56 protein-coding genes (1 of these 56 running past the window's edge) are annotated in these 57,671 nt (G+C 44.2%); 44 read left to right on the top strand and 12 right to left on the bottom strand.

The window, feature by feature from the left end; all coding sequences use genetic code 11:
• The 17 genes from Q0785_RS06815 to Q0785_RS06735 form a co-directional block, all read left to right on the top strand.
• Window positions 1-434 carry the end of a ribulokinase gene (locus Q0785_RS06815; RefSeq protein ID WP_298827493.1) on the top strand. 1,255 nt of this gene lie to the left of the window's left edge, so 434 of the gene's 1,689 nt are visible here — the last part of the coding sequence; its start codon lies off the left edge, out of view; its stop codon occupies window positions 432-434.
• Between the two features lie 18 nt (window positions 435-452).
• Entirely contained in the window at window positions 453-1,937 is a 1,485-nt protein-coding gene (gene araA, locus Q0785_RS06810) for an L-arabinose isomerase (protein WP_298827489.1), read from the top strand.
• Window positions 1,938-2,088: 151 nt separating this feature from the next.
• On the top strand, window positions 2,089-3,210 hold the full coding sequence (locus Q0785_RS06805) for a GntR family transcriptional regulator (protein ID WP_298827486.1): 1,122 nt from the start codon (window positions 2,089-2,091) through the stop codon (window positions 3,208-3,210).
• Between the two features lie 294 nt (window positions 3,211-3,504).
• On the top strand, window positions 3,505-5,028 hold the full coding sequence (locus tag Q0785_RS06800) for an alpha-N-arabinofuranosidase (RefSeq protein WP_223643066.1): 1,524 nt from the start codon (window positions 3,505-3,507) through the stop codon (window positions 5,026-5,028).
• A 101-nt stretch (window positions 5,029-5,129) separates the two neighbouring features.
• Window positions 5,130-6,470 carry an ABC transporter substrate-binding protein gene (locus Q0785_RS06795; RefSeq protein WP_298827482.1) on the top strand — a complete coding sequence of 447 codons (1,341 nt, stop codon included), beginning with the start codon at window positions 5,130-5,132 and terminating at the stop codon, window positions 6,468-6,470.
• Window positions 6,471-6,586: 116 nt separating this feature from the next.
• Window positions 6,587-7,540 carry a sugar ABC transporter permease gene (locus tag Q0785_RS06790; protein ID WP_223643062.1) on the top strand — a complete coding sequence of 318 codons (954 nt, stop codon included), beginning with the start codon at window positions 6,587-6,589 and terminating at the stop codon, window positions 7,538-7,540.
• Entirely contained in the window at window positions 7,541-8,380 is an 840-nt protein-coding gene (locus Q0785_RS06785; protein ID WP_298827477.1) for a carbohydrate ABC transporter permease, read from the top strand. It abuts the gene before it with no gap.
• A 30-nt stretch (window positions 8,381-8,410) separates the two neighbouring features.
• Window positions 8,411-9,028, top strand: coding sequence for a YesL family protein (locus tag Q0785_RS06780; protein ID WP_298827475.1), 618 nt, complete (start codon window positions 8,411-8,413; stop codon window positions 9,026-9,028).
• Between the two features lie 55 nt (window positions 9,029-9,083).
• The gene (locus Q0785_RS06775) at window positions 9,084-10,241 is read left to right on the top strand and encodes a family 43 glycosylhydrolase (RefSeq protein WP_223643056.1); all 1,158 of its coding nucleotides are present in this window, start codon (window positions 9,084-9,086) and stop codon (window positions 10,239-10,241) included.
• Between the two features lie 42 nt (window positions 10,242-10,283).
• Window positions 10,284-11,390 carry a galactitol-1-phosphate 5-dehydrogenase gene (locus Q0785_RS06770; protein ID WP_223643054.1) on the top strand — a complete coding sequence of 369 codons (1,107 nt, stop codon included), beginning with the start codon at window positions 10,284-10,286 and terminating at the stop codon, window positions 11,388-11,390.
• 514 nt (window positions 11,391-11,904) lie between these two features.
• Complete coding sequence (locus Q0785_RS06765; protein ID WP_223643052.1) at window positions 11,905-12,762, top strand: SRPBCC domain-containing protein; 858 nt, start codon at window positions 11,905-11,907, stop codon at window positions 12,760-12,762.
• A gap of 186 nt (window positions 12,763-12,948) precedes the next feature.
• Window positions 12,949-13,935 (top strand): aldo/keto reductase, encoded by a 987-nt coding sequence (locus Q0785_RS06760; protein ID WP_298827469.1) that lies wholly within the window; start codon window positions 12,949-12,951, stop codon window positions 13,933-13,935.
• A 163-nt stretch (window positions 13,936-14,098) separates the two neighbouring features.
• A complete protein-coding gene (locus Q0785_RS06755) occupies window positions 14,099-14,620 on the top strand; it encodes a GNAT family N-acetyltransferase (protein ID WP_223643048.1) in 522 nt (173 codons plus the stop codon).
• A 700-nt stretch (window positions 14,621-15,320) separates the two neighbouring features.
• Window positions 15,321-16,397, top strand: coding sequence for an NAD(P)-dependent alcohol dehydrogenase (locus Q0785_RS06750; protein WP_223643045.1), 1,077 nt, complete (start codon window positions 15,321-15,323; stop codon window positions 16,395-16,397).
• 453 nt (window positions 16,398-16,850) lie between these two features.
• Complete coding sequence (locus tag Q0785_RS06745; protein ID WP_223643043.1) at window positions 16,851-17,993, top strand: endo-1,4-beta-xylanase; 1,143 nt, start codon at window positions 16,851-16,853, stop codon at window positions 17,991-17,993.
• 483 nt (window positions 17,994-18,476) lie between these two features.
• On the top strand, window positions 18,477-19,115 hold the full coding sequence (locus tag Q0785_RS06740; protein WP_298827449.1) for a zinc dependent phospholipase C family protein: 639 nt from the start codon (window positions 18,477-18,479) through the stop codon (window positions 19,113-19,115).
• Window positions 19,116-19,324: 209 nt separating this feature from the next.
• Window positions 19,325-20,188: an aminoglycoside phosphotransferase family protein gene (locus Q0785_RS06735; RefSeq protein WP_298827446.1), complete on the top strand. Its 864-nt coding sequence runs from the start codon at window positions 19,325-19,327 to the stop codon at window positions 20,186-20,188.
• Window positions 20,189-20,378: 190 nt separating this feature from the next.
• On the opposite strand, the gene Q0785_RS06730 is transcribed toward Q0785_RS06735, so the two are convergent.
• Both Q0785_RS06730 and Q0785_RS06725 read right to left on the bottom strand, forming a co-directional pair.
• Window positions 20,379-20,795 carry an ester cyclase gene (locus tag Q0785_RS06730; RefSeq protein ID WP_298827443.1) on the bottom strand — a complete coding sequence of 139 codons (417 nt, stop codon included), beginning with the start codon at window positions 20,793-20,795 and terminating at the stop codon, window positions 20,379-20,381.
• Window positions 20,796-20,902: 107 nt separating this feature from the next.
• Window positions 20,903-21,595, bottom strand: coding sequence for an AIM24 family protein (locus Q0785_RS06725; protein WP_223643033.1), 693 nt, complete (start codon window positions 21,593-21,595; stop codon window positions 20,903-20,905).
• 167 nt (window positions 21,596-21,762) lie between these two features.
• Between Q0785_RS06725 and Q0785_RS06720 the strand changes: the two genes are divergently transcribed.
• A complete protein-coding gene (locus Q0785_RS06720; protein WP_298827436.1) occupies window positions 21,763-22,647 on the top strand; it encodes a proline iminopeptidase-family hydrolase in 885 nt (294 codons plus the stop codon).
• A 112-nt stretch (window positions 22,648-22,759) separates the two neighbouring features.
• Here Q0785_RS06720 and Q0785_RS06715 read toward each other — a convergent pair whose 3' ends face one another.
• The 3 genes from Q0785_RS06715 to Q0785_RS06705 form a co-directional block, all read right to left on the bottom strand.
• On the bottom strand, window positions 22,760-23,788 hold the full coding sequence (locus Q0785_RS06715) for a DUF4097 family beta strand repeat-containing protein (protein WP_298827433.1): 1,029 nt from the start codon (window positions 23,786-23,788) through the stop codon (window positions 22,760-22,762).
• Window positions 23,781-24,104 (bottom strand): PadR family transcriptional regulator, encoded by a 324-nt coding sequence (locus Q0785_RS06710; protein ID WP_298827431.1) that lies wholly within the window; start codon window positions 24,102-24,104, stop codon window positions 23,781-23,783. Before Q0785_RS06710 ends, Q0785_RS06715 begins: the two co-directional genes overlap by 8 nt.
• A 214-nt stretch (window positions 24,105-24,318) precedes the next feature.
• Complete coding sequence (locus tag Q0785_RS06705; RefSeq protein WP_298827429.1) at window positions 24,319-25,914, bottom strand: ABC transporter substrate-binding protein; 1,596 nt, start codon at window positions 25,912-25,914, stop codon at window positions 24,319-24,321.
• Between the two features lie 306 nt (window positions 25,915-26,220).
• Between Q0785_RS06705 and Q0785_RS06700 the strand changes: the two genes are divergently transcribed.
• From Q0785_RS06700 to Q0785_RS06685, 4 genes are all read left to right on the top strand, one after another.
• Entirely contained in the window at window positions 26,221-27,003 is a 783-nt protein-coding gene (locus Q0785_RS06700) for a DUF4240 domain-containing protein (RefSeq protein WP_298827427.1), read from the top strand.
• A 736-nt stretch (window positions 27,004-27,739) separates the two neighbouring features.
• Window positions 27,740-28,147 (top strand): hypothetical protein, encoded by a 408-nt coding sequence (locus Q0785_RS06695; RefSeq protein WP_298827424.1) that lies wholly within the window; start codon window positions 27,740-27,742, stop codon window positions 28,145-28,147.
• Window positions 28,148-28,196: 49 nt separating this feature from the next.
• Entirely contained in the window at window positions 28,197-28,559 is a 363-nt protein-coding gene (locus Q0785_RS06690) for a hypothetical protein (RefSeq protein WP_298827422.1), read from the top strand.
• Window positions 28,560-28,662: 103 nt separating this feature from the next.
• Window positions 28,663-28,815, top strand: coding sequence for a hypothetical protein (locus Q0785_RS06685; protein WP_298827419.1), 153 nt, complete (start codon window positions 28,663-28,665; stop codon window positions 28,813-28,815).
• A gap of 96 nt (window positions 28,816-28,911) precedes the next feature.
• On the opposite strand, the gene Q0785_RS06680 is transcribed toward Q0785_RS06685, so the two are convergent.
• On the bottom strand, window positions 28,912-29,646 hold the full coding sequence (locus tag Q0785_RS06680) for a Bax inhibitor-1/YccA family protein (RefSeq protein ID WP_298827417.1): 735 nt from the start codon (window positions 29,644-29,646) through the stop codon (window positions 28,912-28,914).
• 414 nt (window positions 29,647-30,060) lie between these two features.
• Between Q0785_RS06680 and Q0785_RS06675 the strand changes: the two genes are divergently transcribed.
• From Q0785_RS06675 to Q0785_RS06625, 11 genes are all read left to right on the top strand, one after another.
• Window positions 30,061-31,044, top strand: a complete 984-nt coding sequence (locus Q0785_RS06675; protein WP_298827414.1) for a ketoacyl-ACP synthase III — start codon at window positions 30,061-30,063, stop codon at window positions 31,042-31,044.
• Window positions 31,045-31,268: 224 nt separating this feature from the next.
• Window positions 31,269-32,468 carry a sodium:proton antiporter gene (locus tag Q0785_RS06670; protein ID WP_298827411.1) on the top strand — a complete coding sequence of 400 codons (1,200 nt, stop codon included), beginning with the start codon at window positions 31,269-31,271 and terminating at the stop codon, window positions 32,466-32,468.
• 380 nt (window positions 32,469-32,848) lie between these two features.
• Window positions 32,849-33,172: an IDEAL domain-containing protein gene (locus Q0785_RS06665; protein ID WP_298827408.1), complete on the top strand. Its 324-nt coding sequence runs from the start codon at window positions 32,849-32,851 to the stop codon at window positions 33,170-33,172.
• 514 nt (window positions 33,173-33,686) lie between these two features.
• Window positions 33,687-34,715 (top strand): ABC transporter substrate-binding protein, encoded by a 1,029-nt coding sequence (locus Q0785_RS06660; RefSeq protein WP_298827405.1) that lies wholly within the window; start codon window positions 33,687-33,689, stop codon window positions 34,713-34,715.
• A gap of 34 nt (window positions 34,716-34,749) precedes the next feature.
• Window positions 34,750-36,492: an iron ABC transporter permease gene (locus Q0785_RS06655; RefSeq protein ID WP_298827402.1), complete on the top strand. Its 1,743-nt coding sequence runs from the start codon at window positions 34,750-34,752 to the stop codon at window positions 36,490-36,492.
• Entirely contained in the window at window positions 36,489-37,559 is a 1,071-nt protein-coding gene (locus Q0785_RS06650; protein WP_298827399.1) for an ABC transporter ATP-binding protein, read from the top strand. The genes Q0785_RS06655 and Q0785_RS06650 overlap by 4 nt, the downstream gene beginning before the upstream one ends.
• Before the next feature lie 309 nt (window positions 37,560-37,868).
• Window positions 37,869-38,876 carry an ATP-binding cassette domain-containing protein gene (locus Q0785_RS06645; RefSeq protein WP_223642990.1) on the top strand — a complete coding sequence of 336 codons (1,008 nt, stop codon included), beginning with the start codon at window positions 37,869-37,871 and terminating at the stop codon, window positions 38,874-38,876.
• A complete protein-coding gene (locus Q0785_RS06640; RefSeq protein WP_298827394.1) occupies window positions 38,873-39,727 on the top strand; it encodes an ABC transporter permease in 855 nt (284 codons plus the stop codon). Before Q0785_RS06645 ends, Q0785_RS06640 begins: the two co-directional genes overlap by 4 nt.
• 101 nt (window positions 39,728-39,828) lie before the next feature.
• Entirely contained in the window at window positions 39,829-40,371 is a 543-nt protein-coding gene (locus Q0785_RS06635) for an NADPH-dependent FMN reductase (RefSeq protein WP_298827391.1), read from the top strand.
• Window positions 40,372-40,393: 22 nt separating this feature from the next.
• Complete coding sequence (locus Q0785_RS06630; RefSeq protein ID WP_298827388.1) at window positions 40,394-41,197, top strand: metallophosphoesterase; 804 nt, start codon at window positions 40,394-40,396, stop codon at window positions 41,195-41,197.
• 80 nt (window positions 41,198-41,277) lie between these two features.
• Window positions 41,278-41,829 carry a DUF488 domain-containing protein gene (locus tag Q0785_RS06625; protein ID WP_298827385.1) on the top strand — a complete coding sequence of 184 codons (552 nt, stop codon included), beginning with the start codon at window positions 41,278-41,280 and terminating at the stop codon, window positions 41,827-41,829.
• 132 nt (window positions 41,830-41,961) lie between these two features.
• Here the strand turns inward: Q0785_RS06625 and Q0785_RS06620 are convergent, their stop codons facing one another.
• On the bottom strand, window positions 41,962-42,936 hold the full coding sequence (locus Q0785_RS06620) for a proline dehydrogenase family protein (RefSeq protein WP_298827380.1): 975 nt from the start codon (window positions 42,934-42,936) through the stop codon (window positions 41,962-41,964).
• Window positions 42,937-43,249: 313 nt separating this feature from the next.
• On the opposite strand from Q0785_RS06620, the gene Q0785_RS06615 reads away from it, so the two are divergent.
• Window positions 43,250-43,825, top strand: a complete 576-nt coding sequence (locus tag Q0785_RS06615) for a GNAT family N-acetyltransferase (protein WP_298827377.1) — start codon at window positions 43,250-43,252, stop codon at window positions 43,823-43,825.
• Complete coding sequence (locus tag Q0785_RS06610; RefSeq protein WP_298827374.1) at window positions 43,822-44,529, top strand: class I SAM-dependent methyltransferase; 708 nt, start codon at window positions 43,822-43,824, stop codon at window positions 44,527-44,529. Before Q0785_RS06615 ends, Q0785_RS06610 begins: the two co-directional genes overlap by 4 nt.
• A 47-nt stretch (window positions 44,530-44,576) precedes the next feature.
• Here the strand turns inward: Q0785_RS06610 and Q0785_RS06605 are convergent, their stop codons facing one another.
• From Q0785_RS06605 to fdhF, 4 genes are all read right to left on the bottom strand, one after another.
• Entirely contained in the window at window positions 44,577-44,705 is a 129-nt protein-coding gene (locus Q0785_RS06605; protein ID WP_223642974.1) for a YhfH family protein, read from the bottom strand.
• Between the two features lie 78 nt (window positions 44,706-44,783).
• The gene (gene aceA / locus Q0785_RS06600; RefSeq protein ID WP_298827371.1) at window positions 44,784-46,076 is read right to left on the bottom strand and encodes an isocitrate lyase; all 1,293 of its coding nucleotides are present in this window, start codon (window positions 46,074-46,076) and stop codon (window positions 44,784-44,786) included.
• Between the two features lie 486 nt (window positions 46,077-46,562).
• Window positions 46,563-47,042, bottom strand: coding sequence for a DUF1641 domain-containing protein (locus Q0785_RS06595; protein WP_298827368.1), 480 nt, complete (start codon window positions 47,040-47,042; stop codon window positions 46,563-46,565).
• Window positions 47,043-47,056: 14 nt separating this feature from the next.
• Window positions 47,057-49,984 (bottom strand): formate dehydrogenase subunit alpha, encoded by a 2,928-nt coding sequence (fdhF, locus tag Q0785_RS06590; protein ID WP_298827366.1) that lies wholly within the window; start codon window positions 49,982-49,984, stop codon window positions 47,057-47,059.
• A 258-nt stretch (window positions 49,985-50,242) separates the two neighbouring features.
• On the opposite strand from fdhF, the gene Q0785_RS06585 reads away from it, so the two are divergent.
• The 9 genes from Q0785_RS06585 to moaA all read left to right on the top strand — a co-directional run bounded on the left by Q0785_RS06585 (window position 50,243) and on the right by moaA (window position 57,243).
• Window positions 50,243-50,626, top strand: a complete 384-nt coding sequence (locus tag Q0785_RS06585; protein ID WP_223642966.1) for a DUF2294 domain-containing protein — start codon at window positions 50,243-50,245, stop codon at window positions 50,624-50,626.
• Window positions 50,613-51,437: a formate dehydrogenase accessory sulfurtransferase FdhD gene (gene fdhD / locus Q0785_RS06580; protein WP_298827363.1), complete on the top strand. Its 825-nt coding sequence runs from the start codon at window positions 50,613-50,615 to the stop codon at window positions 51,435-51,437. The genes Q0785_RS06585 and fdhD overlap by 14 nt, the downstream gene beginning before the upstream one ends.
• Before the next feature lie 246 nt (window positions 51,438-51,683).
• Entirely contained in the window at window positions 51,684-52,967 is a 1,284-nt protein-coding gene (locus Q0785_RS06575) for an OFA family MFS transporter (protein WP_298827360.1), read from the top strand.
• 272 nt (window positions 52,968-53,239) lie between these two features.
• On the top strand, window positions 53,240-54,484 hold the full coding sequence (gene glp / locus Q0785_RS06570) for a gephyrin-like molybdotransferase Glp (protein ID WP_298827357.1): 1,245 nt from the start codon (window positions 53,240-53,242) through the stop codon (window positions 54,482-54,484).
• The gene (gene mobB / locus Q0785_RS06565) at window positions 54,472-54,993 is read left to right on the top strand and encodes a molybdopterin-guanine dinucleotide biosynthesis protein B (RefSeq protein WP_223642958.1); all 522 of its coding nucleotides are present in this window, start codon (window positions 54,472-54,474) and stop codon (window positions 54,991-54,993) included. The genes glp and mobB overlap by 13 nt, the downstream gene beginning before the upstream one ends.
• Window positions 54,980-55,420, top strand: a complete 441-nt coding sequence (locus tag Q0785_RS06560) for a molybdenum cofactor biosynthesis protein MoaE (protein WP_223642956.1) — start codon at window positions 54,980-54,982, stop codon at window positions 55,418-55,420. The genes mobB and Q0785_RS06560 overlap by 14 nt, the downstream gene beginning before the upstream one ends.
• Window positions 55,417-55,650 (top strand): molybdopterin converting factor subunit 1, encoded by a 234-nt coding sequence (gene moaD / locus Q0785_RS06555; protein WP_223642954.1) that lies wholly within the window; start codon window positions 55,417-55,419, stop codon window positions 55,648-55,650. Before Q0785_RS06560 ends, moaD begins: the two co-directional genes overlap by 4 nt.
• Window positions 55,647-56,210 carry a molybdenum cofactor guanylyltransferase gene (locus tag Q0785_RS06550; RefSeq protein ID WP_223642952.1) on the top strand — a complete coding sequence of 188 codons (564 nt, stop codon included), beginning with the start codon at window positions 55,647-55,649 and terminating at the stop codon, window positions 56,208-56,210. The genes moaD and Q0785_RS06550 overlap by 4 nt, the downstream gene beginning before the upstream one ends.
• Window positions 56,211-56,226: 16 nt before the next feature.
• Window positions 56,227-57,243: a GTP 3',8-cyclase MoaA gene (gene moaA / locus Q0785_RS06545; RefSeq protein WP_223642950.1), complete on the top strand. Its 1,017-nt coding sequence runs from the start codon at window positions 56,227-56,229 to the stop codon at window positions 57,241-57,243.
• A 116-nt stretch (window positions 57,244-57,359) separates the two neighbouring features.
• On the opposite strand, the gene Q0785_RS06540 is transcribed toward moaA, so the two are convergent.
• Window positions 57,360-57,671 (bottom strand): citrate/2-methylcitrate synthase (locus Q0785_RS06540; protein WP_298827337.1); only part of this gene is annotated, 312 nt, incomplete at its 5' end.

The following is a 57,671-nucleotide window of genomic DNA, read 5'->3' as shown; positions in this document are numbered from 1 at the left end:
AATCGACGGCATTTGGGACGCGCAAAATTGTCGATGCCTTTACAGCCAATGGCCTGGCAGTGAACGAAATCTATGTTTGCGGAGGTTTGCCGCATAAAAATCAATTGTTGATGCAAATCTATGCGGATGTGACGAATCGCGTGATTAAAATTGCCGATTCCTACCAGACACCGGCTCTGGGTGCAGCCATGTTCGGAGCGCTTGCTGCGGGTTCAGCAAATGGCGGATTCGATTCGATTCTTGAAGCAACGAGTAAAATGGCAAGGATCAAAGACAAAGTCATCACACCGATTCCGGAGAATGTGGTGGTTTACGAGAGTTTGTACAAGGAATATTCCATTCTCCATGATTATTTTGGGCGTGGGGAAAACGATATGATGAAAAGAATGCGTGCGATTCGGTTTATGGCAAAACAAGAAAATGCATTCGTATAATAAGGGGGAAGCAATACTATGCTGGAAGTCAGGGATTATGAATTTTGGTTTTTAACAGGAAGTCAGCACCTTTATGGCAAAGAGGCACTCGAAGAAGTAGAGAATAACTCAAAGACGATTGCCGAAGGGTTGGACAGCAATAAAAATATTCCATATAAAATCGTTTTCAAATCAGTCCTCACCAATTCAAATGATATCCGTAAAATTATCAGGGAAGCGAATAGTGATGAAAACTGTGCAGGCATCATTACGTGGATGCATACCTTTTCTCCGGCTAAAATGTGGATTTCCGGTCTTGCTGCACTTCAAAAACCTTTGCTTCATTTCGGGACTCAGTTTAACCGGGATATTCCATGGCAGGAAATTGACATGGACTTCATGAACTTGAACCAATCGGCACATGGCGATCGTGAGTATGGTTTTATGGCCACCAGAATGGACATCGCCCGAAAAGTGGTCGTTGGGCATTGGGAAAAGGACCAAGTCATCCATGAAATCAGCGATTGGATGAAAACGTCAGTGGCAGTTACCGAAGGATTTAACATCAGAGTTGCCCGCTTTGGTGACAATATGCGGAATGTCGCGGTCACAGACGGCAATAAAGTGGAAGCGCAGATTAAATTCGGGTGGACCGTAGATTATTATGGGATCGGCGATTTAGTTGAAGAAATGGTCAAGGTCACAGATGAAGAACTCGAAAATTTATATGCAGAGTACGAGCAATTATATGAGTTGCCTGCCGAAGCTAAGGAACAAGGAGCGGTCAGGGAATCAATCATGGAGCAAGCCCGAATCGAATTGGGATTGGAGAAATTCCTGTCTGAGCGGAATTATAACGCCTTTACAACGAATTTTGAAGATCTCCATGGCATGAAACAGCTTCCAGGGCTGGCAGCACAGCGTCTGATGGCACAAGGCTATGGCTTTGCTGGGGAAGGTGATTGGAAGACCGCGGCATTGTTGCGCATGATGAAAATCGTCTCAGGAAACAAAGGAACATCCTTTATGGAAGATTATACGTACCATCTAGAACCAGGAAACGAAATGATCTTAGGTTCCCATATGCTCGAAATCTGTCCGACGATTGCTGCGAATAAACCGAAAATCGTTGTGCATCCGCTTGGAATCGGCGGAAAAGAAGATCCGGCCCGACTTGTTTTTGACGGACAAGGAGGGAAGGCAGTTGTCGCTTCGTTAGTGGAACTGCGGGGCAGGTATCGTCTCGTCGTAAATGAAGTGCTAGCAGAGCGGCCTACAGAAGAGACGCCAAACTTGCCTGTAGCGAAGGTCCTGTGGAAGCCTGAGCCTTCATTAAGTGAAGCGACTGAATCGTGGATCTATGCAGGCGGAGCGCACCATAGTGTTTTCTCCCTTGAAGTTACGACAGATCAATTATACGAATTTGCCAATATGACCGGCATCGAATGCGTGATCATTGATGAAAACACGTCTGTCAGACAGTTGAGAAATGAATTGAAGCTCGGCCAGGTTGTGTGGAAATAATGCCTTACTTATAAAGACTTGCCGAATCGACATCGGCAAGTCTTTATCTTTAAAAGAAGACTTCATTTGATTTACGTTTTAATTATGCTATGTTTAACATATACGAATAAGTTCAGTCCATTAATTTGGATCCTATAAAAGAGGTGACAATATGACGACTAAATACAATATGGTGAAGCGGGCGGTTAAATCACGCATAATCGATGGAATCTATACGCCCAATCAAAAAATCAGTTCAGAAAGTGAATTGATGAAGGAATTTGGAGTGAGCCGCCATACGGTCAGATTAGCGATCGGCGATCTGGTATCAGCGGGTTGGCTGTATCGTGAACAGGGTTCAGGTACGTTTTGTGCAGATAGAAGCCTCATAAAAAGCAACGACAATACGAACTCCCAAAAAAGCATCGCAATCGTAACTACGTACCTTTCAGATTATATTTTCCCTTCCATCATCAGGGGAGCAGAGTCAAAACTAAGCGAAGAAGGCTATCAAGTCAGTATCTTCAGTACAAATAATAACCACGAGATGGAACGCGGCGTTTTGGAGAAAATACTATCTCAACAGTTTGATGGCGTCATAGTCGAACCGACAAAAAGCGGGTCTTCAAACCCCAATATCTCTTATTATTTGAAATTGGAGCAACTTGATATTCCGTATATAATGATAAATGCCTTTTACGATGAGTTAGAACCGATAAGCATAGTTATGGATGATGAAAAAGGCGGTCTTTTACAGACGGAACATTTGATCAAGCTTGGCCATAAAAATATAGTCGGTTGTTTTAAGACAGATGACAGACAAGGCATCAAGCGGATGAAAGGTTTTTTGAAAGCACACCGCCAAAATAATATTCCTGTCAGAGAGTCACATATCATCACATACAATACAGAGGAAAAACAGACGAAACCCTTGGAAGAGCTTCAGAAATTGCTGGCGTCAAGCGATGGCTCCATTACGGGCCTGGTCTGTTACAATGACGAGCTTGCCATGATGCTGCTGGAGTTATTGCGGAACAAGAATATAAAAGTTCCGGAAGATATTTCAATTGTGGGACACGACGACTCGATGTTGGCTGAAATATCAGAAGTGAAATTAACTTCAATAGTCCATCCGAAAAGTGAAATGGGAGAGCTGGCCGCAAATGCTATTATTGCGCTTATTGATTCTAAGCATGATAAAACCAGTAATTACAATGCCAGTTCGATGATTTATGATCCTGAACTTATCGTCAGAAGTTCGACTAAAAATATGGAATTGTTGGAGAAGGTATAACCATATCTTAAGAACTTAAAGCGGTATTTCTATTTGATGCATACCATCAAACAGAAATGCTGCTTTTTTGTTTTTAATTAAAAATAATCAGAAAATTCCGTTGCAAATTGTCTTGTTTCGTATTATAGTTAATTGTACGTACAAGATGAATTATTTGAACATGATATACGAACGTGTTGAAGAAGGAGTCCTCCAATTATTTTTTTGGCTCAAATGAAAGCGCTATCTATAATTGTCGGAAGACAGGCTTTGGAGCGGCAGTAAGGCGATTTTGATGTAAAGGAGAGATAGGCTATGGCAGAAGCGCTAAAAGCGACGGTTATATTGGATAAGAGCCATCAAATTGCGAAGGTGGATGAACGCATTTATGGGTCATTCATCGAACATTTAGGAAGAGCAGTATATGGTGGTATTTATGAACCCGGCCATCCGCTGGCGGATGAGCAAGGATTCCGTAAAGATGTTATTGAATTGGTAAAAGAGTTGAATGTACCGATCATCAGATATCCAGGAGGAAATATGTTGTCTTCCTATAACTGGGAAGATGGCGTGGGCCCGGTGGAAGATCGTCCACGGCGTTTAGAATTGGCTTGGCGAACGATTGAAACCAATGAGATGGGAACAAACGAATTTGCTGATTGGTCTAAAAAAACGAACTCTGAAGTGATGATGGCAGTCAATTTAGGGACACGTGGAATTGACGCAGCCAGGAACCTGATTGAATATACGAATCATCCCGGTGGTACATATTGGAGTGATTTAAGAAAGTCGCACGGTTACGAAGCACCACACAATATCAAAACCTGGTGTTTAGGAAATGAGATGGATGGGCCATGGCAAGTAGGCCAAAAAACTGCGCATGAATATGGAAGATTAGCGAAAGAAACTGCCAAAGCCATGCGACTGGTGGACCCAACCATTGAATTGGTAGCGTGCGGCAGTTCAAATTCAGATATGCCGACTTTTCCGGAATATGAAGCAACTACCTTAGACCATACTTATGAAGAAGTCGATTACATCTCACTCCATCAATACTATGGAAACTACTCAAACGATCCGGCCAACTATTTAGCCAAAAATATGGAAATGGACTATTTCATCAATACAGTCATTTCGACTTGTGATTACATCAAGGCAAAAAAACGGAGTAGAAAAACAATGTATTTAAGTTTCGACGAGTGGAACGTCTGGTACCATTCCAAAGAAAATGATCAAAAAATTGAGCCATGGACAATTGCGCCTCCTCAACTGGAAGACCATTATAACTTTGAAGATTCGTTATTGGTTGGCAGTATGCTGATTACGTTCCTGCAGCATGCAGATCGAGTGAAAATGGCTTGTCTCGCACAATTAGTGAATGTCATCGCGCCGATCATGACTGAAAACAATGGCCGGTCATGGAAACAAACAATTTTTTATCCATACATGCATGCGTCGTTATATGGTAGAGGGATTTCGCTTCAACCAATTTTAAACTCTCCTAAATACGACAGCAAAGACTTTACTGATGTCCCGTATATTGACTGTGCAGCCGTCTATAACGAGGAGACTGAAGAAGTAACCATTTTCATGGTGAATAAGCATCTTCAAGAGGCCATTCCAATAAGCTGCAATGTTAAGAGTTTTGATGGTTACCGGCTCGTGGAACATGTAGTCCTCGAAAATGAAGACTTAAAAGCAGTAAATACAGCGAGTCATCAGGCGGTTTCTCCTCACAGTAACGGAAGCGCAACACTGAATGACGGTTTGCTGGAAGTAAATTTATCGAAGACTTCTTGGAATGTGATCCGCTTAAAAGGAATTAATAAACTAAAATAGAATTTAAAGGAGGTGGCTTTTTAATCTTTTAAATTAGTTGCAAATTAGCCTTAAGCACGTAGGGGAATGTTCAAAACTCAAAATCACAAGGGGGATTTAATTTGAAGAAATTAACTGGTTTTATGCTATTGATTTTTGTATTGATACTTGCGGCTTGTGGTGGAGGCGGAGACTCTTCGAGCGATGCCGGTGAAGCAGATGCTGCAATTTCAGTCGGTGATGATATAGAAGGCGCTACTGAATTAAGCTTTTGGACATTCAATGAACTGCACATGGATCTATTTGAAGATTCTGCTACACAGTGGAATGAAGAAAACCCTGACAAGCCAATCAAGTTGAATGCACAGACTTATCCATTTGATCAAATGCACAATAATTTGTCTTTGGCCTTGCAGTCTGGAACAGGGGCACCGGATTTAGCTGATATTGAAATCAGACAATTTTCCAACTTCTTAAAAGGTGATGTTCAATTAGAACCTCTAAATGATTACGTGGAGCCTGAACTTAAGAATAATGTTGAGGAACGTTTTAACCTGTATGAAAAAGACGGCAATTATTATGGCATCGATTATCATGTAGGAGCTACTGTGATGTACTATAACCAGGAAATCATGGACGAAGCTGGCGTCGATATCGATTCAATTGTGACTTGGGACGATTATGTAGAAGCTGGTAAACAAGTTACAGAGAAAACAGGCAAATCAATGACCACAGTTGAAACAACGGAACAATTCTCTCTGTTTCCACTGATCAGCCAAAGAGGATCAAATTATTTTGACGAAAATGGCGAAGTGATCATGGACAATGATGTGAACGTTGAAACTTTGCAATTCCTTCAAGATATGATCCACAAAGATGAAATTGCAGTAGCCGCACCAGGTGGTTTCCACCATTCTGAAGAATATTACGGGTTCATGAACGACGGTGGAGCTGCATCTCTTATGATGCCGATCTGGTACATGGGCAGATTCATTGATTATATGCCAGACCTGGAAGGTAAAATGCAAATCAGACCTCTTCCAGTTTGGGAAGAAGGCGGGAACAGAACAGCAGGAATCGGTGGTACTGCCACTGTAGTCACGAACCAAAGCGAATCTGCTGATCTTGCAAAAGAGTTCCTTGCTTATACAAAATTAACTGAAGAAGCAAACGTTAAATTATGGACGGTACTAGGCTTCGATCCGCCAAGATTCGATGTGTGGGACAACGAAGAAATGAAAGCTGACAACAAATACTACGATTACTTCCATACCGGCATCTTCGACATGCTGTCAGAAATACGCGAAGAAATTGCACCGATTTATTACACACCAGAATATAGCAGTGCGCAGCAAGAAGTAGAAAGCACTGTTTTATACAATGTATTGGTTGAACAGAAGCAAACACCTCAAGAAGCTTTGACGGCTGCTGCAGAGGCAGTTAAAAGCAGGCAGTCAGATTAAATTAGAATAAATGCAATTGAAGCCTGGACTGCCATATTCGTATGGCGGTCATAGGTTTTCTATGTAACTGAGTGAGAACGTACAAAGATCTTGAGTACAGAAAAGGAGGATTGAAAATGGTAAACGATCCTATAACGAATAAGCTGGAAGAAGCACCGAGTGAAAGGGTTTATAAAAAGCCAAGCAAACTGGCGTTTTTAAATTCAAAAAAAGTGGCACCTTATGTATTTATTTCACCTTTTATTTTATCCTTCTTAATACTGACTCTTTACCCTACAATCCAGGCATTCATCATGAGTTTCCAGCGAGTATTGCCAGGAAATGTTGAATTTATCGGGTTGAGCAATTATGAACGCATTTTTAACCCCACGTTTTTCCTAGCATTAAAAAATACCACTTTGTACGTTATCTTTACGGTTGTGATCTTAGTGGTCATTCCGATTCTGTTAGCGGTATTTTTAGATTCTAAGCTAGTGAGGTTTAAAACGATTTTCAGAGCATCGTTATTCATTCCTTCTCTAACTTCCATTATTGTCGCAGGTACGATTTTCCGTATGATGTTCGGGGAATCAGACACAGCAGTAGCAAATCAGGTTGTTACATTTTTTGGACTGGAAGCCATCGACTGGCGGTACAACTCATGGTCAGCGATGTTCCTGATGGTGACCCTTGCTTCATGGCGTTGGATGGGGGTCAATGTACTATACTTCTTGGCGGCGTTGCAAAGTGTACCTAAAGAATTATACGAATCGGCAGATATTGACGGGGCCAATGTCTTTAAGAAATTCCGCTACGTGACATTGCCATTTTTGAAGCCGATTACTATATTCGTGGTCACCATTTCGATTATCAACGGCTTCCGGATGTTTGAAGAAAGCTTTGTCTTCTGGGAAACCAGTTCACCAGGAAACATCGGTCTTTCAGTGATTGGCTATATCTATCAAGAAGGCATTCAACAGAATGATATGGGCTTTGGAGCAGCTATCGGAATTGTATTGATGTTGATCATCTTCGCAGTCAGCTTTATCCAACTCATACTTACTGGAGCCTTTAAAAGGAGCGATGAATAGATGAAGAAGAAAAAAAATAAAGCCCTGAAATGGATCGTCAACTTAAGTTTTGTCTTTATCTCTTTTATAGCCCTTTTCCCGGTATTCGGTTTGATCGTATCCTCTTTTCGTCCATCATCAGATTTGATGCGGAGCGGAATGAGCTTGACGTTTGATCTAGGCGATTTAAGCTTAAGCAACTATATTTTCATTTTCACTCAAGCCGATTCCTACTGGCAGTGGTACGCAAATAGCTTAATCGTATCTTCACTTGTGATTTTCTTGTCCCTCTTCTTTTCCTCAATGGTGGGATACGCATTGGCGATGTATGATTTCAAAGGAAAAAACTTCATATTCACACTCGTGCTATTCATCATCATGGTGCCATTTGAAATTTTGATGTTGCCGTTATATAAATTGATGATCACGTTGCAGCTTATCGATACCTACTTTGCGGTAATGCTTCCATTGATTGTGGCACCGATCGCCGTGTTCTTCTTTCGGCAATATGCACTTGGGCTTCCCAAAGAATTGATGGACGCTGCCCGAATGGATGGAACTACAGAGTACGGTATCTTCTTTAAAATCATGATGCCTTTGATGCTGCCATCCTTCGCAGCTATGGCGATTTTACAAGGGTTGAACAGCTGGAATAACTTCCTTTGGCCGCTTTTGGTTTTAAGGTCGGACAGTATGTTTACGTTGCCGGTTGGACTTGCGACATTGCTTACGCCATACGGCAATAATTACGATGTATTGATTGCGGGGTCTGTTATGACGATTCTTCCGATCGTCGTGTTATTTATATACTTCCAGCGCTTCTTTATTTCTGGATTGGCAGTTGGTGGCGTTAAAGGATAGAAAGAATTTCTTAACTTGGAGAGTGGCAGTATGAATGGCAAAGGGATAGTCACATCACTAGATTCAATTCTTCAGTGGGTAACCAGGTTTGTGGTTTTAAACTTATTCTGGTTTTTCTATACAGCCCGTGGGTTCTTTGTACTTGGAATATTCCCGGCAACAGCTGCCGCTTTGAGAGTAATGAAGAGATGGCTCGATGGAGAACATGATATTCCTACTAGGCAATTATTTAAGCAATATTATAAAGAAGTCTTTAAAGATGCCAACAAAATCGGATGGACATTGTCCTCAATTGGAGCGGTCTTGTTCCTTAACTATAAGATTATCGAAGGTACTGATGATGGTGTATGGATTGGAACGATTTTCGGTTTCTATTTCATTACTTTTTTTTACCTTATTATAGTCGCTTGGACATTTCCTTTGTTTATTCAATTTGAAAATCAATGGTTTAAACATCTGAAAAGTGCGTTAATCGTCGGGTTGGTTAAAATTCACTATACGATCGCCATATATTCTGTCATGTTTTCAATAGTCTACCTGACACTCACATACCCAGGGATTATTCCTTTTTTCTCGATCAGTTTATTTATTTGTATGTGGTACTGGTTATCGTCCCAAGTTTTGAATAAGTTACAAGTAAAAACGTAAAGCTTTTGCTAGAAAGTGAAAAAGAAATAGATTACAAAAACAGGAGAGATTGCAGATGCTGAAGATTGAAGAACCGGTCATAACAACCCGCATCGGGAGTGAACCAGTTTTACCTGAAAATATCCTTGTGGAATTTGAAAGCGGTGATAAGGCATCAGTTCCCGTGAAATGGGAGGAGTCTTTAACGGATTATTACAATGAAGCCGGTAAGTTCCAAGTTCATGGACAACTACAGCTTTTGGAATATCCTAATCCCCTCATCGAACAAAGAGCTGATCCTTATATCTATAAACATACGGACGGATATTATTATTTCACAGGTTCTTATCCTGAATATGACCGCATTGTTTTAAGGCGGTCCCAATCAATCGAAGGCCTGACGGAAGCAGAAGAAACGGTCATATGGACTAAACGTGAAAAAGGCATCATGTCTCTGCATATATGGGCACCGGAAATTCATTATATTGATGGGAAATGGTACATCCATTATGCCGCTGGAGATATTGATGACATATGGGCAATCAGGCCTTATGTATTAGAGTGTGAGACTGAGAACCCGCTTGAAGGCGAGTGGAGCGAAAAAGGGCAAGTCAATACGGACTTTAACAGCTTTTCATTGGATGCGACGACGTTTGCGCATAATGGAAAACGTTATCTTGTTTGGGCTCAAAAAGTTGAGGAAGACACCATTTCAAATCTTTACATTGCCGAAATGAGCAATCCATGGTCGATAAAGAACGACCAGGTGCTTTTATCAACCCCAGAGTTTGAGTGGGAGCAGGAAGGCTTTTTTGTAAACGAAGGTGCAGCTTTTATCAGCAGAAATGGTAAAGTATTCATTTCCTATTCGGGAAGTGCAACGGATGACCGGTATGTTATGGGGCTTTTAACGGCTGATGCCGATAGTGATTTGCTGGATCCGGAATCATGGACAAAATCGACTGAACCTGTGTTTACATCAAATAAGAAAACAGAAGAATATGGACCTGGCCATAATAGTTTTACGGTAGCAGAAGACGGAGAAACTGATTTGCTTGTCTATCACGCCCGTCCTTATAAAGAAATCCAAGGCAATCCACTGTATGACCATTACCGTCATGCCCGTGTACAACAATTACTTTGGAGCGAAGAAGGAACTCCTGTTTTTGGCTTTCCTGGACAAACGGAGCTTCTGATTAATCGGAAAATAATTGCTTCTATTGAAGTGAAGTAATCATATAGTTTTACAGACCCTTGGTGAAAAGGACGGGATTTAATGGATGGGAAAATGGAAGCGGCCGTATTGCATTCACTGGGTGAATTTCACACCGAACTTGTAGATATCCCTTCAATTAATGACGATGAGGTATTGATAAAAGTTAAGTATTGTGGAATTTGCGGTTCAGATGTTCCGCGTGCCATGTCACATGGCGCCCGGAAATATCCGCTTATACTGGGGCATGAGTTTGCTGGAGTAGTGGAAAAGAAAGGCGTAAATGTTGGCCATCTTGCAGTTGGAGATCGCGTTGTAGTTGCACCGCTCATTCCGTGTAATAAATGTGAATACTGTTTATCAAGCAATTACGGACTTTGTGATGATTACACTATTATTGGTACAGGAAGTGATGGTGCATTTGCAGAATACGTAAAAGCGCCTAAAAATCATGTGCTGCAACTCGATGATCGTATAGATTTTGAAACAGCTGCTGGGATAGAGCCGGCAACAATTGCCTATCATGCGGTGCAAAAAGCTGCCATACAACCCGGTGAGACAGTGGTCGTGATGGGGTGTGGACCTATTGGACAGCTGACAATCCAGTGGGCAAGGATATTTGGCGCAGCTAAGATTATTGCGGTGGATATTTTTGAAGAAAAGCTTGTTAAGGCAAAAGAGCTCGGTGCGAACTTTACATTCAATGCTAAATCTTGTAATCCGGTGGAAGAAATCATAAAAAATACAGGATTAGGAGCAGATGTCGTAATTGAAACTGCAGGCAGCTCCATCACTCAACAACAATCCATCTTGTCGGCTAAGAAAAAAGGGAGAGTGATCTTTTTAGGAATCACTCATACCGGTATAGACCTGGAAGAAAAAACGATGGATCACATTATGCGGGGGGAACTTAAGATTCAAGGATCCTGGAATTCCTACTCAGCTCCTTATCCAGGAATTGCATGGAAGGCCAGCTTGGATTTTATGGCTAAAGGAGAACTTGAATTCAAGTCTATGATTTCCCATAAAATCACCATTGATGAAGTTGGTGAATATTTCAAAGGAATGGCTGATAGAAGCCTTCGCTTCAATAAAGTATTGGTGTCTTTGGATAGGGAAGACCAAAAAATAGACGACAAAGAAAGAGAGATTGTTTTGGCTTTGTCCTAAAATTTAAGTCTATAAAGCACGCTAAAGACAATCTGCAGATATGAAAAATTTTTCGTGATAGAAAAAGGACCTTAATTGGTCCTTTTTTGCTTTTTATAAAGTGCTTAACTTTTTAACAACGGCCACCTCTTTGCCGAAGCAGTCTCCATCATCAATAAATCCTACATTCGTCTGCTTGCTGTTTTTCCTTATCTGAATGCCTTTCCCATTTCCCTCCCTTGGTATGTAACAGTGCAAGGCAGACATTCTGGGTAAGCAGTCTGTAAATTATTTTTTCTCAGTAGTATAATTGAGTTTAAGGAATCATATCGGACAATCATTTTTAAAGCATAACTTAACTTACTAAAGTCCAAGTTCTCGGAATTATATGCCGCTTACGGTGCACAGAAGTGAACGTCTCTTTGGCACAGGCCATATGATAAATTGATCTGGACTGCAATGAACCAACAATTCAGGAAGTGTTGTCATGAAAAAGCCAAATGTGCAATTACCATGAGAAAGAAGGGAGAAAATCATGATTAGAATTCACCTTGAAAGGGCTTTTGATGTCGGTCCAGAACTGCTTTGGGAACTTGTGGTTGATCCGGATCATTATCGTTTTTGGACAGAAACGTTCTCTGAAGGATCAACCTTTTATGGGGAGTGGACTAAGGGCAGCGCTATTCGTTTTGTGGCGGAAGATGAAAATGGGATGGAAAATGGCATGTTATCGGAAATTGTAGAAAGTCAGTGGCCAGAGTTTATTTCGATCAAGCACGTGGGCGTGGTGATGGATGGCGCCGATGACTATGATTCCCCTTTGGCTCGAGAATGGTCAGGAGCCTTCGAGAATTATCGATTTATTCCGCAGGCAGATGGCACATGTATTTTTGAAGTTGAGCAAGATTTGCCGGAGGGACAAGCCGAAGAGTTTAAAGAGAACTGGGGAAAATCTTTTGACCGCATGGCGACTCGGCTTGAAACCAGTGGAGATTTAGGGAAGGTCATAACCCTTCGCGAAAAGTCGCGCAATCGGCCAGAGATAATTTGGGAAAAGCTTGTCACGCCTGAAAAAGTTATGTCTTGGAATTACGCCAGCGACGATTGGCATTGTCCAAACGCTGAAAATACTTTAGCCTTCGGAGGCGAATTCCACTACGAAATGTCTGCAAAGGACGGCAGTGAGTCTTTTGATTTTTGGGGTACTTATACGGAAATTGAACCAGGCAAAAAATTATATTTTGTGTTGGGTGACGGGCGCAACGTGCGAATCGATATCTTTGAGAAACCTTATGGCTGTTTGATTGAAGAACGCTTCGAGGCAGAACAGCAAAACGATTTGCATCTTCAGCGCCAAGGGTGGCAAAGCATTCTGAAAAATTTGGCCCGCTAATGTAGAGTCGTTGCATCATGAAAAAGAACTAGGGAACTTTTGGAATAGCCCCTGTAAAGTGAAGACTCACAGGGGCTATTTTTTGATTTGACATGCAAAAGCACTGTGCCAGTTTAGCCAATTACCCAGCGGGTAGATACTTATAGATGATATGTACCAAATCTATTTCAGAAGAGGTGTCCATAAATGAAAAACGAATTGACTATAAAAAACAAACTGGGACTCGGCACAGCGCCGCTTGGCAATATGTTCAGAGCAGTTCCGGAAGACGAAGCGATGCAGACGATCCAGTCGGCATGGGAAGAAGGCATCCGCTATTTTGATACGGCGCCGTTTTATGGTGCAGGATTGGCTGAAATGAGGCTCGGTGAAGTTTTGTCTTCCTATCAGCGTGATGACTTCCTGCTGAGTTCGAAGGTCGGCCGGATTATACTGGACGAAGAGGAAGAAAAAGAGGGGCTGTTTGAGCATGGCCGCAAGAATAAGATCCAAACGGATTACACGGAAGCAGGCACACTCAAATCGATTGAAGACAGCCTGAAGCGTTTAAAAACAGACCGCTTGGACATGGTTTTTGTGCATGACCTCTCGCCGGATTTTCTTGGGGATGAATGGATCACGAAGTTCGATGAAGCGCGAAAAGGAGCATTTAAGGTGTTGGATCGCCTCAGAGACGAAGGCGTGATCAAAGCGTGGGGACTTGGTGTCAATACAACTACCCCGATTGAAGTAGCGCTTGAACTGGAAGAATCCCATCCGGACTTGAGCTTGTCCGCTACACAATACACGCTGCTTCAACATGAGCGTTCCTTGGAACGGATGATGCGGCTCGCGCAGGAAAAAGAAGGCGGACTCGTAATCGGATCAGCATTCAACTCGGGTGCATTGCTCGGCGGAGATTATTTTGATTACCAGGAAATCACGCCTGACATCAAAAAAAGAGTCGAACGATTCAATGATGTGGCAAACAATCACGGTGTAAACTTGAAAGATGCCGCGCTGCAGTTTTCGACAGCACATCCTGCAATGAAAGCAGTGGTAACGGGTTCGACACGGCCGGACCGCATCAAGGAAGACCTGCAGGCGATGAAGACATCTATTCCCGCTGCTTTTTGGGAAGAGTTGGTGGAGACTGGGTTGGTTTCTGCTAAAGCGGTTTTGCCAGGGAAATAAGGTGTCATTCCTATAGGACGAAGAAGAAAGGTTCCGGTAATTTATCCCGAGCCTTTTTTGCATAGACTTCAATTCTTAAAATGATTGTTGCTCTTGTTTCCGCAAATATATTGCGTCAAAATAGGTTAAAATAGTTACATTGTGCATTACTGGAGGTAATAGTTTGAAAATTAAAAAAGCAAATGAAGAAGATAGTAAAGGTATAGCAAGCGTTTACGTTGAAAGTTGGAAGACGACTTATCAAGGATTAGTCCCAGACAGTTACTTAGACAAATTATCCTATGAAAAAGCAGAACAAAAGTGGCTTGATTTTTTAAACAGTGAAGAAGATCCTTTTATTTTTGTTGCAGTGAATGATGCAGAAAAAATTATCGGCTTTGCATCAGGTAAAAGTCTTAATGATGAAAATTTTAATGGAGAATTATATTCACTTTATCTATTATCGGAATGCAGAGGATTAGGCATAGGAAGACAACTTGTTTCAACTATTGCGAAGCATTTTATTGAAAGAGACATTGATTCCATAATGGTGTGGGTAATGGAACAAAATGAATCCGGACTTGGTTTCTATAAACGGCTCGGAGGAAAGGAATATCTTCGTAAGACGAGCGAGTTTGGAGGGAAAATAGTTAATGATGTAGCTTATGGTTGGAAAGATGTCTCTGTATTAGTTATGAAAGAGTAAAAATAACTGTCAGCGTCTTTTCGGACTTTCCGAGATGCCCTGGATTAATTACTTGTTTTCTACTTGGAGATCTATTGACTAATCGTAAGAAAAAACAGTTTGCAGATCACGATTTCACAGAAGTAGTTCATGCCCCGGTCAATAAGAAAAGAACTGTAGAATGATCTCTACAGTTCTCAATGCATGTCCAAGGGTTAGGAGCGGCCCAATAATTAAGGAAAGGCCACCGACCCAGCGCCCTGGAAACCAAAAAGTAGAAATATCTTTATCAGAAGATGTGTTTATCTGTTTTTTATGATTCATGAACAAGTTCATCTCCACCAATTTATTTAAACTTTTTTAGCCTTCACTAATTCATGAAAACAGCTGTTGCTTGCCATCGTATCGCTTTTTATCAATAAAAATTCCAGTATTTACGATTTCAAAATGATATGTTTTTTAGTTAGTATATCATCATCTATTATTGCTGAGACTCAATCTAATAATTATGAAATTGAACAATCATAGGCCTATTAAAAGGTAAACCGATGCGGTATTTAACTTATAGAACGTTTGAATAATGAGGATGGCGGGAAGAGAAGGAGCTGGAGCTGATTGCTATTTTACTTGATTCCTGTGCTTCTTCGAATACTACAAACAAAACAGGGCTCAAGCTTATGTGTATTACCCCTAGACAAACCTTACAAAAGGAGAGGATAGTATGACGAAAATTAAAGCTGCAGTCACGCCAAAAACAGGGCAAGCGTTTGAAATCACTGATATTGAATTGCCGGAACTGGGTTCGGGAGATGTTTTAATAAAAGTAGCAGCCTCCGGAATATGCCATACGGATGTTTCAGGGAGAGACACCGGTATGGTCGATCCACCCGCAGTTCTGGGCCACGAAGGCGCCGGAATTGTTGAAGAGATCGGATCTGAAGTCACTGAACTTCAAAAAGGAGATCATGTGGTTGTTTCATTTGCAAGTTGCGGAAAATGTGATAATTGCATAGGCGGTCACCCTGCACATTGCAGGTATTATGGTGAACTTAATCTCAATAGCCACATAGATCCAGATACGAATACATTGGTTTCCAGGTTCTTTGGTCAGTCTTCATTTGCAACATACTCACTCGTCAACCAAAGGAATGTTGTGAAAATTGATAAGGGTATGGATTTAGCTTTGGCGGCTCCACTAGGTTGTGGCCTGCAAACCGGAGCTAGTAGTGTTTTGAATGTGCTGAAGCCAGAAGCAGGCAGTTCTATTGCGGTATTTGGTGTCGGAGCCGTAGGATTAAGTGCGATCATGGCTGCTAAAATTGCAGGTTGTAAAAACATTATTGGAATTGACCTTCATGAAAATCGCTTAGAACTGGCTGAAGAGCTGGGTGCAACAGCTACTATAAAAAGTGGCAAGGGTGTCGATGTTGCGGAAAAGATTAAAGAAATTACTGGGGCAGGAGTACAGCACGTTCTTGATACGACCGGAGTCGATATAGTGATTGCACAGGCAATCGACTCATTGGATACTTTTGGGAAAATAGTTACTGTCGTTACTGATTTTAACCTTTCTATACCTTTGGAAGCATTGGCATTAAAAGGCGGAAGTATTACAGGGACCAGTCAAGGTGATGCAAGTCCACAAACATTCATTCCGGAAATGATTTCTTACTATAAAAATGGACAATTTCCTTACGATCGAATGGTAAAATTCTTTGAATTTGATGAAATCAATAAGGCTTTTGAAGAATCGGAGAATGGGTCAGTCATTAAACCGGTTCTGAAAATTAACTATTAAATTCTATATAAGAAATGGGAACTTGTTGAAAACAAGTTCCCATTTTTATTGAAATCCGGATGGTTTGCAGTGATTATGTCTGAACCATTCAAAAAAATTAGTTGAATCGGCAACTGCGCTTTACTGTAAAATCATTTTAATCTACATAAATTACATGGTAAAAGGTTGAGTGGGTTTATATTCCTAAAACAGTATTTTCGAACTACATAGTCAATTTATTTTTAAAATTCCATTTTCAGTTTTCTGTTACTATATAACCCTTTTGATTAATTACTCTGAAAACTTAGTTTATGTAATGCACAAACTAACATTTCGTTGGTATAATCACGTTAAGTTTGCAAATGAAAACGCTTTCTTTTGATGAATTGCAATCTTAAAACTTTAGACAGGAGGTAGGATTGGAGATTTCTGAAGACCTTTTTTAAAAAAACGAAGTAAAAAGGAGAGATAGAAATGCTGAAAGTTCTACGTAAACCCATAATCACCGGCTTAGCTTTGACCCTCTTATTACCTGCAGGACTGAATAGTTCCGCAAATGCTGAAGATTCCCTGAAGGCTTTGGACGTTGATCCGATCCATGAACGATACGAGGATTCCTTTGCAATTGGCGCTGCGGTGGAGCCGTTTCAGCTTGAAGGTGAAAGCGGAGAAGTGCTGAAGCATCACTACAACAGCATTGTGGCTGAAAATGTGATGAAGCCAATTTCAATCCAGCCTGAAGAAGGGAAATTCAATTTTGAAGAAGCAGATAAAATCGTCAAGTTTGCGAAAGAAAATAATATGGAGGTCCGTTTTCATACGCTAATTTGGCATAGCCAAGTCCCCGAATGGTTCTTCCTAGATAATAACGGCAAGCCGATGGTTGATGAAACGGATGCCAAGAAACGTGAGAAAAACAAAAAAATTGTTCTTAAACGTGTGGAAAAGCACGTGAAAGAAATAGTCAAACGCTATAAAAATGACATCGATTCATGGGATGTGGTCAATGAAACCATCGATGACGGAGGCGGCCTTCGAGAATCTCAATGGTACCAATTGACAGGAACTGATTATATCAAAGTCGCTTTTGAGACTGCCAGAAGATATGCCGGCAAAGATGCTAAGCTTTACATCAACGATTACAATACCGAAGTAGAACCAAAACGGACAGATTTATACAATCTTGTTAAAGACTTATTGGCTGATGGAGTACCGATTGATGGGGTAGGACATCAGGGGCACATTCAATTAGGCTGGCCTTCCCTTCAGGAAACCGAGGATTCCATCAACATGTTTGCGAGCCTTGGATTAGACAATCAAATTACGGAATTGGATATCAGTCTTTACGGCTGGCCGCCAAGACCGGCTTATCCAACTTATGGCGAAATCCCTGAAGACCGTTTCCAAGCGCAGGCAGAACGCTATAATGACTTGTTTGAATTATATGAAAGACTGGATGACAAAATCAGCAGCGTCACATTCTGGGGCATTGCAGATGACCATACCTGGTTGAATGATCGTGCTGAAGAATACAATGATGGCGTCGGTGTGGACGCACCATTTGTTTTTGGCCGCGATTATAAAGTGAAACCTGCCTACTGGGCAATTATGGATTAATAAAAAAGCTATGTGAGATTTTTAAAAGAAATCCATTTTGAACTGCATTTTCGTTGTTTGGCACTGCTGACGACGGAAATGCAGTTTTTCTATGGCAAATTTATGTTCCGAAGCAAACTATGGATCGGAAAAAGTAATGTTGAAGCTTAGTTTGAAGTTAAAAAGGTTGAAGAGAAAAGAACAATCGTTGCCCATGTATAGCTTTGCTTTTATAAAGAGCACGGCCTGAGGGGATCCATTATTACAAAAAGGCCATATCGTAAACGATTTAAAATCTCAAGCTAGAACGAGAGCCTTGAATGGCAAGTAAAAAGAGGAATTTCTTAGCGGATAGCGAAAGTATAAAATTGGAAGGTAAGAAAAAATATAGGGCATGAGTTGGTGTGTTATGAAACTGAAGATAGACGTTTAAAAAAGATATGTCTTTGCCAAAATATCGAGAAGTACTATTAGAATAGCTTTAAGTTAAAGGAGGGAATCCTGTTGGGATCACGAATCATGCATTTAATCATAGCGGATCAAGTTTCCAAAAAGCTGTCGATTGAAAATAAGCAGACTTTCCTTTTAGGAGGAATTGCACCGGATGCGGCTTTAACAAGAGAAAACAAAACGGAATCCCATTTTCTAGAGGGAAGTTTAGAGAATGGAACAAGACGAGTGAACTATAATCGTTTCACCGAAAAATACCTTTCAGTAATTCAAAGTGACTATGAACTAGGATATTTAACGCATTTGATTTCCGACGATGTTTGGATGAAAGAGGTATATTTTAAAAACAATTTCAAGAACCGCGTAGATGCGGATCCTGGCCTGCTTGATAGGTGGCATAACGATTTTAGGAAGTTAAACGGTCAATTGATTGAATGGTTTGGGTGCGGGAACCTTGAGAATGAATTGAAAAATGTTCCGATTCCTAAAAACAACATAATTGAAATCGAGTCGGAGAATCTGCAGAAATTTAAAGAAGAAGCGATACTGGACTTTGCCTATACTGAAGATGACTTAAAAGAAGAGTTGGAAGTATATACATTGAAACAAGTATTGGATTATATAGACTTAGCAATAAAAGAAACTATTGGTATTTACTTATCTGCTAAAAGGAACCTTGAGGGTTCAAAGTAAATACAATGACCTAAAAGTTTTGTCCTCACTTCAACAGCCGATCCTGATTTTAATAACATCGTATTTGTGGCAGAAGAGTTTAATTAAGGTGAATTGGAGTATTTGCTTGAGGTTGCTTTTTGTACAGACTATAGGTGAAATAAAGGTCTGATACACGAAAGAATGATGATTAGAAAACGAAATAATTTGATGTGAAAGTAGAGGATTATATGTTAAATGATGTTCTCGAACAGTTCGGTATCCAAACAGCAGCAATTTATGAAGTTGAAGATTCCTTTAGTTCAACGGTGTATAAATGTGAATTGCTTAATGGTAAGAATGTCTATGTGAAAATTCCTTATACAAAACTGAAATATCAACGTGAATTAGAAGCTTATAAAATCTTAGAAGGCAAAGTTTTAGTTCCGAAGATGTTAGACTTTTGGTCGGGTAATGAAGAATGTCCAGGCGCTTTTTTGCTGTCAGAGTTGAAAGGAAAGCCATTGACGCAGAAGTCTTCACCGGCAGTTGCATTTCAAGTCGGGGTTTTACAGGCTACGCTGCACAGCATTCAGCCGGCTGCTAAAACAGAAACAGCGAGTATAAAAAATGAATTTTCCAACTGGATAAAATTTATCGAGAATCAATTCTACAGTTTTGCAGAAGACGTGAGAGAGATTTTGGATAAAGATTTGTATGATCAAAGCATAGAGAAATTTAACGACATGAAAAACCAGCTTCCTTCTCCAGACGGTCCAAGCTTTGTCCATATGGATTTTCGGCCTGCCAACATCATTGTAGATGGGGAACAGGTTTCAGGCATGATCGACTTTGAAAGTGTACGATTCGGTTCAACAGAAGTTGATTTCACTAAATTATATCGTGATTTTTTACGCTTTGATTCCACTTTATATAACGCTTTTCAAGACGGTTATAACAGCATTAGACCCCTGATTGACTTGGAAGTTGTATTGCCTTTTTATCGATTTGTAGATGCCTTTAATAGTATAGGGTGGAGCAAACGTCGAGGTGTTGAAAAAAATGCTTCATTTCTCCAAGAAAATCTGGCTATCCTTGAAAAGATTTTACGTTGAATTCTGTTTTGGTCAATTTATCAGCAACTATAGCAAGAAAGCGGAGTCAGTTATTGGCTTCTTTTTTATGAAAAAATCTCACTTTAGAAGTAGCTTAATCACAAAAATGATTCCACTAAAAAATGTTAAATTCAATAAGCTGTTCTGTTAGTTCATTTCACTTTATTTTTTGTTCAACAGAATTGATTATCTATATTAGTTCTAATTGTTTCATAAAATCAACTCCATCAGAAGAAACCCAATAGCCTTTGATTTTTTTATTCTCTATATAAAAAATATCAGTCCCATCAAATGAAATCTCTTTCCCTCTATCAACAGTTACTCCATCCATTTTTCCATTATATTTTCCTGTGAAATTCCAGCGAGCAGAAATATAGTTTCCTTCTTCAATCGGTTCAACAATTAATGACATTTGATATTCATCAAAAAAATAAGTTCCCGACAAAATTACATCTCTCAACGCTTCTGGACCACTGTATCTTTTTGAATCCTTCCCATCAGTTCTTGCCTGATGCACTATGCATTCGTGATGTGCGATTTCATCGATTAAGGAGATATCTGTATTCCAAGCTTCCATCCACTTTCGGTATAAATCTTTATTACTCATACTAATCCCATCCTTTTTTTGGTTGTATTAAAATTTAGATTCAATGATGGACAAAAAAGCCCGCCAGATGCCGGATCATGGCAACTGGCGGAGTGTTTAAATTGAAATCAGCTCTGCTGCGCATGATAAACTTCCTCAAAAGGCTGTACGACGACAAAGCCGTTGCCGGAAAACTTCATCTGCACCGATTCACCGCTGCCTCTGCCAAACAGGCTTTTCAGCTGGATATCGGTGACGAAATCCGGTTCGAGGCTGCCCGACCATGCGACTGTTGCGTTGGGGTCAGTGAATACCGGTCTGTCAGGCGTGACGAGCAAAGTAAGCGGCTCGTAATGGGAAGTGAACGCGACAAGTCCATGTCCTTCCAGGCGGACATTGAACAGGCCACCTGCCATCATCCCGGCTACGCGGCGCATGAGTTTGATGTCCCAATTCAGGCCGTCCTGGAATGCGAGCAGGTCGTTTCCGTTAATGTAGATGCTTTCGCCTTCCAGATCCAGAATGGTGATTTTCTTGCCCCGATCCGCAATATAAAGTTTCCCGTTTCCATTTGCCTTCATCAGCTGTGCGCCTTCGCCACTGAAGGCTTTTTTGACGAATTTCCCCAGCCCATGCTCAAGCATGCCTTCCCGCTCAAATTTGATGTTTCCTTCATAAGAAATCATGGACCCGGCTTTAGCCCAGACCAAGCCGTTCAAGTTCACTTCCAAAAGTCGATCCGTCTCAAGTTCAAAAAATTCACGTGCGCTTTCGTCTTGCTGTGTTTTCTGTACAAACTGGTGAATGGAGTATTTGGACATAAGAATTCCTCCTTTAATCGGATAACAGTATGTACGTTTCAGTGGAAAAATAGTTCCGGTGAAAAAAGGATTTGCGTAGCTTTCTGTTATTTCTCTAAAAGAGGAGTTTATTTGTCGGGAAAGGAAATAGTAGTTATATAGCTTTCAAATAGAGGAGGAAGGTAATTATGGACAATGCCAAAGAAGGATTTATCCCTGTTACTGGGGGAAATGTCTGGTACCGGATCAGCGGAAATGGCCCCAGCATCCCGTTAGTGGTGCTGCACGGGGGACCGGGATCGAAAAGCAGTGATAGTGATCCGCTCCGCCAATTGGGAACAGACCGGCCGGTGATCCATTACGACCAGCTTGGATGCGGCAAATCGGATCGCCCCACAGATACCGCTTTATGGACAGTGGAGCGTTTTGTGGAGGAGTTGGAACAAGTTATTCAGGCGCTTGAACTGAAAGAGTTTCATTTGCTGGGCCATTCGTGGGGGACCATGCTGGTCGCTTCTTATTTGTTCAAAAAACCTAAAGGCGTCCGCAGCGTTATTTTTTCCGGACCGGTGTTAGATGCGCAGAGATGGGAGCAGGACCAGCGGAATTACTTAAAGCAATTCCCGCAAGAAATCCAAGAGACGATTGAAAAGAGCGAGCGGAACCAAACGACGGAAACGGAAGAGTATGGACAGGCGATAATGGCTTATTATAAACGCCATATGTGCCGCGTTGATCCGTGGCCAAAAGAGATGGAGGAAGATATGGAACAGCTGAATCATCAAATTTACAACTTTATGTGGGGGGCTTCTGACTTTACCGTCACCGGAACGTTAAAGAACTTTGATGCGACTGGGCGCTTGTCTGAAATTGAAATTCCAACACTGTTTTCATGCGGCCGATTTGATGCAGCCAGTCCTGAAGCGACGGAGTATTATGCGGGACTGGTTCAAGACGGTGAATTCCATGTGTTTGAAAACAGTTCCCATATGCCGGGAATAGAAGAACCTGAAGCGTATGTGGAGATGGTCCGTGAGTGGGTGAACCGCCAGGAATTGCGGCCGGGTGCTTAAAAACCCCAATCCATGTAGTCTGTAGCAGAACCATTTGTGGGGAAACTGGAAAAATTAAAAAAGCTGTCCTGAATGCCTTGGAAAAGGCTTTCAGGACAGCTTCTTCTGTTCGTTAGACAAGTTGTACGGTAATACTGCCATTATCCGATTGCAGGTCTACCATATGATTTCCGTTTCCGAAGATGCTTTTTCTGTTCTTCAGCCCGAATACGGAAATCGATCCCCAATCCACTTTTGCCTGGATGGTCGCATTTTTCGGCTCAACCTGTGTTTCAAGGAGAATGGGTCCATTGTCGGTTTCAAGCGCAATGTTCCGCTCGATGTCGGCAGTCACTAGGTGGATGCGTCCGTTGTCGGTTTTTGCGCGCACATTGCCTTCGATTTCTTTCATGACGATGGCGCCGTTGTCGGATGTGGCATGTACTTCGTTTACTTGCATATCCTCCAGCTTGAGCTGGCCATTATCGGTTTTGGCTCTCAGTTTTTTGGCTTGGATGGACTTCAAATCGATTTCTCCATTATCTGATTTGACGACGCATTCACCCGCGCTCAAGTGTTCCAATGAAATGTGTCCATTATCGGTTTCCGCTTTGATTTGCGTACTTTGGAGACGATTCCCGTTGATGCTGCCATGGTCTGACGCAATTTCGATTGTTTCGTAGAATTTATCCGGCAGCAGTACCTTGAGTGTCGGGGATTTCATGTTCGCCGTAAAACTGAAGATGCCCCATTTTCTTGGTTCTTCTTTTAACGTAATGACCAGTGTACGGTCGAGGATATCGACGGACAGCTGTTGCCGGTAGCTTTTATCGGTGATATCCGTATGCATTTTGCCGTCTTCGGAAGGTGAGATGAACAAGGTGCCATTGTCGAGTTGGATGTCGACTTTATCGAATTCATCTTCTGTCAAATCTTTCATGCTTGCAGGGAAGTCCGTTTGGCTGAAATCAAAAGACTCGATCAGTTCGTTCGCGATGGCCTCTGGTGAACCTAGTTCCGCTGCGATATCATTGTCAGTCTTGCCATCTGCCTTGCCGTTCGCAAAATACTCTCTGATGTCCTGGAGAATATCGTTGCGCTCTTCTTGCGGTAGCTGTTTCAAAGCCGTTTCGAGTTCCAATAGAAATTGGTTTTCAGTCATTTTGCACACCCTCTTCAATTAGTTTATTGACCCCATCCGTGAAGCTTTTCCATTCGTCGAGTTGTTCCTGCAGGTATGTCCTGCCCAGTTCTGTGAGCGAATAATACTTCCTTGGTGGCCCTTCGCTCGATTCCTGTAAATAAGTGGTGAAATAGCCTTCCTTGGTCAGCCGGCGGAGAAGGGGATAGACGGCACCTTCCGATATGGATATCCGGTTCGAAATCTTCTGAACCAACTCGTAGCCGTAGCGGTCCTGTTTATCGAGAAGAACCAGCACGCATAAATTCAATGCGCCTTTTTTAAATTGGATATTCACTTCTCACAACTCCTTTCTTCGCTATTGTTTAATAAACAGTAGTAGTTAATGAATAATATATCATCAGCTAGTGTTCAATACAAGGTACTGAAGTGAAAGAATTGAATATTTCTAAATTGGTAAGGAGTTTGGCTCTCAAGCAAGAAAGATGGCCGCCAATTCATTGCTCGAATTGGCGGCCATCTTAAGTAATTCAGTTTAATGCGCATTTATTTTATTCGAATTCGATTTCCGTCGTAATCACACGTCCAGTCGGATGCGGGTCAAAGCCGGTGATGTTCTCTTTGCCTGCAAGAGACGGTGAGGTATGGACGAGCGGGATGATCGGTGGATCTTCGTGCAAAATGACCTGCGCTTCTCTGTAGAGTTCATTGCGCGCTTCCTGGTCGGTAATGGTTCTTGCTTCATCCAGAATCGCATTCAGTTCGGGATTATCGTATTGCGTCGAGTTGGTGGATCCGACATTGTCGCCGTGCAGCAATGTATAGATGAAGTTATCTGCATCACCGTTCATGCCGGTCCAGCCGAGCAGGAACGTGTCGGCTTCTCCGTTGATCGCTTTTTCGATATAGGTCGCCCATTCGAATGTGACGATTTCCGCTTCGACGCCGATAGCTGCAAAATTGGACTGCAGATATTCCGCCACTTTAGCGCCGTCCGGCATATACGGGCGGGATACAGGCATGGCATAAAGCTCCATTTCAAAACCGTCCGGGAGTCCTGCTTCTGCGAGCAGCTCCTTGGCTTTCTCAGGGTCATACGCATACGGTTCGATGTCGTCGTTATACCCTTCGACAGCTGGGGGGATTACATTTTTTGCAGGAATCGCCCCTTCACCGAAGAACGCTTCGACCATCGCTTCTTTATTCACCGCATGGCTGAGCGCCTGGCGGACGAGCGGATCGTCGAATGGCTCGTGCGTCAACGTCATGCCCAGATAGCCGAGGTTGAGGGGAGGACGGGAAAACAGCTCTAGCTCCGGATCTTCTTCAACTTGCGAATAAGACTCGGAATCCAAGCCGGTGATGAGATCCACTTCACCGCTCAACAGCGCATTGAGCCGTGAGGAATTATCCGGAATCGTACGGAAAATCACTTGTTGGAGTTTAGGTAGCCCGTCTATCCGATAATCGTCATTTTTCTCCAGGACTATCCGTTCGTTCGGCTGCCATTCCTGGAAGATGAAGGGCCCAGTGCCGACCGGATTGCTTCTATAATCATCGCCCGATTCTTCGATCGCTGCCGGACTTGAAATAGAGAGTGGAGTAAGCGCAAGGTCCTTCAACAGCGTCGGCTGAGGATTGTTCAAGTTGATTTCGACTGTGGATTCATCCACGGCAGTGACGGATGCAATATTATGGGCTTCATCGCCTTGATAGCCACCGAATACGGTTCCATACATCGGAAACTTATCTCCGCCGCCATTCATCCATCTAGTAAAATTGAAGGCAACCGCGTCCGCATTGAAATCCGTACCGTCATGGAACTTAACCCCTTCATGAAGGGTGAACGTATAGGTGAGGCCGTCTTCCGATTCGGTCCATTCGGTCGCAAGCATCGGTTCCACTACTGTTTCTCCTTCCGCAAACGTCGTCAATGTTTCCAAGATGCTTTGAGCAACGTTTTCAGATTCGTTATCCGTCACTTCTGACGGGTCCAGAGATACGGCATCACCGCCACGGGCGAAGATGAGGGTATCTTGAGCGCCGGAAGATTCTGCGTCGTTGGAATCCTCGCTAGAACAGGCCAGCAAGAAGAGTGGAAGCATAGTAGAAACGATTAATAATAATGTCAGGGATTTTGGATTCATTGAATCACTCCTTGTCATAGGTTTGGGTTACATCTGTTAAATGTAAAACAAGCTGAACAGCTAAAATTCAGGGGATTTCGATACTTATGTACAGGTAACGGGTTAAAATAATAAATCATGGAAGAAATAAATGCTTTTATCGGAAGAAAAATAAGCCTCCTTTCTTGAGCGGTAAATAGAGCATCTATAATTGCCATGTGTACAAGTATAAAGTAAATAGAATGATTTTTGTAATAATACTAAATAATTAGTTATTTAAGCATGGGAATAGCGTCAACGAAAATTCAGATAGAAGAGGGAATTCAAATGGAAAAATCACTGGTTTGCATTACCGCCTACTCCAATAAATTCTGGAAAATAAAAGCTCAGGGCACTCTCTTTATCGTATCTTACGGAAGAATCGGAACTCGCGGCTCCATAAACACAAAAGAATTCTCTTCTGAAGAGCAGTGCCTGAAAGAAGCGAATAGACTGATTGAATCGAAGTTGAAAAAAGGCTACCAGGAGGTTGAGAAGCAGGAAGAAGAAATCCGGGGAAGCGGGATGACGGAAGACCAGTTTTGGGGACTGCTGGACATGGCGCATTACAAAAGAGACGACTTGGAAGAGCAGGTGGAATGGCTGGTTGGCAAGTTGGCCAGAAAATCGGTGGAGGACATTATCCGGTTTGATACGCATTTCAACCACCAGTATCATAAATCCTATACATCGGATTTATGGGCAGCAGCTTTTATCATCATGTGCGGTTGTTCCGATGATTCTTTCGATTATTTCCGGGCATGGCTCCTGTACCTTGGAAAAGAAGCGTATGAAGAAGCCATCCGCAATCCAGAAAGCATTATTCCATATTTGGAAGAACTGGAGGAGGACGTGCCTGAATTTGAAGATTTACTCTACGCTGCCAGCCTGGCGTTTGAAGAAAAGACTGATTTAGATCAAGAGGCATACCTGGATCTGTATGGGGAGATGGCAGGGAAGGATTATGAACAGCCGGACTTGGAATTGGACTGGGAAGAAGATGATGAAGAAGCTCTGCGACAGAAATTTCCGCTGCTGTGGAAATTATATGGGGAAACACCTTTAGGGTGAAAATCCACTGGGTATCTAATATATAAAAAACAAAGTGAAATCATTAAAAAAATTTAGCATCTTCCTTATTTTAGTAAAACATTGCGGATATGGAAAACTTATTTCTTAGTAATAATAGTTGAGGAAGTACAAACCCCATCATGGATTCTTAAAAAGAGAGGATGTAGAAAGACAGGCATCCTCTCTTTTGGCATTTGAAAAAACGGACTAGCATGTAGTCAATGAACTTTATATTACTAGAAAACCCCAATAATATGGCGGCTATTTCTGTTTTCCATGTGAAGTCCCATTTAGATGAATGCATCTTTGGAAAGCGGTAAATACGCATTCATTAAGATAAAAGATAAGAGTAATAATACATTGAGATTAATTTAAATACATGAAGTTTAATAATAAAATATATAAGAATAATATAAATATTTTCTGAATTAAAAGAATTTTCTATAATGCTTTACATTTTTTAGCTTATACAATAGTCTTAAAGCATTGGTAAACGGCTATTTTATTGTATTTTTCACTTTAACAGAAGAAGAAAGATAAAATGCCAAGTGTTATATTTGGATATTGTAATTTTAATATTCAGAATATTTATGTATCAGCACGTGAATTTTATGCAATAAACCAACATTGCTTATTTACGAGCCCATCAGCAGTTAAAAGCAAAAAAACATTGTAATTTAGGTCGCTGTCTAATTAGCCAGAAGATTAGTTGAAAAGAGTTTAAGGGGTGTTTAAAATGATTGGAACAGATTCACTGGCATTAAAAAATAAGAAAACAAAATTTTTTTTAGGTTCAGAAATGGAATTCATGGAAGGTGCTTGGCAGTTGGCAAAGAAACGGACGATCCAAGTGGAGAAAAGACCTGATGTATATGTCAGCTGGTCACTGGACCTGAATGTTTTTAGCCGAATATCAAGCGATGACCGGGAAGCGTTTAATCAGGCGGAAGTCTATCTGCTTCACGAAGAACTGCCTATTTTCATGAAAGCATTTATTGGGCATCCGATTTCATTTCCCACAAGCTATTCACAGAAGCTGTCCATGGAACGTGGGATGCATTGCCTTCGATTAGCCTCACAGGAACCTTTCGAAGATTTTGCTGAACGGCTTTCCGGAGCACTTGGCGTACTTGAGAAAATGTAAGGAATAGGGGAATTTGAGCTATTGCTTGGCTTAAAGGAGAGAAGTAAGTGTGGGACAGAAAGTGCAATTGACAGAACAGGCGGTTGAATATTTTTTTCTCAGATCCAAAGATGTGCATATTGAAGAAGAAACAGCCTTTATCACCCTGTTTGCTCGCCTGACAAAAGAAGTTTCCGTCAGAAAAGAAAATGGCGAACAGACGGAAATTGAGACGGTATGGGTTGATATCGACGAGATGAAGCTGGAGCAGGCACCCGTTAAAGCCCAAGCGTTGCCGAATGGCCTGCAGCGCTATGAAATTACGCCAGAAGTTTTCCAAAACCTGTACCACATATCCAAATGGAGTCCGAACGACCTTTTTTACATCACGCCTTATCACCGGGAATCCACCAGTGAGAAATTCATACCCTGAAGAATCATGAAGTACAAAAAGAAAAGAAGCTTTGCTCAAAGTCTTAGGACTGCACGCATATAAACCATGATTAGGAAGAACACTACCAAGGAGGATGAATGAGATGACTGTAATGATGAAGGAAGAAAAAAGAATGGACCGCACTACAAAAACATATTTGGAAGTTTACCAAGAGTTTATCAGTGGTTACAAGGAATATAAAATGGAAAAAAAGACCTCCGATGAAATGGAAAAAACACGCAATGTTTTAAAATAATAATAAGTGGAACAGCCGCATCCTGAAACCTCTCTGGTTTTCAGGATGCGTTTTTTTGTCATGTAAGTAAAAAAACGCCCCGAAGGACGTTTCTGATCATCTGCTGCGTATTTTGGACAACAGACGGAGAATTTCGAGATATAGCCAAACCAATGTCACCAGCAAGCCGAATGCTCCATACCATTCGAAGTATTTCGGTACTTGCCTTTCGGCTGCATTCTCGATAAAGTCGAAATCCAATACCAGATTCAGCGCGGCAACGATGACAATGACCACACTGATAATAATGCCAAGCGGAGTCGCTTCATGAAGATGTGGGATTTCAAAGCCGAAAAATCTGCCCGCAAAAGAAATCAGGTACACCACGAAAATGGCACCTGTGGCAGCAGCAACGCCGAGCCGGAAGTTTTGTGTCACTTTGATGAGGCCGGATTTATAAATGAGCAATAAACTCAGCAATACACCAATTGTGATCAGCACTGCCTGAAAGACAATGCCGCCATACTGCGCTTCGTACTGGGCGGATACTGCACCGAGGAATAATCCCTGCAACAGCGCATAGATCGGCGCTGTAAAAGGTGAAATTTTCGGTACGAAGATTGTGATCAAGCCAATGAGAAGGCCTCCGATTGCTCCAACTAGGATCAACGGCAATACGCTGCCCGGACTTTCGACGAACTGATTCCAGGAGTAGACAAATGTCACGAGCAGCAGCAAAAGCAAAATGAAAGTTTTGTTGACCGTACCCTGGATGGTCATTCTCCGGCCGGTATCGGTGTCTTTGTAATTTTTGAATGAGTCAGCTTTCAAACTTGGATTTCCACTTCTCAACCTTTTCACCTCGCAATTTTCTCGTAGCAGGTTCCATTATATCCTTTCAGCCAGAAGAAATACACGAAGAATCAGCTGTGATTGAAGTTGCTGGACAAAACAATGGAGGAAAGCCGTCACAACAGAGGACCCAAGCTGCTTACAATAAAGTCTTTACTTGAGCACAGAACAAACAGAATGCTTCCAATCTGAATTCAACAATGGCTGAATGAACGCCGACAGTCGGATGAATTACAGATTTGTTCCTACGATTACTAAATTTTTGCTAGAAAAGATGGGATTTGAGTTTCTGCAATTCATCTATGTCAAAAAGCTTTAGTTTTTTAAAAAAATTTCTTAAACCACCTATATTAGTACCTAATACTAATAGTTGATGGTAGAATAGGGCGAGAACATCATGAAGGGGCGATTCACATGAACATTTCAAAAGCCAGAATTACAGCCATCGGATCATATGTGCCTGAGAAGAGGTTGACCAATCGCCGTTTAGAGGAATTAGTGGAAACCAACGATGAGTGGATTGTCCAACGAACCGGGATAAGAGAACGACGGATTGCTGCAGATACTGAATTCACCAGTGATATCAGTATCAAAGCTGCCGAAAACTTAATGGAGCGCTACGGGAAATCGCTTGACGATGTGGACATGATCATCGTCTGTACGATGACACCCGATTTTAAGACGCCGAGTGTCTCTGCGCTTGTACAGGCAAAGCTCGGCATAAAAAACACTGGAGCCATCGATTTGAACGCGGCGTGCTCCGGATTCACCTACGGACTTCATATGGCAAACGGTTTGATCACAGCCGGTTTGAACAAAAAGATTTTGGTGATCGGAGCGGAGACTTTCTCCAAAATCCTGGATTACAGTGACCGGTCGACCTGTATTTTATTTGGTGACGGAGGCGGTGCCGTTCTTGTGGAATACGATGAAGAAAAACCGAGCTTTATTGAATACCATATGGGAACGAACGGGGAATTGGCCAATAATCTATACTGTACGGATCTATCCACCAGCATGTTCGGGAATGAACTGGCGGTAAACGGTTTTGTAAATCAGAATGGGCGCGAGGTCTACAAATGGGCGGTCAATACCGTTCCAAAAGGGATGAAGGCTTTGATGGAAAAAGCGGGATTCGAGAAGGATCAAGTGGATTGGTTTATCCCGCACAGCGCCAATCTGCGAATTATCGAGTCGATCTGCAGCAGAAATGCACTTCCGCTGGAGAGGACCATCTACAGCCTTGAGTATTACGGCAACACCTCTGCCGCTTCGATTCCTTTGTCGTTGGATAAAGGGGTGCGGGAAGGAAAAATCAAATCCGGTGATAAATTGTTGCTCTATGGATTTGGCGGCGGTTTGACCCATGCAGGTATGCTGGTCAATTGGTCGATTTGATTTTAGTATCCTGCAAACAATCATAAAAGAAGTTTAAGAAAAACACCCTATCGATGGCTGCAGTGGCGCCGAAGATAGAGGTGTTTTTTGCATCTTGAAAGGCTTTATTTTTCGTAATTCAACTACATATAATCAGCTGCAGTTTAATTTTGAGAAGTTTGAGAATCTATTTTTGGGCTAAAAGAAATAGAAGTGGCTATACAGTTTTGAGGGGAGGGGGCACCGTGTTCACACATCAGTTGCTCATCTTATTATTTATTGGTTATATCGTCTATACAATCGATATCAAGAAGAATTTTTTCCCTGTTCCCGTTGTACTGGTGGTGATTGGTCTGGGCCTGTCATTCATCCCGTATTTTGAGAGCTTCGATATTTCAAAAGACATCATTTTTAATATCTTCCTCCCGGCGATCCTTTTTACATCCGCTTATCAATTCCCATTAAAACAGTTAAAAGAAAATACGGGGATTATTCTGACTCTGAGTACGGTTGGTATGATCGCCACTGTTTTCTTACTGGGTCTATCTATTTATTTAGCAGGCACTTTGTTTACTGCACTTTCTTTTACGGCCTCTTTCCTGCTGGCTGCAATACTCGCACCCACTGACCCGGTTTCTGTCACAACTATTCTGAAAGAGAGCAGTGGTGCAGAGCAGATTGCCGATGTAGTGGAAGGGGAATCGATGATCAATGATGGTACGAGTATCGTCTTTTTCACCATATTCCTTACCATGTTCCAAACAGGTGGCGGTTTTTCTGTCGGCAAGTTCATATCGGTATTTTTACTGGTGTCGATTGGAGGAATATTGCTTGGGGTTCTGATCGGCTGGCTGATGAGCAAAACAATTCGTTTCACTACAGACAAAAAGTATCAGGTCATATTGAGTGTAATCGGCGCATACGGAGCATTTTATATAGGAGAAGCGATCGGAGTGTCTGGAGTTTTGGCGACTGTTGCTGCTGGAATATTCGTATCTTATGAAATGAACAAGGAAATTGAAGAAGATAATTTAAAGGAATCACTTGATGGGTTCTGGGATATCACGACGCCGGTATTGCTGGCTGTCCTGTTTCTTCTGATCGGAATCCGCGGGGCTGAGTATCTGGCTTTTTCAGGCTGGTGGCTTGCCATCATCATATTCCTGCTCGCAATCATCATCCGTTTCATCGTCATTGGAATTTTGATCTACGGTGTGCCGCAGTGGCGGCATGAATTCAAAAATGATTTTTCGACGATCACTTTAACGGCCTGGTCAGGGATTAAAGGTGCTATGTCGGTTGCTTTGCTGTTATGGCTTGAGGAAGCGGCTTCGGGGCAGGATCAAATTCTGGTATCTTTAGCCTTCGCCGCTATTCTTCTTTCTTTGGTCATCCAAAGCATCGGAATTTATCCACTATCGAAAGTGCTGAAAAATCTTCAATAAAACATTTTGAATATGCATTGAAAAGTTCTAATTCACTTCCAAGTGGATTAGAACTTTTTCATTATCTCTATTAGTGAAAACCTGTAAGCAAAAAAAAGCATTCGCTCATCTCAGTTATCTCGAATATGAGGCAAATAAATTGTAATAGCGGATACAGAACCGTAGAATTGGACTTAGCAGCAAGTTTTCAAGGTTTTGTCAGCGGCATTTCTCTTCACGTATAAAAGCTTCTGAAGCAAGTGCTGCTATGAAAAAGCTTTTAAAAATTCTGCAGATAGTGTTTGCCGTTAATTGTTTAGGGAAACAGGGAGAGTAAGCCGTACTAATGGATTTGTAACGCTATCAATGATTGATAAATAATACAAAGAAGGTGCATAGATATGGGTACGAATAAAACGATTTTGAAAACAAGTGATTGGGTGAAAGGCAAATCCCGTCACGACGAGCTGATTATCGGTTTCATCGATTCCATGAATGTCCTTAAAGAAGCCGTGAACGTTACGGTGGTGGAAAGCGATAACGAAGAAATGATCGGTATGACCATTCCTATGTCAGTGCACCAAGTGGAAAGCATTCCGCAGTCCGATACAAAAGATGCTGCACAACTGGGCTTCCTGATCGATTTGGCACTCGCTACCGATGACAAAGAATGGTTCCAGGAACTGTCGGCTCAATTGAACGCCAAGAAAGAAGCAGTCAAGTAGTCTGATATTTAAGTGGAAAACACAGAAATAGCCCACTTCCGCAAGGTTTTAAATACCTGGATAGACGGAAGAGGTGCTATTTTTTTGTGTTTTTTACAGGTGAAAAATCCATCTGCATTAATTTCGGGAATATTTATAATGGAAGAAAGTGAACTTCTTTCATTTTTCACCGTTGTGTTTAGGAAGGTGTCGGATATACTTCGACAAGTAAGCTCTGTACGAAGAAGGATTTGATGCAGGAAACAGGAAGTATATTTCATGTATAAAACTGAATAATACCTCAACTTATATTTGACCTCACCCGCAGGACAAATTATAGTTGCTATATAAGGCAATAACTAGCAGAATTAACATGAGTGTGTACTGCATCATGTGGAATGAAAGCGCTCTACCAGCACGAAATAATATTTCTTAATACCAGCTTAACAAAGGCTTCATAATTCAGCCCTATACTGATAGAGAGTCTTTACATAATAAATACAAAAGGCCGTTACAAAAATGAGGGGGAATTGATATGAAGAAAATCTTTTTTGGTTCGGCATCATTGTGCCTGGCAGCATTTTTAGCAGCGTGCGGCGGAGATGACATCGCGACGGAAACGGCACCTGCAGAAAATGGAGAGGGTGTCTCCGGTACCCTTGATTTCTATACGTCTCAGCCGGACGCGGATGCACAGGCTTTGGTGGATGCTTTTAAAGAACAGAATCCGGAAGTGGATGTCAGCATTTTCCGTTCAGGTACTGAAGAAGTCGTCTCAAAGATCCAAGCGGAGAACCAAGGCGGCAATATACAAGCGGATGTTCTATTGGTGGCCGATTCAGTGACTTTCGAGAATTTCAAGGCAGAAGAGCTGCTGCTGGCATATGAATCGCCGGAAGCAGAAGCCATCGACGAAGCATTCGTCGATCCGGACGGCACTTATGCCGGCACCAAAATTATGGCAACAGGCCTGATCGTCAACACCAATGAAGTGACAGATCTTCCGACCAGCTGGAGCATCCTGACTGATGAAGCGACCAGCGGACAGGCAGTCATGCCAAGTCCATTGTACTCCGGTGCAGCCGCTTATAACCTGGGTGTAATGACGCGCCAGGACGGCCTCGGTTGGGAATTCTATGAATCACTTCGTGGCAACGATATTACGATTACGCAAGGCAATGGAGCAGTGCTGGAAAGCGTTGCGACAGGCGAGAAGAATTACGGCATGATCGTCGATTATTTGGCGGCACGCGCTAAGAGTGACGGTTCTCCAGTCGAATTGGTATATCCAGAAGAAGGCGTCCCGGTCATTACAGAACCGGTGGGCATCATGGCCAATACTGAAAATGAAGAAGCAGCCAAAGCGTTTGTAGATTTCATTCTTTCGGAGGAAGGCCAGCAATTGGCTTCAGACTTGGGCTATACACCGATCCGTGAAGGTATTGAAGCACCAGAAGGCTTGAAGACATTGGATGAGATGACCATTCTGGATGCAGAAGCAGTTGAATTGTTGGAAACGCGTGATGAAGATAAAGCGGAATTCGGACAGATTTTTGGACAATAGAATAACTTGAATTTCGATGCGAGGAGTTACCGATATGACAGCAAAACAGCCAATGGTTGAAGAGAGAAAGAAGAGGGATTCCTCTTTTTCTCTCTTTTTTCAAAAAAATAGCATCTATAAAGTGATCGGTCTGCTGGTGATTTTCGTGTTTTTCCTGCTGCCGGTGCTGCGGCTCGTCTTTTTAAGTTTTGTAGATGACGGTTCGCTGACGCTGCACTATTACACGGAAATCCTGAGAGAGCCTGCGACCTGGAAGACGGTGCAGAATACCTTGGTCATCGTAGCGGGATCGACAATCCTGGCACTGGCGCTTGGCGTCTTATTTTCCTGGATTGTCGCTTATGTCCAGCTGAGCGGAAAAAGGGCGATGCAGCTTTTTATCTTCCTGCCGTTCATCATTCCGTCCTATATTACAACGTTGGCCTGGACACAATTTTTCAGCGCTTCGGGCCCGGTGAACGCGATGCTGTCCTGGCTTCCAGGCAGTTTGGAAGCACCGAACTTGTACAGCATTGGCGGAATCATCCTGCTGCTTGGAATATCGCATTATCCACTTGTATATTTGTTTACCGTCAACGTATTCCGGAAAATTCCGCGTGAACTGGAAGAAGCAGCTGCAACTAGCGGCCTTTCGAAAAAACGTGCGTTATGGAAAGTCGTTCTGCCCTTGGCGCTACCCGGCATTGCCAGTGGTGGGTTGATTGCGTTCCTGTCGAACCTGGATAACTTCGGGATACCTGCATTTCTCGGGACACCTGCGAACATCCGGGTCTTAAGCACTTATATTTACGAGCAGGTTGTCGGATTCGGCCCTTCCGCATTTTCGCGGGCGGCTGTGTTGTCTGTTATTCTAGGCGTCATTGCGTTGGTCGGGACGGTATTCCAATGGTTTCTGCTGCGCCGCAGCCGCGTCAATGAGACGAATAGAAGTGATTCGACGCCGCGCATCCATTTATCAGCCGGCAAGCAAAAGTTGTTGGAAATCTCCTTGTGGACTTTTCTGTTGGTAACGAGTTTGATGCCGCTGATCACGATGGGGGCTTTATCGCTCATCTCGGCTTACGGCGTACCATTCAATCTGGAGAATTTATCGTTGCGGAATTATGAGTACGTCTTTTTGACGGATTCCAAGCCTTTATCGGCATTATCGAATAGCCTGCAGTTGGCTTTTTTCACCATGCTGGTGTGTTTGGTGCTTGGGACGGCAATGGCGTATTTGCGTTTTAAACATCCGGACTGGAGCACGAAAGCCGCAGAGCTTTTTATGACCGTTCCGTTTGCGTTGCCTGGTACGGTGTTTGCACTTTGTATGATCTTTATGTGGTTGGAGCCGGTTCCGGGATGGAATCCAGGAATTTATGGCACCGTATGGATCTTATTCATCGCTTATGCCACTCGTTTCCTGGTGCTGCAAGTCAGAGGGAGCTATACTGCATTTCTTCAGATAGACCCTTCCATGGAAGAGGCGGCGAGGACTTCAGGCGCAGTCGGCTGGGTGAAATGGCGTCGGATTTTATTGCCATTGCTGTTTCCGGGCATTCTCAGCGGGGCGTTGCTGGTGTTTCTGATGGCGCTCACTGAATTGACGGTCTCCAGTTTGTTGTGGTCATCCGGCTCTGAAACGGTCGGTGTTGTGATCTTCGGCTACGAGCAGGCGGGCTATTCCACCTATTCCACCGCGTTTTCAACCGTATTGGTACTGGCTATTCTGCTCGGTGGTGGATTGTTTATGCTGCTTGGCAAGCTTTGGGACAGAAAGGTGCTGAAAACCAAATGATTAAAGTGAATAATGTATCAAAAAAATATGGTTCATTCACTGCACTCCATTCGATCGATCTGGAAATCAAGGATGGTGAGTTTATTGCGGTGCTGGGTCCTTCCGGATGCGGCAAAACGACCTTATTGAAGTTGTTGGCAGGCTTTATGGGGCCGACTGACGGGACCATCGAAATGGACGATAAAATTCTGGCATCGACAAAACGAGTGCTGCCGCCAGAAAAGCGCAATATCGGCATGGTGTTCCAATCGTTCGCCTTGTGGCCACATATGACAGTGGCGGAACATGTCAAATTTCCGCTCAGCTACCATCCGAATAAAATCAGGGAAGGCAAGAAAGAACTTCAAGAGCGGATTGGAGATGTATTGAAGCTGGTCGGCTTGGATGCGCTGGCCGACCGTTACCCGTCAGAGCTCTCAGGCGGCCAAAAGCAGCGTGTTGCACTGGCGCGAGCCATTGCTCCGCTGCCGAATCTGCTGCTGATGGACGAGCCGCTGAGTGCGCTGGATGTCGAGCTGCGCATGGAGATGCGCAAGGAAATCCAAAAACTGCACCGGGAAACGGAAGCTTCCATCGTTTTTGTGACGCATGACCAGGGAGAAGCGCTGGCCATCGCGGATAAGATCGTCGTCATGAACCAGGGCAGGATTGAGCAGATAGCGCCCCCGGAAGTCCTTTATACACGCCCCGAGACGGAATTCGTTGCGACGTTTGTCGGCAAATGCAATTTGGTGAAAGGAAAATGGCAAAATGACCGATTCGTACCGGCCATCGATCCGAAAAATGTCTGGCCGGACCTCGGTGTGGCAGACAGCTTCAAGAAAAGCGGCATCTATCCTGTTCGGCCGGAACAGTTTTTGCTGATGTCTGCAGAAAATGATGGCCTGCAGGGTGTAGTGTCTTTTGTCCAGTATCAGGGCCATGAAATCCATTATACGGTAGAGGTCGGGGAAGAGACGTGGACCATCCACGAATCGGTTTTTGCCTCACGGTTTAATACAGGTGATGTTGTCGGTATTTCGTTGAAGAATGCCCCGATACAGAATGAATCGCTCGTTCCAAATTAATAAATAATTTCTTCAAGGCCAAATGCAAAAATACTTGCATTTGGCCTTTTTGTTATGGGTACTTTGTGTAACAGAAGTTGAAGTGCTGCGAAAATCCCTTAACTTAAAAATAACTGACTATTCCCACTATTAATAAGAACAAATGTTTGGTATAATAGGTCATATGAAATCAGATGCGGCAAAAGGAAAACGAAATAAGTAGAGTGGAGAGGAGAGGCATATCTGTCATTCAGTTCGTACATAATCATTTTTTCTGGGGAATCGCTTTAAAATCCATTCTATAACGTAACCCTAAATCAAGAGAAGAAGGTGAGGATTTTGAAGAAAGACAAAAAGTTCCTGCAAAGCAATGACTGGGCCATTGAAGCGACTGGGTTGGTGAAAGTATTTGGCAAAGAGCGCGCGGTCGATGGCGTCGATCTGGCGATCCAAAAAGGGACAGTCTATGGCTTTCTTGGCCCGAACGGAGCCGGTAAAACCACCACCATCCGGATGCTGGCAACACTGCTTCCGGTTGATGCCGGCAGCGCCCGGGTTTTTGGCCATGATTTGGTTTCTGACAGTGCTGCTATCAGGAGGCGCATAAGCCTTACAGGACAGTACGCCTCGATCGATGAAGATTTGACCGGTATCGAGAACCTGATGCTGATTGCCCGGTTGATGGGCTATACACGCAGACAGGCAAAGGTCAGGGCAATTGAATTATTAGAAGCTTTTGGACTGGACCATGCGGCAAAACGTCAGGTGAAAAACTATTCAGGTGGGATGCGTCGGCGCATCGATATTGCGGCCAGTATTGTGGTGACACCGGATTTACTGTTTTTGGATGAACCGACTACCGGACTCGACCCCCGCAGCCGCAACCAGGTCTGGGATATCATCCGTGCGCTGGTCCGTGCGGGGACGACGGTTTTGCTGACAACGCAATACTTGGAGGAAGCCGATCAGCTGGCGGACCAGATCGGCGTGATCCATCACGGCAAAATCATCGCAGAAGGTACCAGCAGTGAGTTGAAGGCATCGGTCGGCCGTGGCACTTTGAATGTCCAACTTGTCCATGCCGAAGACCAGCACCGGGCCAGAACGATACTTGAAGAAAAGCTGGATGCATCCGTTCGCCTGGGTGCGGATTCCACCTCATTGACAGCTCAAGCTGATGATTCTGCACTAGTAGCAGAATCACTGGCCGAATTTGCTCGACAGCATATTGAAGTCAGTGATTTTTCACTGGGACGTCCAAGCCTTGACGAAGTGTTCCTGACGTTGACAGGCCAGTCTGCTGAGCAACAACAAGATTCCGGGGAGGAGATCTTATGACTGTACATCTGCAAACACGCGAGTCGACGGAGACCGATACAGGCACCGATGAGCGGCTGCTGCAGGCGATTGCTTCAGGTGCAAGGCCCGAGCCGCCGAATGCCTGGTCTTCGACGATGGCTTTTGCATCGCGTGCTTTATTGCGTATCAAACATGTTCCTGAACAGATGTTTGATGTCACCGTATTTCCGATCATATTCCTGCTGATGTTCACGTATCTTTTCGGGGGTGCCATCGCAGGCTCGACCACTGACTATCTGCAGTTTCTTCTGCCGGGCATACTGGTCATGACTGTTGCCCAAATTACGATGTACACAGGAATCGATCTGAACAACGACATACGAAAAGGCATCTTTGACAGGTTCCGGACGTTGCCGATTTGGCTGCCGTCTGCCTTAATCGGTGCTTTGCTGGTGGATGTTATCCGCTACTCGATGGCTTCTATCATTATGATTGCACTTGGATTGATGCTTGGCTTTCGGCCGGAGGGCGGTCTATGGGGTGTCGGCTTTGCCATTGTGCTGGTGCTGATTTTTTCATTCAGCCTTTCATGGATTTGGACGACTTTCGGTTTAATCGTACGTTCGGAAAAATCATTGATGATGATCAGTTTCCTTGTCTTGATGCCGCTGACTTTCATCAGCAATGTCTTTGTGGAACCTGAGACGCTTCCCACCTGGCTTCAGGGCTTTGTGAACAGCAACCCCATTTCAATTCTGGCAACAGCGGTCCGTGGATTTATGCATGGAACGGGAACCTGGCAGCAGGTGGCCGGTGTTCTGCTGGTTTCGGCTATCATGACGGCTATTTTTGCACCGCTCACGATGTATCTTTATCGGAATAAGAAATGATGGTGGAGTGACGAATGCTTTTTCTCAGCCAGTATTTACTGAATAGTCTATACTGGAGGCTGATAAGGATAAGTAGAAAAGCCGATAAGGAGGAAAAGAAAATGAAAGTCGCAGTAATCGTAGGCAGCGTACGGAAAGATTCGTTCAACAGAAAATTAGCAGAGTTTGTCCAGGTGCGCTACGGCAGCCGTCTTGAAATGAAGATCCTGGATTTGAGCGTCTTGCCATTATACAGCCAGGACATTGAGAACAAAGAGCCGCAGGAAATTACGGATTTCAAGACCACTGTGAAAAAAGCGGATGCTGTGTTGTGGGTGACGCCTGAATACAACTCGACCATTCCAGGGGTGCTTGGCAATGCCATCGATTGGCTGTCGCGTGTCGATAAAGTGATGATCGGCAAACCATCATGGATCATGGGAGCTTCCATGGGCAATTTAGGGACAGTCAAAGCCCAGATGCATTTGCGTGATATCCTTTTTGCGCCAGGGCTTCAATCACCTGTACTGATCGGCAATGAAGTCTATATCGGTGCAGTTCATACGAAAATGGATGAAGCAGGGAATATCACAGATGAAGCGACTGTAGCTTTTTTGGATACAGTAGTTGATAATTTCGAGCAGTGGATGAAACACTTTCGTTAATCGGTTGAAGGGGGAATGACAAATGAAGATCGCCATCTTATCTGATATACACGAAGGTTTGAACCGTAAAAGGTCCGGCTCTGATGTTTTCGGGTTGTTGCAGGAATGGCTGGATCAGCATGAACCTGATGTATTTATCATCAGTGGCGATATGGCTTCAGGTCCCGAAAAGAGCCTGGGCCTTTTAAATCGATTGCAAAGCGGCTTCCCAAAAACTCAGGTCCTCTATGTCCATGGCAACCACGATGTATACCATGAGGATGCCGTTGATGCATATCATAAGCTGCTGCAGTTTGGCGGCAATCTTGGCAATGGGCCGGTCGACTTGAACGAAGAATGGGTTGTAATCGGTGATGGCGGTTGGTACGACTATACATTGGGTATGGAAGAGTTTACCGATGAGCAGTTTTCCGCCGGGCAATTCAACGATTTTACTTGGCCCGACAAAATCCATGTCCATTGGCCGGAGAATGATCGGGCAATCACTGGGAAGTATTTGGAGAAGCTGGAAAACTGGCTGATGGCCAATCAGGAAAAGAACATCATCCTGGTCAATCATTTTGTGCCGTTTGCCCATTTTCTACAAGTAAAAAACGATCCTGCTTGGGATTTCTTCAATGCCATGATGGGAAGCAAGGGTGTCGGGCAGCTTGCTGAAAAATATGGTGTTCAAAAAATGATTTTCGGCCATATCCATACCAGGTATCATGAGGAATACAAAGGCATCGACTGCATCTGTAATCCACTGGGCTATTTTCCACATGAATGGGTCCATGATACCGCACATGAAGAAATCGGTTCCACGATAAAAGTCATCGAAATCTGATGCATCGCCTCTCCATGTTTAATTGCTTCTTTTCCGAGGAATAGGGAAGTAAGAGCGAATTGGAGAGGCGGTTTTTCTAAATGGATATCTATACCATCGGCCATTCCAGCCACTCACAGGAAGTGTTCGATGCCATGCTGAAAGAAACCGGCATCGAGCTCCTGGGAGATGTCCGGGCGTTTCCGGGGAGCCGCAAATGGCCGCAGTTTTCCAAAGATGAATTTCCTGTTTGGCTTGAAGCTGAAGGAATCACTTATGAACATTTCCCGAAGCTTGGCGGCAGACGCCGGAAATCGAAAGATGTCCAGGAAGACCTGAATGCAGGCTGGCGCAACCAGTCTTTTCACAACTATGCGGATTATACGTTGACGGAAGAATTTCAAGAGGGCATTGAAGAACTGTTGGAGAAAGCGGCTGTCAAACGGACGGCTTACTGCTGTTCGGAACGTCACCCTGCACGTTGCCACCGGTTGTTGATCAGCAATTACCTGACCGCGAATGGCCACCGTGTTTTGCACATCATCGATGGCAAAAAAGGAGCAGTTGATATTGTAGAGCATGAAGTGGGGGTGTGGGGAGCAGAGGCAGTTGTGGATAAGGATGGTACAGTGACTTATCCTGCGGATGGATAAAGAAAACCCCAAATGAATTTACCTACTGAAAAAACCTGCGGGCCTTTTGAAGGCCTGCAGGTTTTTTTCATTTCATAGGTTCATCGGTCCGTGGTAATCTCCGTCAATGCGGATTTGACCTCAGAATGTGGCTTACGATTTCTTCCCAACCAGACGGCCGAGCAGGAATGCTCCGGCTACCATGCCGATCGCTGCATTGGTCTTTTTGGTGAATACCTGCTTTACGACCAGGTTCAAGTTCTGTGGGCGTTCTGCCAGTCTGCGCATGAAGTAGCCATACCAGTCTGTCCCAAAAGGAATGTACGTACAGAAATTATAGCCCTGTTTGGCAAGGTCCAACTGCATTTCCTTACGGAAGCCGTAAAGCATCTGGAATTCGAATTTTTCGTTCGGAATGTTGTGGTCAACCACAAATTGCTTCACATGTTCGATGACATTATGGTCATGTGTCGCAATGGAGGTGAACTTGCCGTTCAATAAGTGGTACTCGATCAGTTCAATAAAGTTGGCATCGATTTCTTCTTTGCTTTGATAGGCCACTTCTTCCGGTTCTTTATATGCGCCTTTGACAATACGCAGCCGGTAATTGCTGTATTTCTTGATATCATCTTCGGCCCGGATGAAATAGGATTGGATGACCGTCCCAATGTTCTCGAAGTCTTTCGACAATTCATCCAACAAGTCGAATGACGGTTGAAGACGTGCATAGTTTTCCATATCAAAATTAATGAAAATGCCGTAGTCAGCAGATTTAGCGACGATTTCCTTAATATTTTCCAGGCAAAATTCGTAGTCGATATCCAATCCGAGTTGTGACGGCTTTAAGGAAATGTGCGCATCCACTTTATGTTTATGGATGGCATCTACAACACCCAGAATCTGATTTTTTGCTTCCAGTGCTTCAGCTTTGTCATGGACAAATTCCCCTAGATTATCTATGGTGCAACTGATGCCTTGCGCATTCAATTCCTTGATGCTGCCAATGGCTTCTTCGATATTGGTTCCGGCTACAACACTGTGGGCGCCCAGCTTGAAGCCGTAGTTTTGTGCTGCTTTATTTAAAAGTTGGTTTTCTGATAGGTGGATGAAGAAATTTTTAACGATCATTTTTTTATTGCCCCAATCTTCTCTGTATTTTTTAACGGAACAAATTTTTGAAAGGATGGAAATGAAATTATAAATTAAGGAGAAAAAAGTTGCCGCAAAATATTTTTGCATTAATAATTATCTCTATCTATAATAATGCAAAAAAATAATGCATTTTGCAATCTTTATTTTTTAAATTTTGAACTTAATACAAAATTTTGATGAATTAGAGCCTCGAAAGTGACAATGGAGTGGACAGCTTTCGGAAATGTCTGGTTCTGGTAAACTATAGATAAAGAAAAAGCTGATGCCACTGAAAGAAAGGGGGAGGCGAATGGACACAAAATATCTTTTTGAATCACAGCGGCTGGGTTTTAGGGGGTGGAAAGAAAACGACCGGAATCCGTTCGCAGCTATGGCGGAGGATCCGGAAGTGATGCAGTATTTTCCGAAGCCGTTGGCAAAAGAAGAAGCTGCCAGGTTGATCGGGCGATTCGAAACGCATATGGAGGAAAAAGGCTATACAATGTGGGCAGTGGATCGGAAAGAAGATGGAGTGTTCATCGGCTTTATCGGATTGCTTGAAATAACAATCCCGATTGAAGCGCAGGGAGCAGCGGAAATCGGATGGCGGCTGGATAAACGCTTCTGGAAAAAGGGCTACGCCGTCGAAGGGGCGAGAGCCTGCTTAGCCTACGCGTTCGGTCCATTAGGCATGACTGAAGTCTATTCGTTCACTTCGGTGATCAATCAGCCCTCTGAAACCGTCATGAAGCGGATTGGAATGACAAAAGTAGGCGAGTTCGAGCATCCGAAGCTGGGTCGAGAGAGTCCGCTGAAAAAGCATGTGCTGTACAAAATCAACAGACAAGAAGCGGGAAAATTGATGAATCAGGGGGATGAACGATGAAAAAGCAATTGCTGGAGACATTCAACGAATTGGCAGGCGTCTATGAAACGATGGGAGACGAGAATAACCTCTACAATACACAATATGAAAGACCTGCAATGATGCAGCATATTCCGGTTGATCTGACCGGGTTCCGGGTACTCGATGCGGGTTGTTCGGCAGGTTGGTATTCCAGGCAATTAGCCGACAGAGGAGCGCAAGTGACAAGCGTTGACATGAGTCCAGAAATGATCGCTTCCACTAAAAAGCTTATGGGTGAAAATGCTGATGTGCACTGTCTTGACTTGGAAGAACGCTTGCCATTTGAAGACCACAGCTTTGGTTTTATCGTCAGTTCACTGACGCTGCATTACTTGAAGGACTGGCCGGCTGTTCTTGCTGAATTTAGCCGGGTATTGGAGCGGGGCGGAAGCTTTTTGTTATCGATCCATCATCCGTTGACGGACCTTCAGCTTTTGGAGGAATCACAATATTTTTCTACTGAGCTGATCGTCGATCAATGGAATAAAGGCGGGAGGACCTATCATGTGCCATTTTACAGAAGGCCGTTGAGTGAGATCCTCAACAACCTGCTTGTTGATTTTTCAATTGAACATGCAACTGAGCCGCAACCCACCCAGCTATTCAAGGAACTGGCACCTGAACAATACAGTAGGCTGATGAAAAGCCCGAATTTCCTGATTTTGAAAGCACTTAAAAAGTAAAAAGGCAAAAAAACCCCACTCGGCAGACCGAGTGGGGTTTTTAAGTTCTATTCGTCTTGCTTGCACATGCAGCGTTCGCATTCATAGATGATTGACTGGTGCTGCTCCTTGATTTCGCATCCGCACTCGCGGCATTCTTTCATTGAGCGTGTCTCATATGTTTTAGTCGTTTTCATAATGATCTCCTCCAATAGGTTAGTTTGGTTTGAATGCCGTGGCGTAGGAATGGATGCTAATCGACAGGTATGGTTCGCTTACTTAGTTGTTGTGAATTGAGCTGTTTCAGTCGAGCCCTTCATAGCTGTAGTTGAGCTTGTTCCGCCAGATACGATCTGCGAGATCTCATCGAAGTAGCTTGTCCCAACTTCACGCTGATGGCGTGTTGCAGTGTAGCCTTTCGATTCGTTGGCGAATTCAGCTTGCTGCAGCTTCGAGTATGCCGCCATGCCGTTATCTTTGTAATCATGAGCAAGTTCGAACATGCTGTGGTTCAATGAGTGGAAGCCAGCCAATGTAACGAACTGGAACTTGTAGCCCATCTTGCCAAGTTCAACCTGGTATTTCGCGATTGTTTCTTCATCAAGCTTCGCTTTCCAGTTGAATGAAGGTGAGCAGTTGTAAGCCAGCAACTTGCCCGGGAATTCTGCATGGATCGCATCAGCGAATTGCTGAGCTTCTTCCAAATTCGGGTGAGAAGTTTCACACCAGACAAGATCCGCATAAGGTGCGTATGCCAGGCCGCGTGCGATAGCTTGGTCGATACCAGCGTTCGTACGGTAGAAGCCTTCTGGTGTGCGTTCGCCTGTGATGAAGGCGTGGTCGCGTGGATCGATGTCGCTTGTGATCAAATCAGCTGCATCTGCATCTGTGCGTGCGATGATGATGGTCGGTACGCCAAGTACATCAGATGCCAATCGAGCAGAAACCAAATTTCTTATCGCGTTTTGAGTTGGAAGCAATACCTTGCCGCCCAAATGTCCGCATTTTTTCTCTGAAGCCAGTTGGTCTTCAAAGTGTACGCCAGCCGCGCCTGCTTCGATCATTGCTTTCATCAATTCGTAGACATTCAACGGTCCGCCGAAGCCAGCTTCAGCATCTGCTACGATTGGTGCGAACCAGTCAAAGCCTTCTGTACCTTCAACGCCGTCGATTTGATCTGCACGTTGAAGCGCTTGGTTAATTTTCTTTACTACATCAGGTACTGAATTGACAGGGTACAAACTTTGGTCTGGGTACATTTGGCCTGCAGAGTTAGCATCTGCAGCTACTTGCCAGCCGCTCAGGTAGATTGCTTTTAAGCCTGCTTTAACCTGTTGAACTGCTTGGTTACCAGTTAGAGCACCCAGAGCATTCACAAAATCTTCTTCGTGAATCGAGCGGAACAAACGTTCAGCGCCTTTTCTCGCCAATGTATGTTCAATCTGGATAGAACCGCGAAGTTTTACAACTTCCTCAGCTGTGTACGAACGTTCAATGCCGTTCCAGCGTTCGTCCTGTTCCCAGCTCTTATTCAGTTCCTCGATTTGTTGTTGTTTGTTTGTAGTCATGTCATCCATCCCTTTCTGGTTTGAGAAATTATTTAACAATCTGTATTAATACAGTTTGTTTTCTTGTTAATTAATATATAACAGAAAAGGAAAGTTGTCTTGAAAATTGGATAAAAGCGAGTATTTCATGATAAAAGCACATATCCAGCGATAAAGGAGTTCGAGTATTCTGACAGGTGTTGCAATCTAATTTCATAAAAGACCCTAAGAAAGTTGCAGAGCTAAAAGAGTTGTTATGCACGAGCAACAAACCTAAAGAGTTATATATAGAAGGAACACAAAAATAGCTGCAGATGAATCCTGTGCTTAGATCCGCAATCCAGCTGGAGGAAAGAGGGAAATCACTCACAAACTCTATTCAATTCCTTCTATATAATAGAGGCATCTTGAGGTTGCTGTTTGATTCGCCAGTAGAAAGTAAAAAACAGCCACGGCTATAAAGAAAGCTGTGGCTGTTTCTATAAGGAAATATACTTTTCAAAATTCTTAACGATCCAATCCTTTTCCCATGCCTTTCAGGAAATTAAGACCGAACTTGATGGTGCGGTTGATGTCAGGATCTCTGAAGGCCTTCACCAGCTGAAATACGCCGAGTTTTTTGCCGTTCTGATTCTGCGTTTCCGCTTCTTTCAATCCGTTCACGACACTTGAAGCCAGTTTACCAGTTGATGCGGGGTCAATTGCCGTCAATGCACCGGCAGCACTCATCATATTATTGATGAGATTGGTCACCGGTTCACGCGTCGCTTGTCCCATCACTACTTCAGCAATGCCTTCTTTTGCTTTGACCATCGCGAGAATCGCATCGAGAACTCCTGCATCGTCCAAATCCCCCGTGATGGCTAACAGTTTGTTGAGTGCCTGATCCTGTTCAGCAATCAATGTTTCCAGTTCATAAAGCTTTTGCTGACGGATTTCTTCAGTGGTCCATTCCTTTTTCTTGATCTGCGTTATTGGACTTGCCATAGGACATCACCTTTCTATCGTTGATCTGTCAAATGCACATAGCCTTCACGTGCCCATTTGCGTTCTACTTCAATTCCGGATTGCGGGGTCCGTTTCTTATCCCGCGGATTTGATTTCGGCAACGGGCGTTTAACATGATCCTTCAGCACTTCCATGCGGACTTTGGTCTGCTTATAGGCAGGTGTATTGGTACGCTGATCGACGGCAGGGCCTGTCAGGAAATTGATGGCCGTTTCTTTTTTCGTCGAGTTCATCGGAAGGAACAGCTCGTTGCCTTTCACTCGTTTGGTTACAATGACCGGTAACTTCAAGGCGCCGTAAGGAGAGACGAGTCGAACAGTTGATCCGTCTTCCAGTCCGCGTTCTTTTGCCAGTTGCGGAGATACTTCAACGAAGGTCTCAGGCAATTTGGAAATGATGCCTTTGGACTTATCGGTCATATTGCCTTCATGGAAATGTTCCAACAAGCGGCCGTTGTTGATATGAAGATCATATTCTTCAGGGAAGACAACAGGTTCCACCCAATCGGATAAGGCGAAACGTGCTTTTTTATCCGGGAAATTAAAGCCGTCGACGTACAGGAGCGGCGTGCTTTCTCCTTCTAGGCTTCCCCAGAGGAAGCTGTTCCATCCTTCCATAGAAGCGTAATCCGCTTTCGCGAACAGGGGAGACAAACTAGCCATTTCCGCAAAAATCTCACTTGGATGGCTGTAGTTCCAGCCTGCACCCAAACGGTTGGCGATTTCCTGGACAATCCACCAATCCGCTTTTGACTGGCCAAGTTCCGGAAGTGCTTTGTACAGACGCTGGACGCGGCGTTCAGTGTTGGTGAAAGTGCCATCTTTCTCAAGCGATGGCGCTGCCGGAAGAATGACGTCCGCATATTGTGCCGTCCGGGAGAAGAAGATGTCCTGGACTACGAAGAAGTCGAGTTTTGCTAACACTTCATCTACATGGTTGGCGTTGGAATCCACCAAAGCCATATCTTCACCGACGACATACATCGCTTTCATAATGCCTTCGTCAACAGCCTGCAGCATTTGGATATTGTCCATACCCGGCTTGTCATCGATTTTCACGCCATAAGCCCGTTCAAATTTCTGGCGGGCATTGTCATCGGTCACATGCTGATAACCTGGCAGCCACCCTGGCAATGAACCCATGTCGCAGGCGCCTTGCACATTATTGTGGCCGCGAAGCGGGTAAGCGCCTGCACCGGGACGGCGGTAATTGCCTGTTGCCAGCAAAAGATTGGAAATTGCGGCTGATGTATCTGAACCGCCGGTGTTTTGTGTAACGCCCATACCCCAAAGGATACAGGTGCCATCAGCATCACGGATCATTTCAGCTGTGCGGATCAAGATTTCTTTCGACACGCCGCTGCGTTGTTCAGCATATTCCAATGTATATTGGTCAAGCACTTCTTTAAAGTCATTGAAATAATTGACATTGTCATCGATGAACTGCTGATCGTGCCAGCCCTGGTCGATCATGTATTTCGTGACGGCCATAAGCCATACCTGGTCTGTTCCTTGCTTCGGTGTAATGAATATATCCGAACGCTCAGCCATTTCATTTTTACGCATATCGGCCACAATCAATTTCTGGCCGTGCAATTTATGGGCACGTTTGACGCGAGTCGCTAACACGGGATGACCTTCTGCAGGATTGGCTCCTACGATGATGACAAGACCGGCGCTCGCAATGTCTTTGATCGTACCGGCATCGCCACCCATTCCGACTGTGCGGAACAATCCGTCCGTCGCTGGGGACTGGCAGTAGCGTGAGCAATTGTCCACGTTATTCGTTTCAAATACCTGACGGCTCAGCTTTTGGATGATGTAATTGTCTTCATTGGTGATTTTTGAAGAAGAAATGACACCGATGGAATCTTTGCCGTTTTTTTCTTTGATCGTTTTGAATTTTGAAGCGACCAGATCAAGCGCCTCTTCCCAGCTGGCTTCAACGAACTCGCCATTTTTTCGGATCAGGGGAGTGGTGATGCGCTCTTCGCTGTTGACGAAATCCCAGCCGAATTTGCCTTTCACACAAGTGGAAATCGCATTTGCCGGAGCTTCTGAAACCGGCTGGATCTTCAGGATTTCGCGGTCTTTTGTCCAAATTTCAAATGAACAGCCGACGCCGCAAAATGTGCAGACGGTTTTGGTCTTTTTCGTCCGTGTTTCACGCATCTTAGCTTCAGCGTCGGATACAGCCATGATGCCGCTGTATCCTGGTTCAACATCTTTCACCAAGTCAATCATCGGCTGAAGGATCTTTTCAGGAATGGCAGTCATGAAGCCCGCTTCGCCAAGCATCGACGTTTCCATCAATGCATTGCATGGGCAGGCGGTAACGCATTGGCCGCAGCTGACGCAGGAAGAATCATTGATTTTGGCGCCGCCATCCCATAGGACGATCGGCCGGTCGCGTGACCAGTCCATTGTCAGCGTTTCATTGACCTGCAGGTTCTGGCAGACTTCTACGCATTGGCCGCAGGCGATGCACTGGTTCGGATCGTAGCGGTAGAAGGGGTTGGTCAAATCGACTTCATCGACTGTACATTTCGGTTCAAACGGATATTTTTGATGCTCGATCTCCATCATGTCGACGGTATTATGGACTTTGCAATTGCCGTTGTTATTATCGCAGACTGTACAGTACAGCAAATGGTTTTCGAGAATCCGGTCCATGGCTTCGGTCTGCGCTTCTTTGGCGCGAGGGGAAGCCAGTTGAACTTCCATTCCAGCGGTTGCCGGAGTCGAGCAGGCGCGCACAAGCTTTCCGTCAACTTCGACGATGCATGTATCGCAGGTCTTGATCGGATCGACTTCAGGCATATAACAGATTTGCGGGTGAAGAATTTTTTCTTCGTTCAGCACCTGTAAAATGGTTTTCCCCTGTTCGAATTCGACAGGTGAGCCGTTAATTTTGATGGACATGTCAAAACCTCCTTTTTGGGAATAAAAAAATCCACTATGAAGAACACACTTGACAAGTGCATCTGTTTCATAGTGGAATAGTGTCTTAACAGGACTTGTTAAATGACCAATCCAACCGTATAGGGTAAAGTGAAAGCGCTGCCGCATCAAAGTACGGCAAGACCAACATATGCTATTATTATAAACAGTAAAATGGAGATGCACAACCAGAAGTTCAAATAGTCAAAAAAAACGAGTCCGAAAGAGGAGAAGATCCATATGTCCAGACAGATCCATGAGTTCAATGACATCATTCGAAAGCTGCGGAAAAACCTTTTCGGTAAAGGGCCGGAGCGCATCCAGACGATCTTTGTAAATGACATGGCCATCGCAACTTTGTATGGAAACCTGAGTCCTTCAGAACAGTTTATCGCCAGAACACCGGAAGGCAGGGAGATGGTGCACGCTGCACGGACGCGGATGATCCAGAGCGTCTATGCCACAGCTGCTCCGGAAGGTATGGAGAAACTGGTCGGCGCGAAATTCGTCCATCTGTTTTCGGATATCAAAGTTGAAGATGATATTGCAGTATCTGTCTTTCTTTTCGACCGGCCAATCGATAAGAGCGGCGAAGGGGGAGGCAAATCGGATGCAGCAAGATAAAACACGTAAAATCCTCCGTTACGAGAAGGGGGTATTTACTGAAAAAGAAGACCAAGTGGTAGTCGAACAGCCTGCCACCATCAAAATCAACGGCAAGGAATTCATCACCATCGTCTGTTCTCCTGAAAACATGGAAGAGATGGCAATCGGTTTTTTGGTTTCTGAGCGCATCATCCCCAATTACCGGGACATCCAGGAAATCCGGGTGGATGAAAAGAATGGAACGGTTCATGTTACCGCTGAAAAAGTCTATCCGTTTTTCGAGCAGCTTCAGAATAAACGGTTCATCAGTTCCTGCTGTGGCATGAGCCGTCAGGGATTTGTCTTTGCGCATGACGCCATGATCGCCAAGAAAATGTCCGATGTCCGGGTGACACTGACCCCGAAAAACTGTTTTCAGCTGATGGATGACATGTCAGCTTCAGCGGAGATGTTCAAGCAGACGGGCGGCGTCCACAATGCGGCGCTCTGTGACGCAAACGGCATCATCGTTTCGCGGATGGATATCGGCAGACATAACGCATTGGACAAAATCTATGGGCATTGCTTGATGAACAAGATCGACGTCCGCAACAAAGTCATCGTTTTCAGCGGCCGGATTTCTTCTGAGATTCTACTTAAGGTTGCGAAGATCGGCTGTGAAATCGTTTTGTCGAAATCAGCTCCGACAGAACTGGCATTGACACTGGCTGATGAGTTGGGAATCACGGCAGTCGGCTTTATCCGCGGTGGATCGTTTAATCTATACACGCATCCAGAACGGATTGTCACGGAAGAAACTTCCGGTTTGATGAAAAATAAAATCAGGTGACAAAAAAAGGGAAGGGTGCTATGCTTCTAATCGTCTTACTATTCAGTAAGCTGATATGGCCATATGCCCTAATATTTCCAACTGAAGATGCCCGGATTTAAGTGATCCTTCCGCCGTTTAAATCCTGGATTTTCCGCCTTCCTCACATGGTGAATATTAGCCTAAAAAAAGATAAAACTAATGGTTTCGAAGCCTGGAACCATTTTATATATGCTTTTATTATTGACAACAGGAGGTTAGGGGAAGATGAAAAAGAAGCCGAAAAACAGATGGTTGATTGCGTTATCTGCAGTTGGGATACATATTTCAATCGGTTCTGTCTACGCATGGAGCAATTTTACGAATCCGTTGATCGATCAGTTTGGATGGTCCACCAGCCAAGTGCAATTGACGTTCAGTATCGCCATCCTGTTCCTGGGATTGTCAGCCGCCTTTTTCGGCAGCTTTGTTGAAAAGTATGGACCGCGAAAAGCGGGACTTGTAGCAGCATTTTTCTTTGGGATCGGAATTATCGGATCGGGATTTGCTGTAAGCGCTTCCTCTTTGCCGATGCTCTATGTTTTTTACGGAGCACTCGGCGGAATCGGGCTTGGAATCGGCTATATCGCACCGGTTTCAACTCTGGTAAAATGGTTCCCGGACCGCCGTGGCTTAGCCACTGGTCTTGCAATCATGGGCTTTGGCTTCGCTGCAGCCATCAGCAGCCCGATCATGGAAATGCTCATCACTTCTGTCGGAGTGGAACAGACATTTTATATTCTAGGTGCTGCCTATTTAACCATCATGGTCTTGTCATCTCTGTACCTTGAAAAACCGGAAGAAGGCTGGGCGCCTGCAGGCTTTGAAGAAAAGGTCAACAGTGGCAAAGCAGAACGGAAAATCGATTTGTCCCAGCTGACAGCCAATGAAGCGGTTAAAACAAAGCGCTTTTATTATCTATGGTTCATGCTGTTCATCAATGTAACTTGCGGCATCGCAATCTTATCTGCCGCAAAACCGATGGCTATCGACAGCATCGGCATGACCACTGTTCAAGCGGCAGCGCTAGTCGGTGTTCTCGGAATCTTTAACGGCCTCGGCCGTCTTGGATGGGCTGCAGTTTCCGATTATATCGGACGCCCGAATACCTATACTGCCTTCTTTGTGATCCAGATCGCGTTATTCGCGTTATTGCCATTCACGACCAACGCGATTTTCTTCCAAATTATGCTGGCAATCATCTACACTTGCTACGGCGGTGGGTTCGCTTCGATTCCAGCATATATCGCAGATATTTTCGGTACCAAGCAGCTCGGAGCAATTCACGGCTATATCCTGACTGCCTGGGCAGCAGCGGGACTGGCTGGACCGTTATTCGCTGCATTCATGAAGGATAAAACCGGAAGCTACGAAAGCAGCCTGCTGTTCTTCGCCGGCCTATTTGTTATAGCCTTGGTAATCTCTTTAGTCATTCGTCTCGATATCCGCCGGATCCGGGCCAAGAATGCAGAAATCAAAGTACCTGTTGCACCTGAAGTCGTCAGCGATTAAAGTGGAACGGCCAATTGAATGGGAAAACAATTCCTTCAATAAGTAAAAGATGGACACAATTCCTGAAAAAGCCTTGAATGCGTCATTTCTCAAGGCTTTTTTTGTTTTATTCCTAAACGGCGGTTTGACAGCCTACTTAGGTTTGTATAAGTTTAATACGATAAGGACTATACTTAAGAAGAGAAAGACAGACAGATGGCGCATGAAAATATACATAGGAAAAACTCACGTTTTTTTGGAGAGAAAAACGAACTTGAAGGAGATGGACTACAATGGTTGAGAAACGCAATCCGATTCCTGTCGCCGAAGCGGTCAAGAAAGTATTGGATCATGCTTTTCCGCTGGGCACTGAAACGGTGGAATTGGAAGAAAGCTATGGCCGCATTTTGGCTGAACCGATAGTTGCTTCAAGTGATGTACCGCCGTTCAACCGGTCTCCTTATGACGGCTACGCAATCCGTTCTATGGATTCCAGTGGAGCGTCAGGAGATAACCGGATCGGCTTCACCGTGATCGATCATATTGGAGCGGGTGAAGTATCAGCCAAAAAGTTGGGCGCGGGTGAGGCAATCCGGATCATGACCGGAGCACAGCTGCCGGAAGGCGCTGATGCAGTCGTAATGTTCGAACAGACAGTGGAGTCAACGGGCAGCATCACCATCCGCAAGCCGTTTGAAGCATTGGAAAATGTTTCTCTACAGGGGGAGGATCTCCGGCAAGGCGAAATGGTCATCGACAGCGGCAGCTTGATCAATCCTGGAACCATCGCGCTACTTGCAACTTTCGGCTATCCACAGGTTTCGGTGGCTAAACAGCCGATTGTGGGCATCCTGTCCACCGGAACCGAATTACTGGAGGTTGGAGATGCACTGGTGCCTGGAAAAATACGCAACAGCAATGGACCGATGATTGTGGCGCAGTTGAGGCGGATGGGCTTCCGCTGCAAAATGTACGGCATGTCGATCGACCGATTGGATGAAAGTTATGAAGTGGTCAAAAAAGCAGCTGAAGAGACCGATTGCCTGATCACTACAGGTGGGGTTTCCGTCGGCGATTTTGACTTTCTGCCCGCAATCTACGAACGGCTCGGAGCTGAGGTGTTGTTCAATAAAGTGGCGATGCGCCCTGGAAGTGTGACGACCGTTGCGGTGGCGAACGGACGTTATCTGTTCGGTTTGTCCGGCAATCCGTCCGCTTGTTTTACGGGCTTTGAATTGTTTGTTCGCCCGGCGCTCTTGAATATGATGGGAGCCCGCAAACTTTATTTGCCGCACACGACAGCGGTGTTGGGAGAGGATTTCACCAAAGCCAATCCGTTCACCCGCTTTATCCGTGCCACATATGATGGGGAAACAGCAACGCCGGCTGGATTCAATAAGTCGAATGCTGTATCATCTATCGCACGAGGCAATGCGTTGATCGTCCTTCCAGGCGGTACACGCGGTTTCCAGGCGGGCGATGCAGTTGATGTGCTGCTTCTGGGCATGGAAGAAGGGTCTGGCAAATGGAAACTGTAAAAGTGCTGCAGGTGGTCGGCTTTAAGAACAGCGGTAAAACTACACTTACTTTAGATTTGCTCAAACAGGCAAAAAATAGAGGAAAGACTGTTTCCACCATTAAGCATCATGGCCACGGAGGTTCACTTGAGCTGCCGTCCGCACAAACTGACAGCATGCGATCATTTGAAGCGGGGGCTGATTGTTCCATTGCTTTTGGCGGTGGGGTCGTTCAACTGCATCAGCGAAAACAAAAAGCGACACTGGATGAACTGATTGCTCTTGCATCGATGGGGAATCCGGACTTGATTTTAGTGGAAGGCTTCAAAGAAGCTGATTATGAAAAAATCGTTTTGCTGCGCTCAGCCGAAGATTGGGTGGAGCTTCAACAGTTAAAACAGATCGCATTAGTGGTCACGCAGGAAATATTGGGACTGGACAAGATTCCAATGGTTCTGCAGAATGACAGTAAGCGAATGCAATCTTGGTTTATTAATTGGATGGATGGTGACAGAAATGAAAACATTTGAAATAGTGACAGAAGCGATCAATCCTCAACTGTATGCAGATATAGTGCTGCGGCCTGAAGCGGGTGCAGTAACTTTATTTACCGGACATGTCCGTGAATGGACAAAAGGAGTACGAACGCTGCATTTATCGTATGAAGCCTATGTGCCGATGGCAGAGAAGAAACTGGCTCAGATCGGCGAAGAAATCGAAGAGCGCTGGGAAGGGACGAAAGTGGCGATTGCCCACCGCATTGGAGAGTTGCAGATCAGCGATATCGCAGTTGTTATCGCCGTTTCGTCGCCGCACCGGAAAACAGCTTACGAGGCGAATGAATACGCCATTGAACGCATAAAAGAAATTGTGCCGATCTGGAAAAAGGAAATATGGGAAGACGGCGAAGAATGGATCGGCGACCAGAAGAAAAAACCGGAAGGGGAATTGACATGATCAGCTTGCGTTATTTTGCTGGACTCCGGGAACAGACCGGAGTTACCGAAGAACAAGTGGATATGGCCGGACGGACAGTAGCGGAACTTTGGGAATGGGCAACCGAAAAATACCCGGATTTCCTTTCAGGAGCTGCACGCGTTGCGGTTAATGAAGAATACGCATTGCCGACGGATGTTTTGGAAGCTGGAGATATCGTGGCTTTTATCCCGCCGGTAAGCGGGGGATGAATTCGACAGTAGGCATCCTTCTGGCTGGCGGACTATCACGCCGTTATGGTTCACCTAAAGCCTTTGCATCCGTTGATGGAGAGATGTTTTATGAACGTGCATACAAGGCTTTGGCTGGTGCCTGTGATCATGTGGTCATTATTTCCAGACCGGAGCTGGTCGCTCGTTTTTCACCTGAAGTGGACGTCATCACAGATCTCGACTGGATTGCAGGAGAGGGGCCTTTAGCTGGAATCCTGTCAGGAATGTCTGCAAGACGCGCCCGGAAGTACGTGGTGCTGCCTTGTGATATGCCTTTTGTAGGGCCAGATGAAACGGCGAAACTGATGGCCTTGGCCGACAGTTCGGCCGACATTACAGCAGTAAGAAATTCAGCTGAAAAAATCCCATTGTTCAGCATTTGGGATATTCGAGTCAAAGAACAGTTGCAGCAGGAGTTGGAAGCTGGCCAATTGCGCGTCATGAAGTTTATGGAACAAGTAACTACCGAGTGGATCGATTCATCACAGATTCATGAAGATCCGCTCGTTTTTCGCAACCTGAATCAGCCCGATGACTAAAAGAGGGGGTGGCGTAATGGCCATTAAACCAATAGAGGACCAGTTTCAACGTCCAATACGGGATCTGCGGATTTCGGTTACCGATCGCTGCAATTTCCGTTGTTCCTATTGCATGCCAAAAGAAGTTTTCGGTGATGATTATGCATTTTTGCCAAAACAGGAATTACTGTCATTTGAAGAAATCCATCGCTTGACTAAGATTTTTGTGGCGATGGGTGTCAAAAAGATCCGGCTTACAGGCGGTGAACCACTCATGCGCCGAGGATTGCCTGAACTTGTCGAGAAAATCCTTTCGGTTGAAGGTGTGGAGGATATCGGCTTGACGACGAATGGCCTGCTTCTGGGAAATCAGGCGCAGGCACTTTACGATGCAGGTCTGCGGCGCTTGAACATCAGCCTGGATGCGCTTGATCCTGAGCTTTTCGGCAAACTGAACGGCAGAGGGGTCGATCCATCACATATCCTGAAGCAAATTGACTTTGCCCAACAGGTCGGCTTTGAAATCAAAGTGAATATGGTCGTCCAAAAGGATGTCAATGAACAGGAAATCCTTCCTATGACAGCGTATTTCAAAGAGCGGGGTATTACATTGCGCTTCATCGAATTCATGGATGTCGGTAATGACAATGGCTGGAGCTTCAAGAAAGTCGTGACGAAAAAACAGATTCTTGAGAAGCTGCAGACAGTCTACAAGCTGGATTCTGTCGATAAGGATTATTACGGCGAAGTGGCCAAGCGCTACCGTTTTGAAGAAGGGGATGCTCAAATCGGATTCATCACCTCCGTTTCGGAATCCTTCTGTTCCTCCTGTACACGTGCCCGTCTTTCATCAGACGGCAAATTCTACACATGTTTGTTCGCTACCGGCCATTTCGATATTCGTGAATTGATACGGAGTGGCTTGAGCGATGAGGAGTTATTGGAGAGAATATCTGCTGTTTGGGAGCGAAGGGATGACCGCTACTCAGATGAACGCACGGAGTTGACAGCGAAAAACCGCAATAAAATCGGCATGTCCTATATCGGCGGATAGTCCATCCGAACATGAAAAAGGCGATTCCTGTATTCTCAGGAATCGCCTTTTTGGGTTGTAGTTAAGTTGAAAAGTCTATATCGTCCAGATAGAGAATGGAACGGATCTATTACGTCTTATCTTTCTTCAACCGGCACATATGTCTGCATGCCAGGCCCGATGTATTCCGCGCGCGGGCGGATCAGGCGGTTATTCGCATACTGCTCAAGGATGTGAGCCAGCCAGCCGGATGTGCGGGAAACCGCAAAGATCGGCGTGAACAGGTCATGTTCGATGTTCAGGCTGTGGTAGACCGAAGCCGAGTAGAAATCCACGTTCGGCGGAAGGTTTTTCTGGCCTGTGACGATATCATCGATTTTCACCGACATGTCGTACCATTTTTCTTCGCCGCGGATCTTCGTCAGTTTCTGGGACATTTCACGCAGGTG

Origin of the sequence: uncultured Planococcus sp. (assembly GCF_947501725.1) — a bacterium.
GTDB classification, from domain to species: Bacteria; Bacillota; Bacilli; order Bacillales_A; family Planococcaceae; genus Planococcus; species Planococcus donghaensis_C.
The sequence above is the reverse complement of the archived record's forward strand: the minus strand, read 5'-3'. Positions and strand labels throughout refer to the sequence as shown.

Bases quoted from the DNA above. Each gene is read 5' to 3' on its own strand.
- Q0785_RS06770 (WP_223643054.1), top strand. From the start codon at position 10,284: ATGGATGGGAAAATGGAAGCGGCCGTATTGCATTCACTGGGTGAATTT.
- Q0785_RS06715 (WP_298827433.1), bottom strand. From the start codon at position 23,788: ATGACTGAAAACCAATTTCTATTGGAACTCGAAACGGCTTTGAAACAG.
- Q0785_RS06705 (WP_298827429.1), bottom strand. From the start codon at position 25,914: ATGAATCCAAAATCCCTGACATTATTATTAATCGTTTCTACTATGCTT.
- araA (WP_298827489.1), top strand. From the start codon at position 453: ATGCTGGAAGTCAGGGATTATGAATTTTGGTTTTTAACAGGAAGTCAG.
- Q0785_RS06725 (WP_223643033.1), bottom strand. From the start codon at position 21,595: ATGTCCAAATACTCCATTCACCAGTTTGTACAGAAAACACAGCAAGAC.
- Q0785_RS06760 (WP_298827469.1), top strand. From the start codon at position 12,949: ATGAAAAACGAATTGACTATAAAAAACAAACTGGGACTCGGCACAGCG.
- Q0785_RS06635 (WP_298827391.1), top strand. From the start codon at position 39,829: ATGAAAGTCGCAGTAATCGTAGGCAGCGTACGGAAAGATTCGTTCAAC.
- Q0785_RS06790 (WP_223643062.1), top strand. From the start codon at position 6,587: ATGGTAAACGATCCTATAACGAATAAGCTGGAAGAAGCACCGAGTGAA.
- Q0785_RS06720 (WP_298827436.1), top strand. From the start codon at position 21,763: ATGGACAATGCCAAAGAAGGATTTATCCCTGTTACTGGGGGAAATGTC.
- fdhD (WP_298827363.1), top strand. From the start codon at position 50,613: ATGCAGCAAGATAAAACACGTAAAATCCTCCGTTACGAGAAGGGGGTA.
- Q0785_RS06695 (WP_298827424.1), top strand. From the start codon at position 27,740: ATGATTGGAACAGATTCACTGGCATTAAAAAATAAGAAAACAAAATTT.
- Q0785_RS06585 (WP_223642966.1), top strand. From the start codon at position 50,243: ATGTCCAGACAGATCCATGAGTTCAATGACATCATTCGAAAGCTGCGG.
- Q0785_RS06675 (WP_298827414.1), top strand. From the start codon at position 30,061: ATGAACATTTCAAAAGCCAGAATTACAGCCATCGGATCATATGTGCCT.
- Q0785_RS06745 (WP_223643043.1), top strand. From the start codon at position 16,851: ATGCTGAAAGTTCTACGTAAACCCATAATCACCGGCTTAGCTTTGACC.
- Q0785_RS06700 (WP_298827427.1), top strand. From the start codon at position 26,221: ATGGAAAAATCACTGGTTTGCATTACCGCCTACTCCAATAAATTCTGG.
- moaA (WP_223642950.1), top strand. From the start codon at position 56,227: ATGGCCATTAAACCAATAGAGGACCAGTTTCAACGTCCAATACGGGAT.
- Q0785_RS06550 (WP_223642952.1), top strand. From the start codon at position 55,647: ATGAATTCGACAGTAGGCATCCTTCTGGCTGGCGGACTATCACGCCGT.
- glp (WP_298827357.1), top strand. From the start codon at position 53,240: ATGGTTGAGAAACGCAATCCGATTCCTGTCGCCGAAGCGGTCAAGAAA.
- Q0785_RS06630 (WP_298827388.1), top strand. From the start codon at position 40,394: ATGAAGATCGCCATCTTATCTGATATACACGAAGGTTTGAACCGTAAA.
- Q0785_RS06805 (WP_298827486.1), top strand. From the start codon at position 2,089: ATGACGACTAAATACAATATGGTGAAGCGGGCGGTTAAATCACGCATA.
- Q0785_RS06660 (WP_298827405.1), top strand. From the start codon at position 33,687: ATGAAGAAAATCTTTTTTGGTTCGGCATCATTGTGCCTGGCAGCATTT.
- Q0785_RS06560 (WP_223642956.1), top strand. From the start codon at position 54,980: ATGAAAACATTTGAAATAGTGACAGAAGCGATCAATCCTCAACTGTAT.
- Q0785_RS06620 (WP_298827380.1), bottom strand. From the start codon at position 42,936: ATGATCGTTAAAAATTTCTTCATCCACCTATCAGAAAACCAACTTTTA.
- Q0785_RS06765 (WP_223643052.1), top strand. From the start codon at position 11,905: ATGATTAGAATTCACCTTGAAAGGGCTTTTGATGTCGGTCCAGAACTG.
- Q0785_RS06800 (WP_223643066.1), top strand. From the start codon at position 3,505: ATGGCAGAAGCGCTAAAAGCGACGGTTATATTGGATAAGAGCCATCAA.
- Q0785_RS06605 (WP_223642974.1), bottom strand. From the start codon at position 44,705: ATGAAAACGACTAAAACATATGAGACACGCTCAATGAAAGAATGCCGC.
- fdhF (WP_298827366.1), bottom strand. From the start codon at position 49,984: ATGTCCATCAAAATTAACGGCTCACCTGTCGAATTCGAACAGGGGAAA.
- Q0785_RS06780 (WP_298827475.1), top strand. From the start codon at position 8,411: ATGAATGGCAAAGGGATAGTCACATCACTAGATTCAATTCTTCAGTGG.
- moaD (WP_223642954.1), top strand. From the start codon at position 55,417: ATGATCAGCTTGCGTTATTTTGCTGGACTCCGGGAACAGACCGGAGTT.
- Q0785_RS06730 (WP_298827443.1), bottom strand. From the start codon at position 20,795: ATGAGTAATAAAGATTTATACCGAAAGTGGATGGAAGCTTGGAATACA.
- Q0785_RS06775 (WP_223643056.1), top strand. From the start codon at position 9,084: ATGCTGAAGATTGAAGAACCGGTCATAACAACCCGCATCGGGAGTGAA.
- Q0785_RS06685 (WP_298827419.1), top strand. From the start codon at position 28,663: ATGACTGTAATGATGAAGGAAGAAAAAAGAATGGACCGCACTACAAAA.
- Q0785_RS06655 (WP_298827402.1), top strand. From the start codon at position 34,750: ATGACAGCAAAACAGCCAATGGTTGAAGAGAGAAAGAAGAGGGATTCC.
- mobB (WP_223642958.1), top strand. From the start codon at position 54,472: ATGGAAACTGTAAAAGTGCTGCAGGTGGTCGGCTTTAAGAACAGCGGT.
- Q0785_RS06625 (WP_298827385.1), top strand. From the start codon at position 41,278: ATGGATATCTATACCATCGGCCATTCCAGCCACTCACAGGAAGTGTTC.
- Q0785_RS06615 (WP_298827377.1), top strand. From the start codon at position 43,250: ATGGACACAAAATATCTTTTTGAATCACAGCGGCTGGGTTTTAGGGGG.
- Q0785_RS06595 (WP_298827368.1), bottom strand. From the start codon at position 47,042: ATGGCAAGTCCAATAACGCAGATCAAGAAAAAGGAATGGACCACTGAA.
- Q0785_RS06750 (WP_223643045.1), top strand. From the start codon at position 15,321: ATGACGAAAATTAAAGCTGCAGTCACGCCAAAAACAGGGCAAGCGTTT.
- Q0785_RS06665 (WP_298827408.1), top strand. From the start codon at position 32,849: ATGGGTACGAATAAAACGATTTTGAAAACAAGTGATTGGGTGAAAGGC.
- Q0785_RS06640 (WP_298827394.1), top strand. From the start codon at position 38,873: ATGACTGTACATCTGCAAACACGCGAGTCGACGGAGACCGATACAGGC.
- Q0785_RS06785 (WP_298827477.1), top strand. From the start codon at position 7,541: ATGAAGAAGAAAAAAAATAAAGCCCTGAAATGGATCGTCAACTTAAGT.
- Q0785_RS06735 (WP_298827446.1), top strand. From the start codon at position 19,325: ATGTTAAATGATGTTCTCGAACAGTTCGGTATCCAAACAGCAGCAATT.
- aceA (WP_298827371.1), bottom strand. From the start codon at position 46,076: ATGACTACAAACAAACAACAACAAATCGAGGAACTGAATAAGAGCTGG.
- Q0785_RS06575 (WP_298827360.1), top strand. From the start codon at position 51,684: ATGAAAAAGAAGCCGAAAAACAGATGGTTGATTGCGTTATCTGCAGTT.
- Q0785_RS06610 (WP_298827374.1), top strand. From the start codon at position 43,822: ATGAAAAAGCAATTGCTGGAGACATTCAACGAATTGGCAGGCGTCTAT.
- Q0785_RS06650 (WP_298827399.1), top strand. From the start codon at position 36,489: ATGATTAAAGTGAATAATGTATCAAAAAAATATGGTTCATTCACTGCA.